Origin of the sequence: Mycobacterium hippophais (assembly GCF_027529605.1) — a bacterium.
Classification (GTDB): domain Bacteria; phylum Actinomycetota; class Actinomycetes; order Mycobacteriales; family Mycobacteriaceae; genus Mycobacterium; species Mycobacterium arseniciresistens.
Genome location: NZ_JAPZPY010000011.1, coordinates 55137 through 110118, shown reverse-complemented (window position 1 = coordinate 110118; position 54982 = coordinate 55137). Strand labels below are relative to the sequence as shown.

Here is a 54982-nt window from a genome sequence, read left to right as displayed (position 1 = left end):
ACCGGATTCCAGCGCAGTGCGCGCGTCGTCACCTGCGCAGCCATCATCATGATTTCGGTGTTCGCGGCGTTCATCCTGTCGCCGGACTCGGTCGCCACGTCGATGGGCTTCGCGCTGGCCGTCGCCGTGGTCTTCGACGCGTTCGTGGTGCGGATGGTCTTCATCCCCGCGGTGATGTCGCTGCTCGGGGAGAGGGCCTGGTACCTGCCGCGCTGGCTGGACCGGCTGCTGCCCGACGTCGACGTCGAGGGCGACAAGTTGCGCAGCGCCGACGACACCGAATCCCGCGAGCAGGTGCCTGCCTAGAGATCGGGCCAGTCGCCGGTGAAGTGTTCGGCGACCAGCCGGCCTGCCAGCGGGTAGTCGCGCAACGCCGACGTCATCAGCGCCCCGAGTTCGGCGATCGCGCTGGGGTCGGCACCCCGGGTGTGCAGCAGGTCGGCGATCCACGCCGAGGTCTCGGCGACCGGGCGCGGATCGCCGGTCAGCAGGGCGGCCGCCACCGCGTGCAGCGCCTGGTGCAGGGCGTCGCCTGCGACCTCGAGCACCCGGCTGTCGGCGCCCACCTCGCGGGTCGGTGACCAGCGGTCGCGCAGCATCGCGATCAGCCGGCGGTGGTCGAGATCCAGTGCCGACTGCTCGGCGACGGCGTCGGCGGGCAACGGGGTCGCCGGCGGCACCACGGCGGGCAGTCCGGCCAGCACCGCCACGGCGCCGTGGGCGTCCGGCGCCCACGCCGTCGCCCCGAGCGCGGTGGCCCGCACGTCGTCGTAGCCGAACGCAGGCCCGCCGACCACGACGGGCACCCCCGCGCCGGTGCCCGCCTCGATGAACCGCCGCGTCGTCGGCAGCGAAGCCAGCACCGAGCAGCTCACCGCGATCGCGTCCGGCCCGAGGTCCTGCAGGTGCTGGCTGAGCCGCAACGGCGTCGTGGCCGCGCCGAGCAGCGTGCTGTCCCAGCCGTTGGCGCGCAACGCACAGGCGATGATCATCGCGGGCAGCGCGTGCCACTCCCGCTCCGCGCACGCCACCAGCACGCGGCCGTGCGTGACCGGCACCTGCCTGACGTGCCCGGCCACCGCCGTCGTCGCCGCGACGGCGATCGCGGTGGCGGCGTGCTCCTCGGCGACCGTCCACTCGCCGCGCTGCCAGCGGGACCCGACGGTGCGCTGCGCGGTGGCGACCACGTCGGTGAGCACCGCCACCGGATCGGCGCCCTCGGCCAGCAGGCGTGTCACCAGCGTCGTCGCGGCCACCGCGTCGTTGGCCGACAGGGCGTCCTCGTAACCGTTCAGTGCGTCCGTCAGGACGGCGGTGTTCACCTCCCGCACGTCACCGCGAGCAGCGCGATGTCGTCGTGCGGGCCGCCGTCGACGAATTCGATGACGTCCTGCTCGATGGCCTCACAGACCACATCGGGCGCGGCGCCGGCGTATGCGGGCAGCAGGGCGGTCAGCCGGTCGACGCCGTAGAAGCCGTCGGCGCCGCGGGCCTCGTCGACCCCGTCCGTGAACATCAGCAGGGTGTCGCCGCGCTCCAGGCGCAGCGTCGCGGTGCGGTACTTCGCCTGCGGCGCCAGCCTGATCGCGGTGCCGAAGATCTCCACCTGCTCGACGACGCCACCGGCGCGCAGCACGATCGGCGCCGGGTGGCCCGCCACCGCGATCTCGAGGTCGGCCCCGCCGTCGGCGGACGTCCTGACGCGTGCGCACGCCACGGTGACGAACTGGTCGGAGCCCGGATCCCACAGCACATGGTTCACGGCGCCGAGCACCACGGCGGGCCGCGGGTCGAAATACGCTGCGGTGCGCAGACTCTGGCGGGTCTGACCGGTCAGCGCGGCGGCCTCGACGCCCTTGCCGCAGACGTCACCGAGCGCGAGCAGCCAGTCGCCGTCGGCCCCGAACACGTCGTAGAAGTCCCCGCCGATCTCGAGATGCTCGGCCGAGGGCCGGTACCGCGCCGCCAGCCGCATGTCACCCACCTCTGGCAGTGCGGGCGGCCGCAGGCTGCGCTGGAGAATCGACGCCACCCGCGCCCGCTCCTCGTAGAGCCGGGCCGAGTCCAGCGCGACCGCCGCGCGGGAGGCGACCCGCTCGGCGAAAGCCACCTCCTCGCCGTCGAATCCGCGGCCCTGGCCGCGGGTCATCATCAGCACGCCGACCGTCGCTCCGCGGGCGGTCAACCCGAGCAACAGCACGTCGGCCGGTCGCAGGGCGTCCACCTGTTCACGCAGCCGGGGATGCCGGATGATGCCGAACATCCCGTGCTCGGCGGAGCCGGTCGCGTCCGCCCCGGTCCCGAAGTGCAGGAGCTCGCGGTGGCCGGTGCGCAGCACCCGGTCCGCGGCAAGGCCGTCGATCACCGACCGGGACACCACCTCGGTGAATGCCACGTCGTCGCCGCCGTGCACCTCGAGTCCGCCGGTGCGGTTGTCGGGCATCACCAGTGCGGCCCAGTCGGCGATCGCAGGGCGGATGAGGCTGAGCACCCGCAGCACCGTCCTGCGGTAGTTGAGCGAACCGGCGAGATCGACCTCGATGGAGTCCATCAGCCCGCGACGCTGCGCCATCCGGTTACTCGCCATCGCCTTTCACCGTAGCCGCACTCGCCCGCCTGATCACTCCACGAGCAGATCGGTCGGATACGCTGTGATCCGTCGTCTGACGGGCCGCGGGTCCGGTGGCGACGATCCCCGGGTTCAGCCTGAAGCCTCCTGTGAAGTTGTGTGCGTCGTCGACGGCGCCGAGACGAGGTGGGCTGTGACGGCTGAAGACCATCGCGAGCAATGGCTCGGCAGCGTCGTCGTCGTGCGCGCGTCGGGCGCGATCGACATGCTGACGGCACCGGCGCTCACGGAGAAGGTGCGGGCGGTCGTAGCGCAGGCGCCCACCGCGGTGATCATCGATCTGACCGACGTCGAGTTCCTCGCCTCCGCCGGGATGCAGGTACTGGTCAACACCCACAACGAGGTCACGCCCGCGATCCGGTTCGCCGTCGTCGCCGACGGTCCGGCGACCAGCAGACCACTCAAGATCACCGGCCTGACCGATCTGATCACGCTGTTCTCGACACTGGACGACGCCATGGATCACGTCGCATCGTGACCTGCCGCGGGGAGTGACTCCGCGGGGAAGCGGGTAGCCAACGAAGATCATGGCTTTCGCAGACTCACTGACCGACACCGCCGACACCGCCTTCGTCCGGACCGCCGCCGCCGACGCCGGTGCGGTGAGCAGCCTGAGGGAGGAATTCTCCCGCTGGCTGCGCAACGGTTTCCGGCTCGACGCGGTCCGCTACAGCGACATCGTGCTCGCGGTGAACGAGGCCATGGCCAACGCCGCGGAGTTCGCCTACCGGGACGGCGGGCGGGACCGGACGTTCTGCCTGCAGGCCCGTCGTGATGGACCGGGCGTCCTGGCCGTCACCGTCGCCGACCGCGGGACGTGGCGGGAGGCCGCACCCGCCTCGAAGGCTTCCGCGCGGGGCCGCGGCATCCCGCTGATGCGGGCACTCGCCGACCGGTTCGCCATCGACCCGTCGCCACAGGGCACCCGCGTGTATCTGGGATTCGACGGGTGCGCCGCCACCTTGCGCCCGGTCGCGTCGGCCTGACGGAAATTTTTTCCACCAGAGGTTTGGTTGCCCATTGCAGTGGGAAAGAGACGCCCACTGCGTCCCCAGCTGATGGAGTCACGCCGTGACGATCGCATACCTGCACGGTCAGGCACCCGTGTGCCGGCCGCCGATCGCATCGCGGGTCACGGCTGTCGGCAGTACCCGCGGGCGCGGAGCGTCGCGGCGCACCACCGTGAGGGTGTGCGGCGAGGTGGACGCCGCCAATGCCAAGGATTTCGCGGTGGCGGTGTACGAGGCGATACCCGCGGCCGCCCGCTCCGTCACGCTGGACCTCACCGGCCTTGACTTCATCGCTGTGGACGGCATCGCCGCCCTGCACGCGGTCAACGCCCACCTGACCCGCAGTGACGCCACGTGGCACGTGCTGCCCAGCCGCGCGGTGAGCCGCGTCCTCGACCTGTGCGACCCGGTGGGCCTGATCCCGCGGTCGATGCCCGAACGGGCCCGCGGCGCGACCGCCTGAACCGTTGACCGCCCTGCCTGCGGGCTGTTAGTCATACACGGGACGCATTGTTGAGCGATCGCTCAGTGCAGGCAGGGAGCCACGATGACCACCGCCGCCGCGGTCTACTACGACCCCTACTCGATCGACATCGTCAACGATCCCTACCCGACCTACGCGCGGCTGCGCGAGGAGGCGCCGCTCTACTACAACGAGCGCTACGACTTCTGGGCGATCTCCCGGCACGCCGACGTCGAGGACGCGCTGTCGAACTGGGAGACGTTCTCGAACTCCCGCAGCGACATCCTCGAACTCGTCCAGTCCGACTTCGACATGCCCGAGGGCGTGATGATGTTCGAGGACCCGCCCGTGCACAGCATGCTGCGCGGCCTGATGTCGCGGGTGTTCACGCCGCGCCGGATGGCCGAGATCGAGGACCAGATCCGCCGGTTCTGCATCGGCTGCCTCGACCCGCACGTCGGCACCGACGGCTTCGACATCATCGCCGAGCTCGCCGCCATGATGCCGATGCGGGTGATCGGCATGCTGCTGGGAATCCCCGAGTCCGAACAGGTCTCGGTGCGCGACGCCAACGACGCCAACCTGCGCACCCAGCGCGGCGCGCCGATGAAGGTGGTCGCCGCCGACAGGATCGCCGACGGCCGGATCTACGCCGACTACGTCGAGTGGCGCTCGCACAACCCCTCCGACGACCTGATGACGGCGCTGCTCAACGTGGAGTTCACCGACGCCGACGGCGTCACCCGCAAGCTCACCCGCAGGGAGGTGCTGCACTACACGCAGGTGGTCGCCGGTGCGGGCAACGAGACCACCGGCAGGCTGATCGGCTGGCTGGCGAAGGTGCTCGCCGAACACCCCGACCAGCGCCGCCGGGTCGCCGAGGACCGCTCGCTGCTCAACCGCGCGATCGACGAGACGCTGCGGTTCGAGCCGACCGGCCCGCACGTCGCGCGCTACCTGGCCCGCGACCACGAGCTGTACGGCACGACGGTGCCCGCGGGCAGCGCCATCCTGCTGCTGTTCGGCGCCGCCAACCGCGACCCGCGTCGCTACCGCGACCCCGACACGTTCGACATCGGCCGCGACAACATCAGCCACCTGACCTTCGGCAAGGGAGTGCACTACTGCCTCGGCGCGAATCTCGCCCGCCTGGAAGGCCGGATCGCGCTCGACGAGCTGCTCAACCGGTGGCCGGAGTGGGGCATCGACTACGACAGCATGGAGCTCGCGCCGACATCCACGGTCCGGGGCTGGGAGCGGTTGCGGATCGTGGTGTCCTAGACCGATGACGACGACTCCCGAGGACTTCCTCGCCCTCACCCACGCCAAGGGCCGCTACTGCTACACCCTGGACACCCGCGACTGGGCCGGGTTCGGCGACCTGATGACCGACGACATGGAACTCGACGTCAGCGACGGCGGCACCGGCGTGCCGGTCATCACCGGACGCGACGCCGCCGTCGACATGATCCGGTCCTCGCTCACCAACGCCCGCTCCGCCCACCAGGTGCACACGCCACTCATCGAGGTCGACGGCGACGAGGCCACCGTCGTATGGGCCATGCAGGACCGGGTGGTGTGGGAGAACGGTCCCGCACTCACCGGTTACGGGCACTACCACGAGCGCTGGGTCCGCCAGGACGGCGCGTGGAGGATCAAGGCGCTGCGACTGACCCGGCTGATCATGGAGTTCACCACCCCCGGGTCCTGACGGCCGCGCGCGCATCGCGTCCGCCGACCGGGACAATGGCGTAGGTGAAGTTCGATCTGCTCACCCCCGGCATCGAAGTCGGCCTGGTGACCACGAATCCCGACCCCATGGTGGCGTTCTACGAAGGCTTCCTCGAACTGGAGTTCCAGGGGGAGCTCGAGTTCCCCGGCGGCAGCCAGCGGCGCTACACGCTGGGCAACGGCGTGCTCAAGCTGGTGACGTACCGCCCGCCGCCGCCGCAACCCGCGGCGCCGGGCGGCGGGCGGGCCCAGGCCGGCGTCCGGTACGTCACGATCGGGGTGCAGAACCTGCGCGCCGTCGCCGAGGAGTTCGCCGCGTCGCCGTACGACATCGTCGAACCGCTGACCGAGTTCGCGCCGGTGCCGGGGATGGGCTGGATGTTCGTCGCCGACCCCGACGGCAACTGGATCGAACTGTTCGGGACGCTGTAACCATGGCCTACCCGTATCCGCAGCAGTCGCCGGCCGAGACGCCGACCTGCTACCGCCATCCCGACCGCCAGACCTACGTGCGGTGCAACCGCTGCGGGCGGTACATCTGCGGTGAGTGCATGCGCTCCGCGGCGGTGGGCCATCAGTGCGTCGAGTGTGTGAACGCGGGCGCCAGGATGGTGCGGCCGGTCCGCACCCCGTTCGGCGGCCGCGCCGGCGCCACCAAGCCGATGGTCCCCTACGTGCTCATCGCGGTCAACGTGCTGGCATTCGTGCTGCAGACCGCCATGCCCGAACTCGAGCGCGAACTCGTGCTGTGGGCCCCCGGCGTCGCGTCCGGCGAATGGTGGCGGCTGGTGACGTCGGCGTTCCTGCACTACGGCATCACGCATCTGCTGTTCAACATGCTGGCGCTCTACTTCGTGGGACCCCAGCTGGAAGCGGCGCTGGGCCGGCTGCGCTTCGGCGCGCTCTACGGGCTGAGCGCACTCGGCGGCTCGGTGCTCGTCTACCTGCTCTCGCCGCTGAACACCGGCACCGCGGGCGCATCCGGCGCGGTGTTCGGCCTGTTCGGCGCGACGTTCGTGGTGGCGAAGCGGCTCAACATGGACATCCGCGGGATCGCGGCGATCATCGTGCTGAACCTCGTGTTCACGTTCGTCTATCCGCTGATCAGTTCGCAGGGCATCAGCTGGCAGGGCCACATCGGCGGGCTGGTCACCGGTGCGGCGGTGGCCGCCGCGTACGCCTACGCCCCCCGCGAGCGGCGCAACCTGATCCAGGCCGGGGTGACGGCAGCGGTGCTGGTGGTGCTGGCGGCGCTCATCTGGTGGCGCACCGGTGAACTGCTCGACCTGTTCGGCGGCCCGGTGCGCTAGGACCGCAGCTGCGGCAGCACGTCGCGCTGCCAGGACTCGAAGAAGCCGTCGACGTCCGGGCCGATCTGCTGGACGAAGACCTCGTCGACCCCGGCGTCGAGGTACTCGCGCACCTGCGCGGCGTGCTTGTCGGGATCCGGACCGCATGTCACCGACTCGGCGACCTTCTCCCGCGGCACCAGAGCGCCGGCGTCGGCGAAGTCGCCGGGGCGCGGGAGTGTCTGGGCGAGCTGGCCGGGCAGGCTCTCGTTCGGCCACAGCCGGTGCGCGGCGTCGAGGCCCTTCTCCGCGTCGCGGTCCCAGCTGACCTTGGTGCCCGCCTGCACCGGCTTGTCGCCGCCACCGGAGTCGCGGAACGTCTTGATCAGCTCGGCGTCCGCCATCGTGGTGGCGAAGCCGTCGCCGATGCGGCCGGCCAGCTCGGCGGCCTGCGGGCCGAAGCCCGAGACGTAGATGGGCACCGGCTGCTCGGGCAGCGTGTAGATGCGGGCCTCCTGCACCTCGTAGTGCAGGCCGTGGTGGCTGATCTCCTTGCCACCGTGCAGCAGCCGGATCACGTCGACGGCCTCCTCGAGCATCTCCAGCCGCACCCCGACCGACGGCCAGTGGTCGCCGAGCACATGCTCGTTGAGCGCCTCGCCGCTGCCGACCCCCAGCACGAACCGGCCGTCCAGCTGGACGGCGGCGGTGGCGGCGGCCTGCGCGATGATCGCGGGATGGATGCGCATGGTCGGGCAGGTGACGCCGGTCGCGACGGGCAGCGACGTCACCTGTGACAGCGCGCCGATCACTCCCCACACGAACGGGCTCTGGCCCTGTTCGTCGTTCCACGGGTGGAAGTGGTCCGAGATCCACAGGGACTCGAAGCCCGCGGCCTCCGCACGCTTGGCCTGGTCCACCAGTTCGGCAGGGGTGTACTGCTCACACGAGAGGAAGTATCCGATCTTCGCCATGGCGCGGGGGGTACCCGCCGCGGCCGCGGCTACCCCTGATCCCGCCCTGTGTGCGCTATCCGTTGTGCTGCGTCGGGCTCTGCGGGGACTCCCACTTGCTCTCCAGCGAGCGGGCGACAACCGTGCCCGCCGGATACTCCTGCTGGAAGGTCTCGCCGTCGGTGTCCTGGAACGTGACGGTGAAGACGGTCCCCTGCGGCGTCTCGTCGGCGCTCTTGAACACCACCTGGTACGGCCGTGAACCGGACCCGCGGTCGACGTCGACGACGTCGCCCTCGGCCACGTCGTCGATCGGATCGTTGGCAACGTTGGACATGGCCCCGACGGTAGCCGACGGCTCGGGGCATGCACGCTCAGGTCATACAGACATTGGAGAACAGCAGCACCGGCCAGGACGCGATCGAGCCCAGGAACGAGATCGCCAGGTCGGCGCCCTCCATGCCGCGCAGGTGCTCGGTGTGGGTGCTCGACCAGATGACGCCGACGATCAGGTACGGCGTGCCGAGCAGCAGTGCGATGCCGATCAACTCGGCGATGCTGAGCTTGTAGGCCAGCAGCTGACGAAGCTTGGTCTCCATCGGTGTCCCCTCCATCCACTCCACCGGAATGTTAACGGGCGTTCGTAACTCTCGGGGCGGATCGCTGCGATGAGAACCGCTGTTGTCAGTCGAATACCGCGCAGGAGCGATGTCGATGTGTACGGCTGTTTTCGTGAGAATGTGTTCCCGTGCGCGCCGCCGGTGTGGCACGCTGGCGGACATGGCAGTGCCGGGGGAGAGCCAGCCGACAGTCGAGGACCGCGTGTTCACCAGCAGCGACACCCGCATCACCATCAGGCGCCGCACCGCGCGCTGGTCCGACGAACCCGTCACCGTGGCCGACGCGATGGATTTCTGGTCGTTCGCCGCGGGCGCGGCCAACGTCATCATGCAACTCTCCTCGCCGGGGGTCGGCTACGGCGTGGTGGAGAGCAAGGTGGACTCCGGCAACCTGCTCAAGCATCCGTGGAAGCGGGCCAGGACGACGTTCCAGTACCTCGCGGTCGCGATCCTCGGCACCGAGGCCGACCGGGCGGCGATGCGGGAGGCCGTCAACGGCGCCCACCGCCACGTCAAGTCCGAGCCGGGCAGTGCGGTGCGCTACAACGCCTTCGACCGCGACCTGCAGATGTGGGTCGCTGCATGTCTTTTCGTCGGGCTCGAGGACACCTACCAGCTGCTGCGCGGTGAGATGACCCCCGAGCAGTCCGAGCAGTTCTACCGCTCGGCGTGGACGCTCGGCACCACCCTTCAGGTCACCGAGGACCAATGGCCGCCCAGCCGAGCCGGTTTCGACGAGTACTGGAACACCGCGTGCGCACGCGTGGCCGTCGACGACACGGTGCGCGCCTACCTCGAGGACCTGATCGACCTGCAGATGATCCGCGCGCCGCTGCGGGTGACGTCACGGCGCCTGCTGAGGTTCCTCACCATCGGCTTCCTGGCCCCCGTGTTCCGCGACGCCATGGGTGTGCGGTGGAGTGACGCCGAGCAGCGATGGTTCGAAAGGCTCTTCCGGACAGTCGCTCTGGTCAACAGGTTCCTTCCGCCGTTCATCCGGCAGGGCGGCAGCCTGGTGCTGCTCGCCGACGTCCGCCGCCGCATCCGCCGCCACCGCCCGCTGATCTGACCGTGGACACGCTGCGCCGCCTGCTCGCCCGCGAGTTGACCGTCGCGGGATGGCTCGAGCTGGGCATGTGGCTCGCGATCCCGTATCTCGCGATCGGCATCGGGTTCACCTTCTTCCAGCCGGAGTTCGCCCGGCTCGCCGAGCTGCGACTGCAGGCCACGCTGCCCGCGGGCGCCAATCTGGTGGCCTTCGGCGAGTCGGTGCTCTACTGGCCGGTGCTGCTGCTCGCGCCCGAGGTGTGCGCGGCGGTCTAGCATTCGCCACGCCCGGCGCGGGATCATGGCCCGATGGCCGACAGTGCGACCGATCAGGCGATCGACGAGCTGTACCGGGCGGCGCCCGAGGAGTTCACCGCGCTGCGGACAGAGCTGGCCAAGAAGGCCAAACAGGGCGGTGACGCCGAAGGGGCCAAGGCGATCTCGGCGTCGCGCAAGCCGACCACCTCGGCGTGGGTGGTCAACCGGCTGATCCACGACGACCCCGAGGTCAGGTCGCGGCTGGCCGATCTGGGGGAGCGGCTGCGCAGCGCGCACTCCACGATGGATGGTGAGCGCATCCGGCAGTTCTCCGGCGAGCAGCGCCGTCTCGTCGTGGAGCTGACCCGCACCGCGTTCCGGGTCGCGGGCATCGCCGACCCGTCGGCGGCGCTGCGCGATGACGTCACCGACACCCTGCAGGCGGCCGTGGCGGACCCCGACGTCACCGCCCGGCTCGGCCGGCTGGCCAAGGCCGAGCAGTGGTCGGGGTTCGGCGAGTTCGGCGAGATCTCGCAGGTCTCCACGACGGCGCGCGGCAGCAGGGCCACGCCGAAGGCCACCCCCGCGCCTGCGCCTGCACCCGACAACAGCGCCGACCGGGACGGCGCCGACCGGGAGAAGGCCGACCGGGACCGCGCCGAGCAGGAGCGGCGGGAGCGGGCGCGGGCCGTGCTCGCGGCCGCCGAGCGGGCCAAGGCCGACGCCGACGAGGTGATCGCCGAGCGGCAGAGCGACCTGGCCACCGCGCGACTCAAGCGCGACGACGCGCGCAACCGGCTGGCCAGGGCGGAGGAGGCGCTCGAAGAGGCCGAGCAGGCCTACGCCGCCGCCAAGCAGGCCGGCCGCGACGCGGGCGCCGTGGTGAAGGAGGCCAAGAAGGGCCTCACCCGCGGCTGACCACCGTCCATGTGTCCCGGGTCATGTCCGCGGGAGCCACGTGGGCTTGGCGACAAACGATAGCCGACTCCCATATCGGGAGCCTACTCTCACTTACATGTCGACACTTCTGCACCGGCTGGGCCGCTACGCCTTCGCCCGGCCCTGGCACGTCATCGGCGTGTGGCTGGCGCTGATCGCCGTCGTGGCAGGCATTCTCGCGGTCAACCCGCCCAAGGTCTCCAACGAGATGCGCATCAACGGCACGCCCGCCCAGCAGGTCATCGACCAGCTGGCCGAGCGGATGCCGGAGGCGTCCGGCGGGCAGGGCCTGATCGCGTTCGCCGCGCCGGCAGGCACCCGCATCGACGACCCGGCGCACCGCGACGCCGTACTGGCCGCCGTCGACGCCATCGCGCACAGCGACCACGTGCTGGACCCGAACGAGATCGCCAGGGCCGAACTGGCCAAGGGCCCGGCCGGCCCGACGCTCGCCGCGTCGGCGGCCATCGCGCAGGCGCAGGTGCACGCGCCGGCGCCGGAGAACGCCCCGAAGCCGATGCTGGTCGACGGCCGACCGGTGCCCGGCGTGGTGGTCTCGGCCGACGGCGCCGCCGCGCTCTACCAGTTCTCGTTCGACAAGCAGACCGCCGAGCTGCCGACCGGCACCATCGAGCACACCGTCGACGCCGCCCGGGACGCGTTGGGACAGAACGGCATCGAGGTGCTGCCATCGGCGAGCATGCTGCAGATGCCCGAGATCATCGGTGTCGGCGAGGTCATCGGCGTGATGGTGGCCGCACTCGTCCTGGTGATCACGCTCGGCTCCCTGGTGGCCGCCGGGCTGCCGCTGGTGACCGCGCTGACCGCCGTCGCGATCGGGGTGGGCGGCACCTTCCTGTTCTCGCACCTGGTGAACATGCAGTCGATGACGGCCGTGCTGGCGTTGATGCTCGGCCTCGCCGTCGGCATCGACTACGCCATGTTCATCGTCAACCGGCAGCGCCGCCTCATCCTCGACCGTGGCCTGTCGGCGGCCGACGCCGCGGCGCGGGCCATCGGCACTGCGGGCAGCGCGGTGGTCTTCGCGGGCACCACGGTCGTCATCGCGCTGGTGGCGCTGACCGTGGTCGGTATCTCGCTGCTGACGCCGATGGCGCTGGCCGCCGCGGCGACGGTGGTGGTCGCCGTCGCCTCCGCGATCACCCTGCTGCCTGCGCTGCTCGGCCTGGTCGGCGAGCGGATCTGCTCGGCGAAGGCCCGCGACGAGGCCGCGGCGTCCGACAGCGACACCGGAAATCACCGGTTCGCCTCGGCGTGGGTGGGAGCGGTGCTGCGGCACCGTGTGCCGGTCGCGATCGCCGGCGTCGTCGTCACCGGCCTGCTCGCGTTGCCCGCACTGAACATGTCACTCGGCCTGCCCGACGGTGGCAGCTACAACGAGGGCACCCCGCAGCGGGCGAGCTACGACCTGGTCGGCGAGCATTACGGCGCGGGCTTCAACGGGCCCCTGGTGGTGATCGCCGAACCGGCCGCGAGCGGGGCGCTCACCACGGCCGACCTCGTCGACACCTACAACGACCTGCGCCGGATGCCCGGCGTGGAGTCGGTCAGCCTGGGCACCGTCAGCGACACCGCCGACACCGCCGTGTTCTCGGTGGTGCCCACCGCGGGCCCAACGGATGACGCGACCGCCCAGCTGGTGCGCGACATCCGGGCGCACGCCGGACCGCTGTCGGAACTGCGCGACGTCGACCTCGGTGTCACCGGTGTGACCGCGATGGGCATCGACACCACCGACCGGCTGGCCGAGGCGATCCCGCTGTACATCGCCGTCGTCGTCGGCCTGTCCCTGCTGGTGCTGCTGGTGGTGTTCCGCTCGATCGCGGTGCCCGTCAAGGCGACGGTGGGCTTCCTGCTCAGCGTGATCGCGACGTTCGGCGCCACCACCGCGCTGTTCCAGTGGGGCTGGTTCCAGCAGTTCATCGGGCTGAGCGCCACCGGGCCGATCCTGAGCCTGCTGCCGATCATCGTCATCGGCGTGTTGTACGGCCTGGCAATGGATTACGAGGTGTTCCTGGTCTCGTCGATGAAGGAGGCCCACGTGCACGGCCACCGCGGCGACGATGCGGTCACCCACGGGTTCGCCCAGGCCAGCCGGGTGGTCGCGGCGGCCGCGGTGATCATGATGGCGGTGTTCGCCGGCTTTGTGTTCAACGCCGACCCGATGATCAAGCAGATGGGCTTCGCGCTGGCGTTCGGCGTGCTGATCGACGCGTTCGTGGTGCGGATGACCGTGGTGCCTGCGGTGATGTCGATGCTGGGCGACCGCGCCTGGTGGCTGCCTCGGCGGCTGGCCGGCTTCCTGCCCGACCTCGACATCGAGGGCGACAAGCTGAACCGCCGCCTGGCCCGCAACGCAGGCGAGGACGCGCCGGTCCGGGTGTAGCCGGGCACCGGCGAGCAGGACTCTGCCACCATCACGGGATGCGCCGGATACTCGCAGCTTTGGCCGCTCTGACGATCACCATCGCCGGCGCCCCGTCGGCGGTTGCGGGCGGCCCGACGGCGGGCACCGCGACGATCACGCTGACGTTCATCCGGCACGCGCAGTCCGAGGGCAACGCCTCCGGCCTGATCGACACCTCGACGCCCGGCCCGGGCCTGACCGGACTCGGCCGCGAGCAGGCGGCGGCCGCGGCGGCGCATCTGAGCGGCAACGGCTACGACGCCGTCTTCGCCTCGACGATGGTCCGCACGCAGCAGACGGCCCAGCCGATGTCGGCGGCGCTCGGCGAAGCCGTCACGGTGCTGCCCGGCCTGCGTGAGGTGGAGGCGGGGAAGTACGAGGGCCTACCCGAGGCCGATGCGGCGGACTATTTCTCGGCGCCGCAGCGCTGGCTGACCGGCGACCGGTCGGCCCGCATCCCCGGATCGATGGACGGCAACGAGTTCGACGCCCGCTTCGACGACGCGGTGCGCCAGATCCAGGACAGCGGCGCCCGGCATCCCGTCGCGTTCTCGCACGGGGCGGCGATCATGTTGTGGGTGATGATGAACGTCGACGACCCGGACCCGTCGCTGTTGCGCAGCGAGCCGCTGCAGAACACCGGCCGGGTGGTGCTCACCGGCAGCCCGCAGCAGGGCTGGACGCTCACGGAATGGCAGGGCGCACCGGCCTGACCGCCGAGTGACCCACGCCACACCCCGCGAGGTTGCTGGTCCGCCCCACGTCATCTTCTCCGTCGGCCACCTGCGCGTTAGGGTTGGCCCAAGCATCCGACGATCGGGAGCACACATGAAGATCCGGCTGTTGCCATACGTCAACCTCGAGGTGGACGACCGCCTGCGCCAGGGGATCCGCCGGCGCGGCGAGCGACTTCGGCTGAACGTGCGGGCCTACCTGCTCAGCGCCGCCGACGACGTCGACACCGCCGGCGACCGGGTCCGCGGCCTCTGCGACAAGGCGGTGACCCGCGTCGACTCGGTGGTGGCCGGCGTCAACGACCGGATCGCGCCGTCGGCGCCCCGGCCGCATCTGCGCCCGGTCGCCGATCGCGAAGCCAGCTAGTACCACGTCAGCGGACCGACTCGATCCGGTCGGCGACCATCGCCGTCCAGTCCGCGACGTACTCCTCGTCCGGGGTGTCGGCCTGCGGCGCGTGGAACACCAGCCGGGTGGCCCGCTTGCCGAGCAGCGCGTTGACGGCGACCACGGCGATCCGCCGGGCGGCGGGCTCGTCGAGGGCCGGCGCGCAGCCCCGGATCCAGCCCGCGAGTTCGCTGTAGAGGCCGTCGATCAGTGCCGCGTACGCCTCGTCGACGCCGGCGGACTGCTCGGCCGGAGTGCGCGCGGCGACCTGCAGGAACTGGCTCTCACGGTCCAGCACGTTCATCAGATACCGGCACAGCAGCGTGAGTTCGGTGCGCAGGTCGCCCTGCCCGGCGAATACCGCGCTGATGTCGGCCATCGCGCGCCGGCGATCGAGTTGCCGGTCGATCCCGGCCCGCAGCAGCGCTTCCTTGGACTTGAAGTGGTTGTAGAGCGCCCCGCACCCGGGCACGAGTCCGGCGGCCTTCTCGATCTGGGTGATGCTCGTCGCCCGGTAGCCCTGCTCGCCGAACAACCGCATGGCCTCGGTGACCAGACGCTCCTTGGTCGACTGCTCCACCATTGACGACTCCATAAGTGACCTATTATGTTCTGTACTAGGTCACTGTATCAGGGCCTGTCAGGGGGATGTCATGGCCGACACCGACCGCCCGGTTCCCCGGGGCCGGATGCGCCGCACGATGCCGGTGGCCGGCTTCACCGCCAGGGCCGCGGGTGGCCGGATGGTGGCCGCGCTGCGGGAGCGGGCCGGTGACGCGACCGCTGTCGAGCGCTTCCATGAACGCACCGCCGAGCGCTACGCCGACCTCCTCGGCCACTCCAAGGGGGTGCTGATGAAGGCGGGCCAGTTGATGTCGATGGTCGACGCGCAGGCCGTCGGCGGCGGGGAACTGTCGCCCTATCAGCGGGCGCTCACCCGCCTGCAGGCCGACGCGCCGCCGATGGACCCCGCGCTGGCCAGGTCGGTGCTCGAGGCCGACCTCGGTCGGTCGAGGAAGTGTTCGCCGAGTTCTCACCCGACCCCATGGCGGCGGCCTCCATCGGGCAGGTGCACCGCGCGGTGCTGCCCGACGGCAGGAAGGTCGCCGTGAAGATCCAGTATCCCGGTGTCGCCCAGGCAATCCGGGACGATTTGTCGAACACCGAGCTGCTCTCCACCGTCTTCCGCTTCGCCGCGGGGGCCGCGGGCGCCATGGGCGCCGCGATGCCCGACATCGAGAGTGCCGCCGACGAGATCGCCGCGCGGATCGGTGAGGAGGTCGACTACCGGCGCGAGGCCGCGAACATCGCCGCGTTCGGCGACCTGTACCGCAGGCATCCGTTCATCAGGATCCCCGAGGTGGTCCCGTCCGCCTCGGGCGACCGGGTGCTGACCATGACGTACATGGACGGAATGGACTGGGCCGCAGCGCAGGAGGCCGACCAGGAGCTGAAGAACTGCTGGGCCGAGGTGATCGCCCGGTTCGCCACCGGCTCCTACCGGCACTCCAACCTCTTCCACGCCGACCCGCATCCCGGTAACTACCGCTTCAACGCCGACGGGACGGTCGGCTTCGTCGACTTCGGCTGCGTCAAGGTGCTCACCGAGCAGCAGCGCCGCCTCATCGTCGGCGTGGTGCGGGCCACCATCGACGGCCGCAGGGACGACCTGCGCGGCCTCATGGTCGAAAGTGGTTTCTTCACCGAGGAATCCACGCTCAGTGCCGACGACGCCTACGGGTGGTTCGCGGAGATCCTCTACGAACTGCTGGCCGACCAACCGGTCATGTACACCGAGCAGGCGTCCGCACGGGCGGTGAACTCGATGATCGACGTGCGCGCGGCGGACCACCCGATGCGCCGGATGTCGGTGCCGCCCGACTTCGTGTTCTTCTCGAGGCTCAACCTGTCGATGAACGCGATCTTCACCGCGCTGCGCGCGTCCTTCCACGCCAGGGCGCAGCTCGACGACCAGGACGGCGTGGCGCCGCCGGTGAGTGAACTCGGCCGCAGGCACGACGCCTGGGTCCGCGACCGCGGCCTGCCCTACGGAACGGACGACCATGACCACCACTGATGCGGGAGGCCTCACCGGCGCCCGGCTGCCCTGGGACGCGGCGGATCCCTACCCGTTCTACGAGGCCCGGCGCGCCGAGGGCGACGTCGTCTGGGACGACACGGCGCAGGCCTGGCTGGTGCTCGGCTTCGAGGTGAGCCGGCAGGTGCTCGGCGGGCCCGGCTGGAGCAGCGACCCGATGGCCGGCCAGGTCGCGCGCGCGTCGATGGACGCCTTCGCCGCGGAGTTCACCAAGAGCTCGATGCTGTTCGCCGACGGGCCCGACCACCAGCGGCTGCGCGATTCGGTGCGCGACGTGTTCACCCGGTCCTACGTCACGGGGCTCACGGCGGGAGTCGAGGGGATCGCGGCCGCGGTGGTCGGCCACCACCCCGCCGGTGCCGAGCTCGACCTGATGTCCGACATCGCGCTGCCGCTCCCGCTCGCCGTGATCGGCGAATGGCTCGACCTGGGCCCGGAGACCCTGCAGCTGGTCCGCGACATGTCGCCGGTGATCATCCGCACGCTGGGCACGCTCGCCGATCCCGCCGAGATCAGCGCGGGCGCAACGGCTTCGGCCACGCTGATGTCGGAGTTCCTGCCCCTGGTCGCCGACCGGCGGACGCATCAGGGCGACGACCTGCTGAGCTTCATCGCCGCGGATCACGCGTTGCTGCTCGAGGAGGTCGCGATGACGGCGATCCTCGTCGCGGTCGCCGGCCACGAGACCACCGCCAACCTGCTGGGCACCGGTCTGGTGCGGTTGCTGACCCCCGGCGCCGACGGCACCCGACCCGCCGACGCGATCGACCCGGCGGACCCGGCGCTGGTGACCGAGCTGTTGCGGCTCGACGGCCCGGTGCAGTCGACCGTGCGGGCGGCCACCACCGACCACCGGCTGGGCGGCGCCCACATCAGGGCCGGCGAAAGCGTGCTGGTGGTGATCGCCGCGGCCAACCGGGATCCCGCCGTGTTCGAGGATCCGGCCGGCTTCCGGCTCGACCGCACCGGCCCGTCGCCGCTGTCGTTCGGATACGGCGCGCACTACTGCCTCGGCGCCGCGCTGGCACAGCTCGAGCTGACGGTCGCGCTGCGCGAGGTGCTCGGACGTGAGCCGGTGCTGACCGGCCCGGTCCGGTGGCGTGACACCGCGGCCATCCGGGGACCCGCCGCGCTGCCCGCCACCTTCCGCGCGGACTGACCCCGCGCCCGCGGAGCCCCCGCGCCGCACTCCGCCTACGGTGGTGGGTGCTGCCCGCCGACGGCGGCAGGACCGGAAGGGGTGCGCGGCTTGGTGGGCCATGGTTTGGCGGTGCTCTTCGCACTGCTCGCAGCGGTGTTCATGGCGGTCGGGATCGTCGTGCGGCAGCGCGCCACGATGGACGTGCCACCGGAGAAGGGCGTCAGCACCCTGATGTTGATGACGCTGGTGCGTCGCCCGCTGTGGTGGGCAGGCACCGGGTCCGCCGTCGCCGGGTTCGTGTTCCAGGCGCTGGCACTCGGCTACGGGTCGCTGATCCTGGTGCAACCGATCCTGGTGTCCGCCCTGCTGTTCGCGCTTCCGCTGAGCGCACGGCTGGCAGGCCGGCGGGTCAGCCGCGCCGAATGGCTGTGGGCGGTGCTGCTGACCGCTGCGCTGACGGTGTTCGTGGCGCTGGCCAAGGCCAAGGCGGGCGACTACGACGTCTCGGTCCCGGTGACCGTGGGGGTGGCGGTGGTGTGCGGCGCGGCGGTGCTGGGCTGCATCGCCATCGCGGTCCGCGCCGTCGACTGGCGGCGCGCGGTGCTGCTGGCCGTCGCGGTCGGCGTGCTCTTCGGTGTGGTGGCGGTGCTCACCAAGATCGTCATGCACAACATCACCGAGGGCAGGGTGGAATCGGTGCTGACCACGCCCGCGCTGTACCTCGTCATCCTGCTCGGTGTGGGCGCGACGCTGTTGCAGCAGTCGGCCTTCCACGCGGGCTCGCTGCAGACCTCGGTGCCGACGATGCTCGTGCTCGAACCGGCGGTCGCCGTCGTACTTGGCTCGGTGCTGCTCGGCGAACACCTGTCGATCACCGGATGGGAGCCCGCCGCCCTGGTCGTCGCGATCGCCGCGATGGTGGCGGCCACCATCGCCCTCGGCCGCGAGGAAGGCGCCTACGAAGCCGAACTCGAGGCCGTGGTGCGCCAGCCGTAGCGGGTCCGCTACGGGTTGATCGTGTTCTCGCCGATCTGGCGTCCCCACACGTACTCGATGGCGATGGGCTGGCCGAGTTCGATGTGGTTGTACGGGGCGAGTGAGGCGCCGGTGTCCATCACCAGGTACGGCGCGGGGAACAGGTCGCGGGTGACCTTCTGCCAGCAGCCGGGACGGCCCTCGGGGCCGCCCTTGGCGTTCACCCGCGGCAGGTTGTCGGGGTACACCCACGGGTTGGCCGCGCCGACGAGCGTGTTGTGCAGGTTCACCGAATAGCCGTTGCCGCCGTTGAACTCGGTGAACTTGGGCTCGTTGTCGTGCCAGTTGCGGATGGTGCAGTACAGCGCGGGGCTGTACTCGTCGAGCGTCGCCGAGGTGCGGATCAGGTCCTCGGACCCGCGAACCAGGTACGGGCCGCCGCGCTCGAGCACGTCGCCGCCGGTGTTGCCGAATCCGACCGCGGCCATCAGCGCCGCATCGAGGTTGCCGCGCTCCTGGTTCAGGGTGCGCGCGGTGGTCACCGCGTTCTCCAGCCCGTCGAATAGGTCGGGCGCCGCGTCGGCGTAGACCTCACCGAGGTCGGCCAACCCTTGGACGTCGCGGCGGAGCTGGGGCATCTGCGGGTTCACGTCGGCCAGGATCTCGTTGCCGTTGACCACCGACTGGCCGAACCGGTCACCGAGGCCGTCGAGCGCCTCGGCCGCCGCGGTCAGCGTCTGGTTCAGCTTGATCGGGTCGACCTGCTGGGCGACCTCGACCACCGTTTCGAACAGCGTGTTGAACTCGGTGGTCACGCCGGTCACGTCGACCACCTCGGCCGGGTTCAGCCGCTGCGGCACCGGGTTCTCCGGCGTCGAGAACGACACGAACTTGTTGCCGAACACCGTGGAGGCCTTGATGTCGACGTCCACATTGGCCGGGATGAGCGACATGTACTCCGGATCGATGTCGAGCAGCAGCCTGGCCCGCGGTTCGTTGCCGACGCTCTCCGGCTCGACCTCGGCCACCCGCCCGATCTGCACGCCGTTGTAGGTGACCTTGGAACCCGGGTCGGTGTTGAGGCCGGCGCGGTCGGCCATCAGGGTGAGCCGCGTCTGCGGGGTGAAGGCCCCCCGGAACTGCAGCCACACCACGGCCAGGACCACCACCATGATCAAGATGGTGATCACGCTCGCCGTCTTCACGGGCGGATCCCACCGCCAATGCCGGAACCGTTCTTGCAGACCGGTACCCACAGGTGCTCCCTCCCCGGATGGTCGTCACCTCGGCCGTCAGCATATATAAGTTAATGACGATTCCAACAGTTAAAGTGGCCTAACTTTTTCAACCCACGTCCGTCCGCCGCAAGTCAGTGCGGCGCACATCACGCGGCGGCGCCACTGCGATGCAGGTCACTCGCCCGCGGCGGCGGCTCAATGCATAGACTGACTAACGAGAGCCACGCCGAGAGGACACCCGATGCTGACGCCACTACCGGCCGACGAGTGGGACGACGACACCGACCGCGCCCTGGAGGGCACCGTGTCGCCGGAGCGGCGCAACCCCACCGACGCCGGGAACGCACTGGCGACGCTCGTGCGCCACCCGGAACTCGCGGGCAAGTTTCTGCCGTTCAACACCTATCTGATGGAGGGTTCGTCGCTGCCGGCGCGCGAGCGGGAACTGGCGATCCTGCGGGTCGCCCACCGCCACGGGTGCCGCTACGAGTGGGTGCACCACGTCGCGATCGGCAAGCAGGCCGGCCTGACCGACGCCGACGTGGAGGCCGCCCGCACCGGAGAGGCGTCCGGCGCGTTCGACCGCGCCGTGCTGGCGGCCGTCGACGAACTCCACGACGGGTCGCGGATCACCCCGGGCACCTGGGAGGCGTTGGGGGAGTGCCTCGACGACCGGCAGCGGATGGACCTGCTGTTCACCGCGGGCGGATACGGGGTGCTGGCGACCGCGCTGAACACCTTCGGCGTCGAACCGGAGGAGTGGGCGGGCAAGCCGGAGCACTACCAGGCCTCCGCTTGAGTCGAGGCCGCCCGATCAGCTCGCCGCGCGCGCCTTGGCGGCCGCCGACTCCGGCATCGGCTCGTACCGCGTGAAACGACGGGTGAACGAACCGGCGCCGTGGGACAGCGACCGCAGGTCGATCGCGTAGCGGGTCAGCTCGATCTGGGGCACGTCGGCCTTCACCAGCGTGCGGTCCCCGCCCACGGTCTCGGTGCCCAGCACCCGGCCGCGACGTGCGGACAGGTCGCTCATCACCGCGCCCACCAGATCGTCGGGGATCAGCACCGACACCTCGTCGACCGGTTCGAGCGCGGCGATGCTCGTCGCCGCTGCCGCGTCGCGCAACGCCAGCGCGCCGGCCGTCTGGAATGCGAAGTCCGACGAGTCGACGCTGTGGGCCTTGCCGTCGACCAGCGTCACCCTGATGTCGACGACCGGGTATCCGGCTGCGCCGTTGCCGGTGAGGCCCTTGGCCATCTGCGCCCGGAGGCCCTTCTCCACGCTGGGGATGAACTGACGCGGCACCGCGCCGCCGACGACCCGGTCGACGAACTCGAAGCCCGAACCGGCGGGCAGCGGCTCGACCTCGATGTCGCACACCGCGTACTGACCGTGGCCGCCGGACTGTTTGACGTGCCTGCCGTGGCCTTTCGCCGCGGCGCCGAACGTCTCGCGCAGCGGCACCCGCAGTTCCACGACGTCGACGGTGACGCCGTAGCGGCGGGCCAGCGCATCGAGCACGACGTGGGAGTGCGCCTCGCCCATGCACCACAGCACCAGCTGGTGCGTCTCCGGGTTCTGCTCGACGCGCAGGGTGGGGTCCTCGGCGGACAACCGGGCCAGGCCGACCGCCAGCTTGTCCTCGTCGGTCCTGGCGCGGGGCGCCACCGCGATCGGCAGCAGCGGCTCGGGCATCGTCCAAGGTTTGAGCACCAGCGGAGTGTCCTTGCCGGACAATGTGTCTCCGGTCTCGGCATGGCTGAGACGGCCGATCGCACAGATGTCGCCCGCGATCACCGACGGGGCGGGGCGCTGTTGGCGGCCGAGCGGAAAGGACAGCGCGCAGACACGATCGTCGTCGTCGTGGTCGGCGGGTCCGGCGCCGAAGAAGGACGAGAAATGGCCCGACACGTGCACCGTCATGTCGGGCCTGATCGTCCCGGAGAACACCCGGGCCAGGCTCACCCTGCCGACATAGGGATCCGACGTGGTCTTCACCACCTCGGCGAGCAGCGGGCCGTCCGGGTCGCAGCACAGCGCGGCGTGGTCGGCGCCCTGCGGCGTGAACACCTCCGGGAGTAGGTGTTCGGGCGGCGACGGGAAGCCGCGCGCGACGACGTCGAGCAGTTCCAGGGTGCCGGTGCCGGTGGTGCTGCACACCGGGATCACGGGGAAGAACGACGCACGGGCGACGGCTTTCTCGAGGTCCTCGATCAACACCGACTCGTCGATGTCCTCGCCGCCGAGGTAGCGCTCCATCAGGGTCTCGTCTTCGGACTCCTCGATGATGCCCTCGATCAGGCCGCCGCGCAGCTCCCCGACCCGGTCGTCGTCGTCGGAAGTGCGGGCGAGCAGCCCGACCAGCCCGTCGCCGGCAGGCAGGTACAGCGGGAGAACCCTGTCGCCGAACGCATCCTGTGCGGCGGCCAGCGCGCCGGAGTAGCTGGCCCTGGCGTGGTCGAGCTTGGTGACCACCACCGCCCTCGGCATGCCCACCGCGCTGCACTCCAGCCACAGCGACCGCGTCGGCTCGTCGACGCCCTCGTTCGCGGCGATCACGAACAGCGCGCAGTCCGCGGCCCGCAAGCCGGCGCGCAGTTCACCGACGAAGTCGGCGTACCCCGGGGTGTCGATCAGGTTGATCTTGACGTCGCGGTGCCGCAGCGACGCCAGCGCCAGGCCGACCGACCGCTGCTGCGCGATCTCCGCCTCGTCGCTGTCGCAGACGGTGGTGCCCTCTGTCACCGAGCCGGCGCGGTTGAGCACACCGCCGGCGACCAGCAGCGCCTCGACGAGCGTCGTCTTGCCCGCACCGGAGGGGCCGACGAGGGCGACGTTGCGGATGGCCGCGGGCCGGTCCGCGGTGATGACGGCGGAGGCGCCGCCGTGGGAGGTTGTCGTCCTGTCGGCCATGACGATCCCTTCGCCCGGGCCGCGTCGCCCGGTGCACCGTCAAGAATTCTCCGATGGCAACGGCAGCACAAGGGTGGCCGGTGCACGGGCTCGAATGTGAGCAGTTCCTGACAGCACCCGCGGTCTCCGGTAAAAGGGCAGCCCAGCGGCCGTGCGGCGACGGCGATGATCGACACCGAACGCGAGTTGTGCTGTGAGGAAACGTGATTGAGGCTTGACGCATGGATCACCGCGACTACGCCCGCTTCCTGCCCGCAGAGTTCCGTCCCGAACCGATGACCGCGCCGACCCCGACGTGGTGGCCGTGGCGGGGCCGCATCGTGCACATCGCGAGGGCCGCCGCCCCCGGCGCCGCGGTCCGGGTGCTGGTGATCCACGGCGGCGGAGGCTGGTCGGGGGCGCTGTGGCCGCTGGCGGCGCTGGCCGCCCGCCACGGCGTCGAGGTGCTCGCCCCGGACCTCCCGCTCTACGGCGACACCGTCGAACCCCGGCCCGGCGACGTGCGCTACCCCGACTGGGTCGACCTGCTGTGTCACCTGGTGCGCGCCGAACGCGCGCGCGACGACCGGCCGCTGGTGGTGTTCGGCGCCAGCATGGGCGGACTGCTGGGCTACGAGGTCGCCGCCCGCACCCGCGACGTCGCCCACGTGGTGGCGACGTGCCTGATCGATCCCACCGACCCGGCGGTGCGCCGGGCGGTCCCGCGGCACGCCTGGACCGGCCCCGCCGCGCCGGCCGTGCTGCGCACCATCGACCCGCTCTGCGGGCGGGTTCGCGTGCCGATCCGATGGCTGGTCGACATGGGGTCGATGAGCCGCGACCCCGCGCTGTCGCGGCTGTGTGCCCGCGACCCCCGCGGCGGCGGGGTGCGGGTACCGCTGGGTTTCCTGTCGAGCTGGCTCGACTTCCGCCACACCGCACCGGAGACGTTCGACGCCGCGCCCGTCACCCTGGTGCACCCGGACGCCGACCGCTGGACTCCGCCGCGGCTCAGCATCGACTTCTTCGACCGGCTGCCCGGCCCCAAATCGCTGACACTGCTGCAGGAGTGCGGCCACTATCCCGTCGAGCAGCCCGGACTGGGCCGGCTGCAGGAGGTGTTGCTCGCCGTCCGCGACCAGCTCACACCGGCGTGAGCCGGTCCACCAGAGTCATCAGCTCGGCGGCGTCCGGTTTCTGCCGGGTCTGCACCCGGTGCAGATGGGCGTCGATCGCGTGCACCAGGGTCTGAGCCGTGACCGCGGTGTCCGCACCGCCGCGCCCGCAGCGGTCGAGGTGGTGGGCGATCTCGGCGGCGAGCCGGTCCTCGAAGGCCTTCATCGCCACGAGGTCGGCCGGCCGGCGCGGCCCGAGCCGGTGCATCAGGCCGTGCAGGGCGGGCCGGTCGCCGTGCAGTGCGACGATCTCGTCGAGCACCGCGCGCATCGTCTCGTCGAACGGCGGCCGCTGCACGCGCAGCCGGTCGAACACCCGGTCCAGCCGCGTGCCTGCCTCCCGGACGTGCCGCTCGGCCAGCGCGTCGAGCAGCGCATGTTTGTTCGGGAAGTACTGATACAGCGAGCCGATCGAGACGCCCGCCCGCTCGGCGATCCGGTTGGTGGTGGTGGCCAGACCCTCGCGGTCGAACATCTGCGCGGCGGCTTCGAGCACCACGTCCACCGTCGCGCGGGACCGCGACTGCCGGGGGCGTCTGCGCGGCCTCTCGCTCATCGGCTCACCATACGACCGTCAGAGCATGCGGGACAGGTGCCGGTTGCGCCGGACGACGGTGTGCTTGAGCACCAGCCCGACGTGCAGGGCGATCGCCAGCAGCAGCGCGACCTGGGCGGCCACGTGCAGCGGCACCCAGTCGTGACCGAGGGCGAGCACCGCGAGGCCGGTTGCGGGCACCACGAACAGCAGTGCCAGCAGCGCCTTCTCCAGTGCGCCCTCGAGGGCGCGCTCACCTGCGGTGAGGTGCTCGGCCCACGGCGGCAGCCCGGCGACGGCGCGCCAGACGATCCGCAGCACGCCCAGTGCGATCAGTGAGAGCCCAAGCGAGACATGCAGTTCCGGTAACGACACCCCGTCGCCGGTGAAGGTGCCCGAGACCACCTCGCCGAATGCGTCGCCCACGTAGTCGTCCTCACGGACGTCGAGTTCGTCCTCGAGGCGGTCGATCTCGTTCTCGAATCGTTCCTCGGCCGCTTCGCCCTGCTGTTCGGCCTGCTCCTCGCCGCGCTCCTCGAGTTCGTCGATACGGTCCATCTCGCGGTCGAGCGCGGCCTCGTCGGGTCCCATCGTCGCGCCCACCGCGAACTGCGCGACGATCACCGCGACGGTCAGCCAGTGCAGCAGCTTCGACACGGCGCCGTATCCGTGCGCGCCGTTGCGCAGCCGGATCAGGCCTGCCACGACGACCACCGCCGCACCGCGACGGTCACCACCGGACCGTCGAGGGCGAGGCGCTGGTATTGAACGTACTTGTGGCGCAACAAGGAATATCCGGCCGCCATCTCGACGCCGCTGTGATGCACCGTCGCCTCGCCGTCGGCGCGCACCCACCACAGCTGCGTCCAGTCGTCGGTGTAGTGGTCCACGAGCAGGGTCACCCGCGGATCGGCCTCGATGTTGGCCAGCCGCCGCAGCCGCTGGGTGGTCTTGCGCTTGGCGTCCACCGCGGTGTAGATCGTGTCGCCCGACACGGCGAACACCACCGGCACCAGATGCGGTGCGCCGTCGGGGCTTATCGTGGCCAGCACCGCCGAAGGCGCGTCCGCGAAGCGGGCCTTGGCGTCGTCATCGGCCATCGGGACTCACACCGCCTTGACCGGTTCGATTCCCAGATCGCGGTAGGTGACCAGCGCGACGAACGGCACATTGCGTTCGGCGAACAGCCCCGCCGCGACGTCGCCGCGGTCGACCATCGGGATGACGCCGGTGGCCACGGCCCCCGCCGCGGTCACCCGGTCCAGCGCGAGAGCCGTCGATCCGCCGGTGCTGATCACGTCGTCGACCAGCAGCACCCGCATGCCGGGCTCGATGCGGGTGCCCTCGATCCACTGCTCGCGGCCGCGCTGCTTCTGCTCCTTGCGCACCGAGAACCACGCGGCCCCGGTCACCATCGCCACGCCGTGGGCGAGCGGGTCCGCGCCCATGGTGAGCCCGCCGACGGCGTCGAACTCGATGCCGTTCATCGCCGCCAGGTCCGCGACCGCACGGCTCACCACCGTCAGCCGCTCACCGTTGTCGACGGCGTACTTACCGTCGATGTAATCGTGACTGAGCTGTCCGCTCGCCAGCCGGAACGGCTCGGCGCGGTGCTCGTAACCGCGGGTGCGGATCAGGTCGAAGGCGGCTTGCCAGGTGTCCGGACGCCCGGTCGCAGCAGACATACCGGCGATCGTATTGCAGGGTCAGCGGGTCCCGCGGGCGCGGCGGGTCAGTTCGACCGCCGCCGAGCGCAGTTCGTCGAACGAATCGATGGGCGCCGCGTAACCGATCCGGGGATACGCCACGCCGCGGGGCGTGGTCACCCGCAGGTCGAGGCCGTAACGGTCGGCGCCCGTGCAGGTGGCGGCCGTCGCGTCGGGGTAGCCGCCGAGGGAGGCGGCCATCGCCAGCAGCGCTTCGGCATGATCGGCGTTGAGATGGGCGACGGCGCCTGCGGCCCGCGGCTGCACCGGATCGGGCTCGGCGGCCGCGTACTCGGCGCCGGAGGTGGACTCCATCCGGCCGTATCCGCCGACCCACCGGACCCGCTGCACCCGCAGCACCCACAGCGTGAAGTCGCTGTAGTCGATGTAGTACTTGGCGGCCGCGACGGCCGCGAGGTGCGCCTCGCGGGCGGCGTCACGCTCCGCACCGGTCGGCCGTTCGGCCACGCCTGCAAGTGTCACCCGGCCGCTGGCCAGCGGGTCGGTGTCGGTGGCCGGCGCCACGATCGCCAGGCTGGCCCGCGGATCGCCGTCGAGGTTGCGGCCGTGTTCGGCCAGGTTGGAGACGCACAGCACGGGCGCGCCGCCGTGCAGTCCGTAGGTGACGAACGACGCCCACGGGTCGCCGTCCCCGGTGAGCGTGGCCAGCGTCGCGGTGTTGGTGGAGGCGGCGATGGTGCGGGCCTCTTCGGCGGCCGACGGGCGAACGGCGCGCGGCACCTCGCCCAGGGGCGGGGGGATGGACGGGGCGTCACCGGGGTCGCCATGGTCGCGGTTGGCCACCTCGGCACCCTACCTGACCTGGGCGTCGCCGCCGGGAGCGGCGCCGAGTGCGGGCATCGATGACCGGCGATGTCCGACAGCTACCGCCTAAGGCCATCAATATGTGAAAATGAGCGCGGTGGGTCTGTGGTATAGCAATCGCTCACCGGGGGAGCGAGGGTCGCATGGCAATGCCGTCGTTGCGCCCGCTGATGTGTGCCGGCGTGGTCGTGGGCGGACTGGTGGTGGCTGGTCCCGCAGCCGGCGTCGCGATTGCCGACCCCGGTCTGTCCGACGACGCGGGCAATCGCGACAGCAGTTTGTCCGGCAAACGCGATGCCGACCGCAAGCCCGGATTGAGGCTCGGGTCCCGCAACGACGACGGCTCCGGCAGTCAGCGCAAGCGGCGGTCATTCGGCATCAGCCTCGACCGCGACGGCGACCGCAAGAACGAGAAACCCGACGGCTACGGCGCTCGCGAGCCCGGCCGCATCGACATCAGGGTGCCCGGCGGCCGGCGCAACCTGCCGATTCCACAACTGCGCGTCTCGGTGGGCGCCGACAGCGAACGCAAGCCCGACACGTGTTCCGGGTCGAACTGCGTGGGACTGCGGGTCGCGGGCGTCTCCGCAGAGGTGTCGCTGTTCTCCGCCCAGCCCGAACCCGAACCGGAGCCACCCGGCCCGACCTTCCGGGGTGGGCCCGCCGACGTGGACCCGGTGGCCGATGCCGGAAGTGGCGCCGGTGAACCCGGGCGGTTCAGCGCGGGGGCACCCGGCGTGCTCGAGGTGCCGATGATCGTCCCGCCGCCGCCGCCGCCGGTCCCGGCGTCCGTGGTGGGGATGGCACCACTGCCCGCCGTGGTGCCGGGGGCGCCCGCGGGCACCGCGCCATCGCCGGGGTTGTTCGGGATCCAGGCCGCGCTGCCCTCGTCCGCGTCGGGCGGCCCGATGATCGTCCCGCCGGGCTTCAACGCGCCCGCACTGCCGGGATCGAATCTCGCCAGCGGTGCCGCGATGCGGTCGGGTCTGCCGTCGGCGACGCGTCCCGCCGGCCCGGGCGCCCGGTGGCTCGGCGCGATGCCGGGATTGTTCGGCCTGTTCCTGGTGACGCTCTGCGGCGGCTTCATCGGCTACCGGCAGGCCAACGCAGTCCGGTATGTGCGCGCCGGGGGCGCCGACCGGTTCCTCGGTTGAGGCTCAGCCGCCGAGCGCGGCGATGAGGTCCTTGATCCTGGCGCTTTCCGACTCGCTCGCCTGCTCCTCGGACTCGACGGCCTCGATCAGGTCGCGGCGCAGTCCGACGCCGTTGGCGGCTTCCTTGGTGCTCAGCTTCGCGCGGTTGCGGGCGACGTAGAGGCGCTGGCCCAGCGTGGCGCCGGGCCCGCCGGCCGCGTCCTCCATCAGCGCGTCGTAGCGGTTGCGCACGCCACTGAGCGCGACGATCACCGACGGGTTGATCCGGCTGTGGCTCGCCGCCTCCGACATCGCACCGAGCAGCTTGCGCATACCCGTCAGCACCACGGCCGCCCGCTCCGGGAATTCGGGATCGCCCGCGTCGGGCAGGGCGTCGATGGCGGCCGAATACATGTGCATCGCCGCATCGGAAAGACTGACGATTACCGGAGCTTCACCATCGTTTGGCGTCGACTCAGCCACAGGCCCACCCGAATTCCTACTCAAAGTTTTGCTGATCGCCCGGGCGGTCACCCCGACGGGCCGATCACAGACGCCGAAACCGTAACGCGTTACCACCGGGGTTTCAACCGTTACCTCGAGTCGCCGCCGGCGACCCGGAAACCGGCCCGGCGGGCCACGATTCGGTTCGGGCCGTCATGGGTAGGTTTCAGGGGGCGACGGAACAGTGACCTCGTCCGACGATCTGGAGCCCAGCGATGAACCTGCCGTTCGACACCTGGTTACCGCAGCAGCGGTGGTACGCCGGGCGCACCCGACGCCTCGCCGAGGCCCGCCCGGGCCGGGTGATCTCCCTGCGGCCCGACCTCGACATGGTTCTGCTCGACGTCTCCTACGCCGACGGCGCCGCCGAGCGCTACCAGTTGCTGGTCGGTCACGCCGACACCACTCCCGCCGACGTCCCCGCCGGTGCGGTGATCGGCGCCGACGACGGCCGCGCCGCCTACGACGCGCTGTTCGACCCGGCCGCCACGCAGCACCTGCTGTCGCTGATCGACGACGATGCCGACATCGACGGCGTCCGCTTCGTCAAGGAACCCGGCGCCGTGCTGCCGACGGACGCGGCGGCCCGGGTGTCGGGCGCCGAGCAGAGCAACACCAGCGTCATCTTCGGCCGCGAAGCCATCTTCAAGGCCTTCCGCCGCATCACCCCCGGCGTCAACCCCGACATCGAGCTCAACCGGGTTCTCGCGCGGGCGGGCAACCCGCACGTCGCGCGTCTGCTGGGGTCGATCGAGACGACGATGGACAGGCAGCCCTACGCGATGGGCATGGTCACCGAGTTCGCCGGCGGCTCCACCGAGGGCTGGGACATGGCGCTGGCCAGTACCCGGAATCTGTTCGGCGACGGTCAGAACAGCGTCGCCGCAGACGAATTCGTCGCCGAGTCGCGCCTGCTCGGCGAGGCCGTCGCGTCGGTGCACGCCACGCTCGCCGACGAACTGGGCACCTCGGACGTGCCGTTCCCCACCGACACGGTGCTCGAGCGGCTCCGCTCGGTGGCGGGCGCGGTGCCCGAGATCGGCCGCTACGTCCCGCTGATCGAGGAGCGCTACCGCAAGTTGGCCGAGCAGTCGATCACCGTGCAGCGGGTGCACGGCGACCTGCACCTGGGGCAGGTGCTGCGCACCGGGGCCGCCTGGCTGCTCATCGACTTCGAGGGTGAGCCCGGCCAGCCGCTCGACGAGCGCAGGCGTCCGGACTCGGCGCTTCGGGACGTCGCCGGTGTGCTGCGGTCCTACGAGTACGCCGCCCACCAGCAGCTGATCGAGGGTGCGACGGAGACCGATCCGCAGCAGGCCGGCCGTGCCCGGGAATGGGCGCAGCGCAACGTGAGTGCGTTCTGCGACGGATACGCCGCCGCGTGTGGTGCCGACCCCCGCGACTCGGCCGAGCTGCTGGCGGCCTACGAACTCGACAAGGCCGTGTACGAGGCGGGCTACGAGAGCCGTCACCGGCCGGGGTGGCTGCCCATCCCGCTGGACTCGATCGCCCGCCTCGTCGGGTAGCAGCCCCTACAGCGTGGCGACCTCGTAGTCGGTGAGCCGGCCGGTCAGCACGTTCAGCTGGTCACCCGCCGAGCCGAGCGTGTGCTCGATGGCCGTCAGGCGCGCCGCGTAATGCCCGACCGGGTATTCGGCGGTGACGCCGATGCCGCCGTGCAGCTGGATCGCCTCCTGGCTGATGTGGCGCCCGGAGCGGCAGATCTGCAGCTTCGCCCGGGCCGAGACCGCCGGGTCGAAGTTGCCGTCCGCGATCGACATGGCGGCGTACATGCTCATGGAACGCGCCAGTTCGAGCGAGACGTACATGTCGGCGGCGCGCTGGGTGAGCGTCTGGAACTTGTTCAGCGTGACACCGAACTGCTTACGGCTGGTGAGGTATTCGGTGGTCAGCCGCAGCGCCTCCTCCATCGCCCCGAGTGCCTCGGCGCACAGTGCGGACTGCAGGCGGACGACGGTGCGGGAGATCGCCTCGGAAGCATCGGACGCCGATCCCAGCGGTTGCGCCGGTGCGTCGGCCAGATCGATCTGCGCGCCGTGCTGGCCGTCGAAGGTTCGGTAGCCCGTGCGGGTGACCGCGTCGGCCTCCACCAGGAACAGTCCGGTGCCGCCGTCGGGCAGTGCCGCGCTGACCACCAGCGTGTCCGCGGAGTCACCTGCGAGCACCGGGTTCTTCCGTCCGCTGAGCGACCACGAATCCCCTTGCCGCACAGCTTTGGTCGCGATCGTGCCGGAGGCACCGCGCATGCCCGGCTCGACGTGGGCGAAGGCCAGCAGTCGCCGGCCCGCGGCCACCTCGTCGAGCAGACCGCGCTGCTCGTCGGTGCCCGCCTCGGCGATCAGCGCGCCGGGACCCAGGGCGGCGTGCAGCACCGGCTCGGGCGCCAGCCTGCGGCCGATCTCCGTGGCCACCGCCATGATCTCCAGCGCCCCGCCGGCGTCCTCCTCGAAACCCAGTCCGAGGATCCCGATTTCGGCGAGCTGGTTCCACACGTCGCGGCTCCACCCCAGCTCGGTGTCGATCACCTTGAGGCGGCTCTCCGGGTCGTAACTGCGGGCCAGCACGTCACGGGTGGTGTCGCGCAGCAGCACCTGCTCTTCGCTGAGCTGAAAGTCCATGAGTTGCTTCCTATCTCACAGTCCGAGGATGGTGGAGGCGATGATGGTGCGCTGCACCTCGTTGCTGCCGCCGTAGATCGAGGTCTTGCGGTAGTTCAGGTAGGTGGGCGCCGCGTGCTGGGCCCAGTACGGCGAAGCGATGTCGTCGCCGGCGTCGAACGGCAGCGCGTCGGCGCCCGCCACCTCGACCAGCAGTTCGGTCGCGATCTGCTGCAGCTGGCTGCCGCGCAGCTTGAGCACCGACGACGCCGGGTTGGGCTTGCCGTCGACCGATCCGGACGCCACCCGCATCTGCGTGAGCTCCAGTGCCAGCGCGTCGTTCTCGGCCTCGGCCAGACGGGCGGCGAACAGCGGGTCGTCGAGCAGGCCGGATTCCTTGGCGCGGGCCTTGACGTCGGAGAGCTTCAGCTTGGTGCGGGCGACCTGGGTGATGCCGGTGCGCTCGTTGCCGAGCAGGAACTTGGCGTAGCTCCAGCCCTGGTTCTCCTCACCGACGAGCTGGTCGGCGGGCACCCGGACGTCCTCGAAGAACACCTCGTTGACCTCGTAGCTGCCGTCGACGAGCTTGATCGGCCGCAGCGTGATGCCCGGGGTGTTCATGTCGATGAGCAGCAGCGAGATACCGGCCTGGCGCTTGGGCGCCTGCGGGTCGGTGCGCACCAGGTTGAAGATCCAGTCGGCGTGCTGGCCGAGCGTGGTCCAGGTCTTCTGGCCGTTGACCACGTAGGAGTCGCCGTCGCGGGTGGCGGTGGTGCGCAGCGAGGCGAGGTCCGAGCCGGCCTCGGGCTCGGAGAAGCCCTGGCACCACCAGATGTCCAGCGACGCGGTCGGCGGCAGGAACCGTTCCTTCATCTCCTGCGAGCCGAACTCCGCGATCACCGGGCCGATCATCTTCGCGTTGAAGGTCAGCGGCTCGGGGACGCTGGCCAGCTGCATCTCGTCGAGCCAGATCTGGTGCTGGGTGGGCGTCCAGTCCTTACCGCCCCACTCGACGGGCCAGTTCGGCACCGCCAGTCCGTGCTCGTGCAGGATCTTGTGGCTGGTGATGATGTCCTCTTTGGACACCTCGCCGCCGCGGCGTGAGCGCTCACGGACGTCGGCGGGGATCTTGGTGGTGTAGAAGGTGCGTAGCTCGTCCCGGAAGGCGGCTTCCTCCGGTGTCAGCGCCAGTTGCATGGCTGCCTCCCTACTCGTCGGTAATCAGGCTTGTATGTACCGTAAACCACCCGGTTGGTCGGGTCGCTGGCGCACTCCCGAGCGCCGCGGGGGCGGACAATGTGGGCCATGGCCAAGTACCTGCTCAACGACGCCGCGGTGGAGAAGGCCCGAGGTCTCATCGAGGCGCGCCAGTATGTGCTCGACAGCGATTGGGGTGAGGTCCAGCCCCGCGCCGACGCGCAGAACGCCTACCTCGACAAACACTCCTGGGACGACTACGCCGCCTGGCATCTCGCGCTCACCGACGGCGCGACCGACGGCACCAAGGCGCGCTACGCCTTCGGCTACGGCGATTTCCGGCGGCTGCACCGCACGGGCCTGATCGCCTGCGTGTACCGGGCCGCCGAGTGGCGGCACAAGCAGGTCGAACTGGCCGCCCACGACCTGCTGCAACGCCTCGACCGGGCCTGCGGCATCACCTAGTCGCGCAGCAGGAACTCCAGCAGCCGTTCGCGTACCTCCGGCGACGCGTCGACGGCGGGGTCCGATCCGTGCAGCAGGCCGAGGCCGGCGCCGAACAGCAGGCCCGAGCGCAGCGCCGCGTCGCCGGGTTCGAAGCCGTAGTCGGTGAACGCCTGCAGGACCGCGGCGAACACCCGCTGGTCGCCCCGGCGGACACTCTCGCCGACCCGGTCGTCGGTCAGCGCCCAGGCCCGCATCACCCGCTCCACCGACCAGTGGTCCGGGCGCGCCAGCATGCCCATCATCCGGGCCAGCCGTTCCCGCGGGTCCACGTCACCCATCGATATCAGCCGGCGGCGGTCCGCGGCGCGCAGCTCGGTCCACGAATCGACCAGCGCGGCACGGTAGGCCTGGATGTCGGCGAAGTGCCAGTAGAAGCTGCCCTTCGTCACGCTGAGCCGCTCGCAGAGCCGGCCGATGCGCAACGCGTCGAAGCCGCCCTCGGCAAGCAGGGCGAACCCGGCTTCCACCCAGTCGTCGAACGACAGGGGTTGGTCGCGCTGCGACGCCATGACGCGCAGCATACGGTCACCGCCCCCGGCCGCCATTGACACTGGCGAAAATTTGCCCCCGCGGGCAGCCGCGTTTAGCGCCGCGGCCGGAGGGGCAACCGGGCAGGCGACAGCAGGCCGCACCGGACCGATCCAGGAGGTCTCCCATGAGCACCGAGAACAACGCCGCCGATTCCGCCAACGACGTCGGCGGAGAGGGTGAATCGCTGCGCCCGTCAGAGGCGCTGGACTCCGACGAGGTGCGCAACAACGACGGCGACGACGTCGTCGACCCGCCGGAGCGGTGGATCGAGCCCAAGGAGGACGAGACCCTCGACGAGCGGCTTTCCGACGAGGTGCCCGACGTCGCCGCGGACGGCGAAGCGGTCGCGGGCGACATCACGGACGGCGGTGACGTCGTCTCGGTGAGCGACGACGAACTCGACCACCTCGACACGCAGCGGCACGGCACCGACGAGGGTCAGGTCAGCGGGACACCGGAGGACGGCGAGTCATTCTTCGACGTCGTTGAATGACCCCCGTCGAGTGACGCGGGGCGGGCGGCCCCGCCGGCTCAGTCGCCCGCCTGCAGCACCATCACCGCGCGCGAGTCGACGCTGAACGTCGTCCCGGCCGGCACCGGCTCGCTGTGCCCGGCGCCGTTGCCCCCGGTGTAGATGACCGGCTTCCACAACGCCCCGAACTCCTCGCCGGGCATGGTGAAGTCGATCGGCTCGTGGTGGGCGTTGAAGCACAGGAAGAACGAGTCGTCGACCACGCGCTGGCCCCGGTCGTCGAGGTCCGGGATGCCGTCACCGTTGAGGTACACCGCCACCGACTTGGCGAATCCGCTCTCCCAGTCCTCGTCGGTCATCTCCGAGCCGTCGGGGGAGAACCACGCGATGTCGGGCAGGCCGGGTCCGCCCTTCTGCCGGACCGGCCTGCCGCTGAAGAACCGGCGGCGGCGGAACACCGGGTGCGCGGCCCGCAGCGCGGACACCGCCTGGGTGAACTCCATCAGATCGGTGTCCGCGGTGGACCAGTCGATCCAGGACAGTTCGTTGTCCTGGCAGTAGACGTTGTTGTTCCCGTGCTGGGTGCGGCCCAGCTCGTCGCCGTGCGCGATCATCGGGACGCCCTGCGACAGCAGCAGGGTGGTCAGGAAGTTGCGCTGCTGCTTGGACCGCAGCGCGTTGATCTCGGGATCGTCGGTCGGGCCCTCGACACCGCAGTTCCAGGACCGGTTGTGGCTCTCGCCGTCGTTGTTGTCCTCGCCGTTGGCGTCGTTGTGTTTCTCGTTGTAGGACACCAGGTCCCGCAGCGTGAAGCCGTCGTGGGCGATGACGAAGTTGATCGAGGCGACCGGTCGGCGAGCGGTGTGCTCGTAGAGGTCCGACGAACCGGTCAGCCGGGAGGCGAACTCGTCGAGCGTGGCCGACTCACCGCGCCAGTAGTCGCGGACCGTGTCGCGGTACTTGCCGTTCCACTCGGTCCACTGCGGCGGGAAGTTGCCGACCTGGTAGCCGCCGGGCCCGACGTCCCACGGTTCGGCGATCAGCTTCACCTGGCTGACCGTCGGATCCTGTTGCACGAGTTCGAAGAACGTCGACAGCCGGTCGACATCGTAGAACTCGCGGGCCAACGTGGAGGCCAGATCGAACCGGAATCCGTCGATGTGCATCTCGGTGACCCAGTACCGCAGCGAGTCCATGATCAGCTGCAGCGCGTGCGGGCTGCCGGCGTTGAGGCTGTTGCCGGTGCCGGTGTAGTCCATGTAGTAACGCTTGTCGTCGTCCACCAGGCGGTAGTACGCCGCATTGTCGATGCCGCGGAACGAGACCGTCGGACCCATGTGGTTGCCCTCGGCGGTGTGGTTGTAGACCACGTCGAGGATCACCTCGATGCCGGCCTCGTGCAGCGTGCGCACCATCGCCTTGAACTCCTGCACCTGCCCGCCGGGGGTGTTGCTCGAGCTGTACTTGGGATCGGGCGCCAGGAAGCCGATCGTGTTGTAGCCCCAGTAGTTCGACAGGCCCTTGTCGATCAGGGTGGAGTCGTTGGCGAAGTGGTGCACCGGCATCAGCTCGATGGCGTTGACGCCGAGCGCCTTGAGGTGGTCGATGATCACCGGATGGGCCACCGCGGAATAGGTGCCGCGGATCTGCTCGGGGATGTCGGGATGGGTCTGGGTGAGTCCCTTGACGTGGGCCTCGTAGATCACCGTGTCGGCGTACTCGTGTTTCGGCGGGCGGTCCACGCCCCAGTCGAAGAACGGGTTGATCACCACCGACTTCGGCATGAAGTCGGCCGAGTCGTCGTCGTTGCGGCTGTCCGGCTCGCCGAAGTTGTAGCCGAACAGCGGCTGACCCCAGTCGAACGTGCCGTCGATCGCCTTGGAGTACGGGTCGAGCAGCAGCTTGTTCGGGTTGCAGCGCAGCCCGTTGGCGGGATCGTGCGGGCCGTGCACGCGGTAGCCGTATCGCTGGCCGGGTTCGATGTTGGGGATGAACCCGTGCCACACGAAGCCGTCGACCTCGGGCAGCGTGACGCAGCCGGTCTGCTGACCGTCGGCGTCGAACAGGCACAGCTCTACCCGTTCGGCGACCTCACTGAACACCGCGAAGTTGGTGCCGAAGCCGTCGTACGTCGCGCCGAGCGGATAGGCCTTGCCCGGCCAGATGTCGGCGAGCGCGGCGGGCGCGTCGGCCGGTGGGGCGGGCTTGCTCGAGCTGGCTCGAACCAAAGTGCACTCTCCTACTTCCCTGGAATGACCAAGGCGACGATACGGGTCCCCGCGATGCGGGAGCATCACGAGCGTTCTTCCAGCCGTCCCGCTCCGGAGAGGAGTCCATGGTGTCGAGCCGCCCCGACCAGCCCCGTTACCGCACGTTGCTGGTCGACGTCCACGCCGGTGTGGCCACCATCACCCTGAACCGGCCGGACCGGCGCAACGCCGTCGGTGACGGGATGCGGGACGAACTGGTGCAGGCCTATACCCGGTGCGACGGGGACGAAAACGTGCGCGTCAGGCCACCTCGACGCCCGCCGCCCGCAGCGCGTCGACGGCCTCGGCGGTGGTCGTCGGCGACACCCCCGCGGTGAGGTCGAGCAGCACCCGGGTGGTGAATCCGGCGGCGGCCGCGTCGGCGGCGGTGGCCTTCACGCAGTAGTCGGTGGCGATGCCGACGACGTCCACGGTGTCGACGTCGCGAGCGCGCAGCCAGTCGGCCAGGGTGGTGGCCTGCGCCGGGTCCTCGTCGCCGTGCACGCCCTCGAAGCCGCTGTAGGCGGCGGAGTAGTGGCCCTTGTGGAACACCGCTTCCACGGCAACGTGCTCGAACGCGGGATGGAAGTCGACGCCGGGTGTGCCGACGACGCAATGCGGTGGCCAGGAGTCTCGGAAGTCCGGGTCGTCGGAGAAGTGCGACCCCGGATCGATGTGGTAGTCCTTCGTCGCGACGATGTGGTCGTATCCGTGGGAGCCGAGCAGTTCGGTGATGCCCCGCGCGACACCGGTGCCGCCCTCGACGGCCAGCGACCCGCCCTCGCAGAAATCGTTCTGGACGTCGACGATGATCAATGCCCGCATGTCACAACGGTATCCCCGGACCGCGGAGCGGCGCTCAGAAGCGCGGCGGTTCGTCGCCCTCGCAGGCGGTGAGGGCGGGGCAGACGATGTAGTGCGCCTGGTTTCCACCGTCGCGCCGGGCCTCGCCGACGGCCGAGCGGGCGATGCCGATCAGCTCGGTGAGCACCTCGTAGGGCGGATGCTGGGCGAGGCCGCGCATCGGGGTGCTGACCACGCCGATGCTCGCGCTGGTGCGCGGCGGGGTCACCTTGATCGCACTGCGGACGCGCTCCACCAGCGGCGAGCTGTCGGTTGTGGGGAAGCTGTCGACGATCAGGAACTCCGACTGCGGCACGTGGGCGATGACGGCGTTCTGCCGGGTGGTCTCCCGAAGGGTCTGACCCACGGCGACGCGGGCCCGCTCCCCGGACACCCGGCCCTCCGTCTGCGTCAGCAGCGCATAGCTGTCCAGGTCGACGACCACGATCACGAGGTAGCGGTCGTCGTCGCGGTTGCGGGCGGCGATGAACGCCGACGCGGTGCGGTAGAACGCCTCCTCGTTGAGCAGGCCGGTGAGCGGGTCGATCTCGGCGTTGTGGATGTTGATCCCGAGCAGGTGCACCAGCGACTGGCAGGCGAACGGCACGCCGAAGTTGACCAGCACCAGGAACAGCAGTGTGGAGGTGGCGAGCGCCGTGTCGCCGGCCTCGCCGAGGCGGACCGCCAGCGCCGCCCCGGTTGCGGTGGAGATGACGAAGTTCAGTGCCATGTAGCGCGGTGTGTGGAAGAAGGCGATGTAGCCGGCGAGGACGGCGAACGCGGTCGCGCCGAACATCCCGTTGAAGGGGTCGGCCTGGACCAGGCACACCGCGGAGATGCAGGTGGCCACGACGACCACGAAGAACGACGACTGCGCACGACTCAGCCAGCCGTGCAGCAGGAAGGTGGCGGCCAGCGCGAGTAGACAGGTGGCGACGACCAGCGCGACGGTGGCGCCGAGACGGCCGTGCGGGCCGGCTGGGCTGGCCAGCGACACCAAGACGACGCCGGCGAAACCGGCGAGCGCACTGGCGAACAGCCGGCACGTGCTGGCCTGCACGCCGCGGGCGGCCAGCATCGCGGTGAGCCAGTAGTAGTGGTCGGGTTGCCGCCACCAGTCGCGTATCGCGCTCGTCATACGGCCTCCCAGTCGGCGCCCACATCCCGCAACAACTCCGAGATCGTGGTGTGCTCGGGCGGCCCCGGCCATGACGTTATCAAGAAATCCGTACCTGTGGTACGGCGGATTACCCGCCGAACAGCAGGTACAGGCCCATGAACGTGTAGCCGACCATCACCAGCATCATCGCCAGCTGGCCGGTCAGCTGGTGGGCGCGGGGCAGCAGCCGCAGCGCGCGGTCGTGCGCGGCGATGACGCCCGCGATGTGACCGGCAACCACGAAGCCCACCTTCAGCGTCGCCAGCACGGCCGGATGCATCGACAGCACGTAGCTGACCTCGGCATCCGCGAGCCCGAACAGGTTCCAGCCCCGGTCCAGCGGGTCGGCCAGCCGGATCACGGTCTGCTGCCCGCGCTCGATCAGGTAGGTCAGGTAGTGGGCGAAGATGTACCCGATGACGATCGGGATGAGCGAGTGCGCCATCAGGCCGGGCAGCTTCCGGCGCAGCGCGGTGTCGACCCCGCCGGTCGCGCGGGCCGCGAACCAGAACGTGCCGGCCACCACCCCGATGAACACCAGCAGGCCGGCGGTCCGGACCAGCGTCGCCGCCGCCGCCGAGGACGTGTGTTCGTCGACGAAGGTGCGGAACGCCGGCGTCGCCGAGAAGCTGTCGAAGGCCGTCGAGCCCAGCAGCACCGCGAGCACCGCGAGGGTGCCGCCGCGCACCGGCAGCGTCAGCAGGTGGTCGAACGGGTTGCCGATCGCGATGCGCCCGGACTCCCGGTCGCGGCGCAGCGGCGAGAGCCGCGACGCCACCACGCTGTAGACCTCGAACGGATCGGCGCGGGCCGGCCAGCGCAGCCCCCACCACAGCGTCCCTGCGGCGATGACGGCGAGGTAGATCAGCAGCCAGGTGCGGATCGCCTGCAGCGAACCGGGATCAGCGCTGGCCAGCTCCAGCCAGACGAAGGCGAACAGTCCCGCCGCCGCAGGCCAGTACCCGAGCCGCTCGGGATACGGCCTGCCGTCGCGGGCGCGCCCCAGGGTCGCGACTCGGTAGGCGCAGCGCACCGGCGACACCGCCCGCCACACCGGGCCGACGAACAGCGACAGCGCGGGCACGCCCACCCAGATCAGCACGTAGAACACGCCGGCCAGCGGGTTGTCGGCGCCGTCGGCTCCGAAGAACGCGGCCATCGCCACCCAGCCGGTGAAGACCAGCGCGATCGCCGCGACGACCCACCTCGTGGCGGGGGCGTCCACCGCGGTGGTCACCCACTGCGGCAGCGCCCGGCCCGGCTTGTCCGGGTCGAACCGCGGCGTGCGCCACGCCAGCGCGACGACGGCGAAGGTGAACGTCAGCGCCCACGCCGCGCCGATCAACGCATAGGTGAACGGGATCGGCAGGTCGGTCGAGCCGCCGAGGCCGTGCGCGAGGATCGCGGTGGAGGCGCCCGCCGTCACTGCTGGACTTGGATGGTCGCGACGACCTTGCCCGCGTCGTGCAGTTCGATGTCGACGTTGCCGGGCACGTCGACGGTGAACTGGAACTGCTGACCGGGCTTGGCCTCGACGGGGAAGCTGTGCTCGGGCACCGAGTGCACGTGCAGTTCGTCGGCGGCGTCACTGTCCACCCGGATCACGATCGGCTGACCCACCTTGGCCTGCAGCGCGGCGTTGGTCGGAGTCACCTCGCCACCCTGGATCTTCACCTCGACCGTCAACCGGTCGGGCGCCTTCTGCTGGTCGGTCATGTCCGACGGTGCGACGGTGGTGACCGACGGGGTGCTCGACGCGGCGGTGCTGCCGCCGCCGTCCGCTCCGTCGCCACCGCCGCCGCAACCGGCGAGAAGGGTTGTCGTGGCTGCTAGTACGAGGAATCTGCTAAGCGCTGTCACGATCACCCATCTTGGTCTGTCGCGCCTATCCCTTCACTGTGAGGCCCGTCTCCTCTGCGACGGTTCTTCACCGCGATGTAGACCACGACGCCGGCGACGACGAACGCCGGGGCGAACGCCGGGACCGCAAGCCAGATCGGGTGATCGGCGAGCAGCTGGACGTCGGGCCGACCCGTCATGCCTGCGCTGAGGGCTGCAGTTCCGCGTCGCTCTCGGACGGTTCGCTGTTGTTGATCCGGCCGCCACCCCAGGTGATGCCGGAGATCATCGCCAGCGTGCAGAGCAGCACGACCAGGCAGCCGATCAGCCACAGCGACTGCGGGATGTCCGGGCTGCGCTCACGCTGCAGGATGGTGATCTCCGAGACGAACGGCCGGGTGAACTGTGCGTCCGCCGGCACCTCCTGCGCGCCGATCCCGGCATCGCCGGCGAGGTAGATCGGCACAGCGGCCAGCGTCCGGCCGTCGTGCACCCGCAGCAGCGTCTTCCAGGTGCCCGACACCGGCATCGGTTCGGTGGACACGAAGTGTCCGGGACCGACCTTCTCGAGGGGGTCGACGAACTGACCCGTCTCATTGGGCAGCCCGCCCTGCCAGCCCAGCACCGCGACCCAGTTCGGATCGTCGCTGATGACGTCCGGCGGGTTGAAGCGCACGTCGGCGGTGACGTAACGGCCCTCGCCCGGGCCCTGCGCTTCGGTCAACGTGAACGCGGCGGTCGCATTCTGGGGCACGTCGTAACGCAGGCCGTTGGCGGTGGCCACCCCGATCACGAGCACGGTCAACGCGACCAGGCCGGCGCCGATCGCCCGGCGCGGCAGCTTCTGGCCGGTCAGCACCATGCCGATCATCCCGCCGCAGCCTCCGACGAGGATCGCGACCGGAACCGCCATGGCCAGGCCCTCCGGCCAGATGCTGGCGGGCCACGGCAGGGGGTAGACGGCGTTCACCCACAGCGATTCCAGCCAGATGCCCAGGGTGCCGATGCCGAGTCCGGCGACCAGTCCGAATACGACGGGCCGCTTGTACAGCGGCGTCAGGGCCAGGATCTCGACGACCAACGCCGCGCCGAGGTAGAGCGCGAACCAGTTGACCGGTGCGTCGAGCACCGGGGCCACGATGAAGGCGACGATGCCGCGCAGGCCGATGGCGATGATGGCAGCGATCAGGGCCGCGCCACGACCCAGGAAGATCCGGGCCATCACCAGCGCCAGCGCCGCCGCGGCAGCGATCAGCATCGGCTGGAACACCTGCCGGAACTGCGGCACGCCGAAGTCGAATTCGATCTGGTAGACCGACGCGCCGATCAGGACACCCGCGAAGGCCAGGTACATCATGAACTTCAGCCCGAGGCCGTCTTTCGGCGCGTCAGGACCCTTCGCACGCTTGCCTTCGTACTCGAGGTACGCAGCGGCGAGGGTGGAGAAGCCGGCGCCGCCGATCATCATCAGGTGGGTGGGTCCCCACAACGTGACGTCCTGGCCGAAGATGCGGTGCCAGATGTCGTCGAGCGGGAAGCCCATCAGCGCGTAGAGGCCACAGCCGGCCATCACGATGCCGCCGACCGGTGCGTACCAGTCATCGGTGATGCGGACCGCGGCCGGGCCGGGCCGCTCCCCGTCCAGGGGCAGCACCATCGCCGTGCAGCCGGCGACGAAAATGCCGAACAGGCCGATCAGGATGAAGTAGTGGGCCGGGTTTGCCAGCGCGCCGTCGTCGCGGCCGTTGCCGATGTGCAGGCTGACGTCCCAGATGAAGCCGAACAGCGCGCAGATGATGGAGGTCGTGAACATCGCGATGGGCAGCGCCACCCACGACGGGCGTTTGAAGCGGTGCCCGCCCCAGTCGGCCAGCTTCCTGAGCCAGGTGATCTTGCGTTGTCGGTGCATCCAGCCGATCCAGAGCAGCACCGCAGTCACGACGCCGCCCGCGGCGGTCAGGCCGATGATCTCGTTGATGGCGGCGCCGCCGCCCTCTGAGCCCTCGGCGGCCAGCACCGAGACGCTGGAAACCTGGTCGAACAACCCCACTGTCATCTCCCCAAGTCGCGCGGACCAAACCTACCGCTGGGTAATATTGCCAGAGACGGCCGACCCGAAACCAGGGGTACCGGGTAATTCATCCAGCGGTCACGGTTGTAGGACGACCTTCACCATCCCGTCTTCCTTCTTCTGGAACGTCTCGTAGGCGCCCGGCGCGGCGTCGAGCGGCAGCCGGTGCGTCGCGAACGACTCCACGCCGAGCGGATCCTCGGCGGTCAGCAGCGGCAGGATCTCCGGCACCCACCGCTTGACGTTGGCCTGACCCATCCGCAGCTGGATCTGCTTGTCGAACAGCGTCTTCATGTCGATCGGGTCGGCGACGCCGCCGTACACCCCGCTGAGCGATATGGTGCCGCCGCGGCGGACCAGCGAGATGGCGGAGTTCAGCGCGGCCAGCCGATCCACCCCGGCGTTCTTCATCACCAGCCGGCCCACCGGCGCGGGCAGGAAGCCGCTCGCGGTCTGCGCCGCCTCGGCGATCGGCGATCCGTGCGCCTCCATCCCCACCGCGTCGATCACCGCGTCGGCGCCACGGCCCTCGGTGAGGTCGGCGACGACGGCGTCCACGTCCTCGGTGCGCATGTCGACCACCTCGGCGCAGAACGGCCGCGCGCGGTCCAGCCGTTCGGTGACCCGGTCGACGCCGATCACCCGGCAGTCCTTGCGGTGGGCGGCGATGCGGCACGACATCGCGCCGATCGGCCCGAGTCCCAGCACGACGAGCGTGCCGCCGGCGGGCACCTCGGCGTACTCCACGGCCTGCCACGCCGTGGGCAGCACGTCGGACAGGTAGACGTAGCGGTCGTCGGGCCCGTCGTCGGGCACCTTGATGTGGGTGTACTGCGCCTGCGGAACACGCAGGTATTCGGCCTGTCCGCCGGCGACCTCGCCGTACAGCTTGGAGTAGCCGAACAGCGCGGCGCCGGTGCCCTGGTCGCGGTTCTGCGTCGTCTCGCACTGACTCTGCAGGCCGTGGTCGCACATGAAGCAGGACCCGCAGGAGATGTTGAACGGGATCACCACCCGGTCGCCGACCTTCAGGGCCGATCCCGCCTCGGCGCCGACCTCTTCGACCACTCCCATCGCCTCGTGGCCGAGGATGTCGCCGGGGCTCATGAACGCACCGAGCACCTCGTAGAGATGCAGGTCCGAGCCGCAGATGTTGGTGCTGGTGACCTTGATGATCGCGTCGGTCGGTTCCTTGATGGCCGGGTCGGGCACCGTGTCGACGGACACCTTCCGACGGCCCTGCCAGGTGACGGCACGCATACGTCCTCCTCCGCGATTTCGTGCTGATCGGGTTTCAAGGGGGCATGCCCGCAATGTGGTGCCCCAAACGGGCGCCGGGTCAGCTCCAGGGGGTGGTCGGCCGGTCTCGGCGGTGACCGTCGACGACGACGTCGACCTTCTCGTCGAAGAAGCACACCCGGTCGCGCACCGGTTCGGCGTCGTGCAGCGGGTCCGGGTAGGTCCAGGCGAGGTCGCGCGGTCCACCGGGAAGGGAGAAGTAGTGGGCGCGGCCCTTGTAGGCGCAGTAGCTCGCGGTGTCGCTGGGTTCGAGGTCGGCGGTGACGTCCTCGCGCGGCAGGTAGAAGCGCACCGGCAGTTGGGTCTCGAACAGCAGCATCGGCCGGGTCGACTCCGCGAGCCGGGTGCCATCCAGCTCGACGACGACGTGGCGGTCGCTGCGCAGCACGTCGATGCGGCTGAACGGATCGTGCGGGTGCCCGACGATCCGCTCGTCCTCCTCGCGCCAGTCGAATGGGTCGAACTGGAGGATCGCGTAGCCGTCGAGGTCGGAGTCCTCGGGTGCGAAGGCCGCGGCCGCGCCGGTCTGGTCCCCGGCGATCACGTCGTACGGCGTGCCGGCACAGCTGTGTGAGGCGAACGGCACGGACGGATCGAGGACGGGACGGCCGGTGTCGTCGTCGTCGATTCCCGATTCGGCGCCCGCGGGAACCAGCTGGGCGGTGAGGTCGTCGATGGGCACGGCGTAGGCCGGCACGATGCGGCGCGGTTCCCACACCAGCCGGGCCCGGCAGGTGTCGGCGACGGGCTCACCGCCGAGGGACACCCGCACCCGCTTCTCGGTCGGCTCGAAGCGCAGCGCCCCGACGTTCCCGCCGAGCGCGTCCAGCATGCGTATCGCCATGAGCCCCTCAGCTTTCCCGGGTCGCTTCGCTCCTGCCCGCCGCCTACTTCCTCGGCGGCTGGAGCACCTTCATCGCCAGCCGCATCACCGGGTCGGGGACGCGGTCCTTCGCGCCGAGGGCCGCGTCGGCGGCGCGGCCGCGCAACGGGGTGCCGCGGCCGAACCAGCGGTTCAGCGGCCCGCCGCTCGGTTCGAGGTCGACGTGCAGGGGCGGCGCACCGTCGGCGGCGCCGAGCGCGCGCCCGATCACCATCCGCTGGATCTCGCTGGTGCCCTCGAAGATGGTGTACAGCTTGGCGTCGCGGTACCACTTCTCCACCGGGTGGTCGGTGATGTAGCCCCAGCCGCCCATGGTCTGGATGGCGCGTTCGGTGGCCTTGACCGCCACCTCGCTCGCGGCGAGCTTGGACATCGACCCCTCGCCCCGGTCGAACGGCACACCGGTGGCGGCCATCCACGACGCCCGCCAGGTGAGCAGCCGCGCCGCGTCGATCTGCGTCGCGATGTCGGCGATGGGGAAGGAGATGCCCTGGTTGTCGATGATGGGTGCGCCGAACGCCTCCCGCCGGTTGGCGTACTCGGTCATGTATTCCAGTGCGGCACGGGCGATTCCGAGGGCCTGCGCGGCGACCATCGGCCGGGTCTGCTCGAAGGTGCCCAGCGACGCCGAACCGGAACGGCGCGCGCCCTCGACGGCCTCGCGAGCCTTCTCCAATTTGTGCTCGAGCTTCTCGTTCCCGCCGAGGAGGTTCTCGCCGGGTACCCGCACGCCGTCGAACTTCAGCTCGGCGGTGTGCGACGCCCGGCAGCCCAGCTTGTCGAGCTTGCGCACCAGCTGCAGGCCGGGTGTGCCGCCCGGGACGATGAACATCGCCTGCCCGCGGTGGCCGAGTTCCTGGTCGACCACGGCGTTGACCACGTGCACGTTGGCGATGCCACCGTTGCCGATCCACATCTTGTGGCCGTCGATGATCCAGTCGCCACCGTCGCGACGCGCCGTGGTGCGTAGGTTGCGGACGTCGCTGCCGCCCTCGGGTTCCGAGATGGCCAGCGCGGCGAGCTTGAGATCGCCTGGAGTGCCGAAACATTCGGGTGCCCACTGCAGCATCTGCTCCGGCGACGCGGCCTGCCCGATCGCCGAGAGCGCCAGCGCGGGCATCACGACGGCCAGCCCGATGCCTGCGCAACCCCAGAACAGCTCCTCCATGAACATCGGCAGGGACAGGCCGGTGGGGTCGCCGATCAGGTCGCGATAGAACAACGGGCTGTAGAAGCCCCGCTGCGCCGCCTCCTCCAGCACCGGCCACGGGAATTCCTGGCGCTTGTCGTACTCCTGCGCCACGGGACGGATGCACTGCTCGGCGAACTCGTGGGCGCGCCGCGCGAGGTCGTGCTGCGCGATGGTGGGCGTCAGGTCGAAGGTCATCGATCGACGGATTAGCCGCGAGACGTCGCCGCGAAACCTCGACTCACCTGAGCTGCCCACGACGACGGCCCCCGGATTTCTCCGGGGGCCGTCGTCGGTGGTGCGTGGTGTTACTTGACGTCGATGGTGACCGTCGGGCTGAAATTGTTGTTGGTCTTGTCGTTGGAGCGGATCGCGTTGGGGCGGATGCTGGCGTTGGGGCTGACCGAGACGACGCGGGCTTCGTCGAGCGGGACGTCGTTGAGGCGGTTGACCTGAACGCGGTAGCCCTGCGAGCGCAGTTCTTCGATGGCTTGTTCGGCGTTGCCGGGGCCGGTGGGTGCGGCGGCGGCGGGGCCGGCGAGGCCGATGAAGGCGGCGGCGAAGGCGCTGGCGGCGATGGTGGCGAATCCGAACTTGTTCATGGCCTTGCTTCTTTCTTGGTGTTTCTCGTTGTGGTCTGACTGTTCAAACCACCAGGTCAGGGGATTGATTTCCGTTGGCAGTGATTGGCCGACCGCTGGCAGGAAGTGATCGGTCGACGCTGGATCTGCCGTCATTTGCGGTCGTGAACCGCCCCTACGATCGATGCGTGAGCAAGGATTCCGCGACGCGCGGTCGACGGCGCCGCTTCGGGCTCGGCGTGGCTGTCGGCCTTGCGGTCTCGGCGGCGGTGCCTGCGGTCGTCGCGCCGGTGGTCATGTGGATCATCCGGTCATCGGGCGACGTGACGTCGCGTTCGCTCACCGCCATGGGCGTCATCGCCGCGGTCGCCGGGGTATGGGTGTTCGCCGCCGCAGTGCCACGGCTGATCGGCAGGGACTCCCGCGCGACCCGTCTGATGAAGGTCGCAGGCTTCGTCGCCGCGGGACTCTGCGCCTGGGCGCTCTGGATGGCGTTCGGGGTCTTCCGGGCCTGGGACGGGCTGCCCTTCGCGGACAGCACCGGCGCGAGCATCCTCGCGGTCATCGCAGTGCTGTGTGCCGTCGTGGCGACGGTCTCCGCGCTCGCCACGGCTGCCGTCGCCGGCCCGGTCAGTGGCAGGACGGCGTGCTGTGTCGCCCTCGTCGTGCTGGTCGTCGTTCCCATCGTGGGCTACCGCACCGTTGCGGACCACCGCAGCGGCGTCTGGGCTCCCGATCTCATCGCGAAGGCCGCTCCGCCCGCCGCGACGCCCGATGCGGTGGGCCCCGTCCGCTACGAGATTCCGCTCGAGGACGGCGAGAACCTGCCCGAGGCCTACGGCGCCGGCAACGGCTTCGTCGTCGACACCCGTAGGGAGATCACCGCCTACGACGGTTGGACCGGCGAGAAACGTTGGCACGCCACCGACTACGGAACCAGTGGACGACTCCTGGTGGTGCGCCGCGACCGGGATGACAGGTCGGGGATCGTCGTGGTCTTCCTCTATCACGGGATCATCGCGTTCGACGGCGGCACCGGCGAGGTGCTGTGGCGTCGCGGGTACAGCAGCGGCGGCAAGGTGACCGCGGCAACCGGATCGGTCGACGCACTCGGCATGGCGGTCTTCACCGCCGACGCGGCCGTGAGCGGGTCCGACAGCCGCACCCGCTTCCACTCCCTCGATCCCACCACCGGACGTGAGCGCTGGAGCCAGCCCATCTCGTGCAGCAATCCGACTCTTCACCCCGGCACCCCCGGCCAATTCGCCTACGACTGTTCGAAGCCGTCGCTCATCGACGCGCACACCGGCGTATTCACCGATGTGCCCGGTGAATACGCGCCGACGGCAGGCACCGACGTCTATGTGGCGTCGTTCACCGAGTGGGACGACCGCGGATCGGCGACGGACAAGACCCTCGTGATCGACCCGGGCGGGCGGGTCGTCGACGAGATGTCGGGCGCAACAGCCGTTTCCACCGCCCACAACGGCTTCCTGCTCGTCCACAGTGGCGGTACCTGGATGATGCGCGATCACCGCAGTCACCGGTCGACGCCGGTGCCGCTGGGCTCCGTTCCCGTTCCGACGAACTACGAGCGGCCGAACACGGCGTGGCTCGACGACAGACTCCTGGTCGCGGCGGAGAAGCGTGATGCGCCGCTGTTTCTCGTCGACCCGGCCCGTCCGACGCAGGAGCCACTAAGCAGCCCGCCGCCGTGCCCGCGCGGCGAGACCGTCCGTGACCTCCAGGTCGTCGCCGGCGCCGTCATCGCGCAGTGCGATACCGATCGCGTCGTCGGCCTCGTGCCCTAGCACCGAAAGCTCATACGACGACGGCCCCCGGTTTTTCCGGGGGCCGTCGTCGGTGGTGGGTGGTGTTACTTGACGGTGATGGTGACCGTCGGGCTGAAGGTGTTGTTGTTCTTGTCGTTGGAGCGGATGGCGTCGGGGCGGATGCTGGCGTTGGGGCTGACCGAGACGACGCGGGCTTCGTCGAGCGGGACGTCGTTGAGGCGGTTGACCTGAACGCGGTAGCCCTGCGAGCGCAGTTCTTCGATGGCTTGTTCGGCGTTGCCGGGGCCGGTGGGTGCGGCGGCGGCGGGGCCGGCGAGGCCGATGAAGGCGGCGGCGAAGGCGCTGGCGGCGATGGTGGCGAATCCGAACTTGTTCATGGCCTTGCTTCTTTCTTGGTGTTTCTCGTTGTCTTCTGACTGCTTAAACCCGCAGGTCAGGGGTTTAATTCCGCTGGCAGTAATTGGTTGACCGGTGGCAGGAAGTGATCGCTGGACGCTCGCCGACACGACGACGGCCCCCGGTTTTTCCGGGGGCCGTCGTCGGATGGGTGGTGTTACTTGACGCTGACGGTGACCGTCGGGCTGAAGGTGGAGGTGTTCTTGTCGTTGGAGCGCACGGCGTTGGGCCGGGTGCTGGCGTTGGGGCTGACCGAGACGACGCGGGCTTCGTCGAGCGGGACGTCGTTGAGGCGGTTGACCTGAACGCGGTAGCCCTGCGAGCGCAGTTCTTCGATGGCTTGTTCGGCGTTGCCGGGGCCGGTGGGTGCGGCGGCGGCGGGGCCGGCGAGGCCGATGAAGGCGGCGGCGAAGGCGCTGGCGGCGATGGTGGCGAATCCGAACTTGTTCATGGCCTTGCTTCTTTCTTGTGTTTCTCGTTGTCTTCTGACTCCTTGAACTCGCAGGTCAGGGGTTTAATTCCGCTGGCAGAAATTGATCGACCGGTGGCAGGAAGTGCGCGCTTCGTGGCGCGCACACCGGCGACGCCGCACACTTAAGCGCGATGGAATTGTCGGCACTGCGTCTTCGGCAGCGTGACGGCCTGACATGCGGTCCGGCCGTCGCCGTCGTCGCGGGCGCGCTGATGGATCCGGGCCACCGCGCCGCCCTGCTGAACCCGTCGGGGTACGCCGTCACCGCGTCCGGCCGCGACTGGTTCGCCGGCGAGCAGGGTCGCATCCACGCCGAGGTGAATCGCATCTGGCCGCGTCGGCTCGGGACGACGCCGGCGGGGATGGCCCGCGCGCTCACCGCGCAGGCCGCCGCCCACGGCGTTCGGTATCGCTGGCGACTGTGCCGCGGCCGGCGCGACGGCCTGGCCGACGTCCTGGCCGCCCTCGACCGGAAGCTCCCGGTGGCGATGTTGATCGGCAATTGGCTGCCCCGGCACTGGGTGCTGCTCACCGATCGCCACCGCGACGACGACAGCTGGCTCGGCAGTCAGCTGCAGTGCTACGAGCCGTCGTCGGGCACCGTGGTGCGGGTGCCTATCGCGGCGATCCGCGGTGCGTGCCTGACCGGCCTCGGCTTCCCGCGGCCGTACGCCGTGGTGGTCCCAACCCGTCGGTGACTTCGACGGTCATTCGAACGTATGATCGAACGGTGGGCGAGCTGAAGTCGATCGGCTACAACGGGCAGCCGACCCAGCACGCCTTCCGGGCGGTGGAACCGCCGGTCACGGTCCTGATCGACCTGGCGGCGGTGTTCCCGCGAGAGCCGCACCGCGTGGGCGGCTACCAACCCGCCGGCCTGCAGATGCACTCGGTCGTCGAAGGCCGGCTGACCTGCTGGGGGATGTGCGAGCAGGGTTACTGGTGGGGTCTTGTCACCTACGACGTCGCCTACGGTCCGCGACGCAGGCCCGTCACCCACTGGATTCCGGCCTGGACGCTGAAGCGCAAGCCTGACGCCCGGTGACTCACGCGGCGTGCGCCGCCCTGGCGACGCGGCGCTGCGCCTCGGCGGGCGAGATGCGCAGATGTCGTGACAGCACCTCCGCCCAGGTGGCGCCGCCCATCCGGATCGGGTTGCCGATGGTGATCAACCGGCCGAGCAGCCGTTGCTGTAATTCGTCGGCAAGCGCGATCGACCGGTCGAGCCGGCGTAACACCTCCTCCAATTCTCGTGGGGTCATGTCGGACAGGGGTAGCGCCGCCAGCGACCGGTCGGCGGCATCGAGCCTGTCCAACAACGTGTTCAATGCATCATTCGAACTCATGTTCGACACGCTAGCCGCCGCCACCGACAAGCCGTCGCTACTGTCGGTCGCATGGCTCCGAAGATCGCCACCGCAGACCCCGTCGACCTGCCCGGCCTGCTCGAATTCGTCCGGCCGCGGCACCGCATGGTGCTCACGACGTTCCGCGCCGACGGCGGACTGCAGAGCTCGCCGGTCACCGGCGGCGTCGACGACGACGGCCGCCTGGTGATCGCCAGCTACCCGCAGCGGGCGAAGTCGCGCAACATCGGGCGCACTCCGCGCGCCAGCGTCACCGTGTTGTCCGACGACTTCAACGGCCCCTACGTCCAGGTCGACGGCGACGCCGAGGTGATCCTGCTGCCCGACGCGGTCGAACCACTGGTGGAGTACTTCCGGGCGGTGGCGGGCGAGCATTCCGACTGGACGGAGTATCGCCAGGCGATGGTCGCGCAGGGCAAGTGCCTGATCAGAGTCACGCCGGTGCGGTGGGGACCCATTGCCACAGGCGGTTTCCCGCCGGCGTAGACCCTCGCGGGGCCGTCGGCGTGTGTGTGCCGCATCACGATCGAACCTGTCGAATCGCCGCCCCCGGATATTGACGAGGGCTATATTCGGCCTGTGATCAGCGGGAATTCGCTGATGGGGCGGGAGAATGAGCTGGCGCTCATTCGCCGTGCCCTGGGCGGGGGAGGCGGCTACGCCGGCGTGGTCATCGTCGGTGCCGCGGGCGTGGGAAAGACCAGGCTGGCGCGGGAAGTGTTGGCGCGCAGCGCAACTGCGAACGATCGGGTGGCCTGGGTGGTCGGCACCGAGTCGGCGCGGCCGCTGCCGCTCGGCGCGTTCAGTGCGACGATCAGCCCGGCCATGTCGGAGGCTCTGACCAGTGTGCGCCGCCTCATCAATTCATTTGTGCCACAACATCGCCACGGCCGGGTACTGGTCGGCGTCGACGACGCCCACCTGCTCGACGGCCTGTCCGCGCACGTCGTGCACCAGCTCGCGCAGTCGGCCGGTGTGCGGTTGGTGGTGACGGTGCGCGCCGGTGCGGAGGAGCCGGACGCGGTGACCGCGCTGTGGAAGGACGGGCTGCTGGCGCGGCTCGACCTCGAGCCGCTGTCGGCCGAGGCCACCAGCACCCTGATCGAGAAGACCCTGGAAGGGCCGGTGGACAGCCGCACGGCGCGGCGGTTCTGGAAGCTCACCGGCGGGAACGCGCTGTATCTGCTGCAGCTGCTCAAGGATCAGGTGGCGGCGGGCCGCATCCGCCAGGTGGCCGGGGTGTGGATGTGGGATGGCGACGTGGCCGTCTCCCAGGGCATCACCGACATGGTCGGCCGCCAGCTCGGCAGCCTCACGCCCGGACCGGCCCTCGTGGTCGACCTGCTCTCGCAGTGCGAGCCGCTGAACGTCGACGTGCTGTGCGATCTGGCACAGCGCAGCGACCTCGAGACGGCCGAGCAGATGCGGCTGGTCAACGTCGAGCGGACGCCTGCGGGGCTGACCGCCCGGCTGGCCCACCCGCTCTACGGCGAACTGCGTCGGGCGGCCGCCGGCGAGATGTACCTGTCCAGCCTTCGCGGGAAGCTGGCCCGCAGGCTCGGCGAACAGTCCGACGGCGACATGCAGGCGACGGTCCGGCGCGCACTGCTCACCCTGGAGTCCGATCTGCCGCCCGACCCGCAGCTCTATCTCGAGGCGGCGCGCCACGAGCTGGCACTCCTCGATCCCGACGCGGCCGACCGGTTCGCCACTGCCGCAGCCGAAGCCGGTGCGCCCGAGGCCGCTCCGCTGCGAGCGATGACGATGATCCTGCTCGGCTGCGGCGACCGGGCGGAGGAGGTGCTCTCGGAGATCGGCACCGGCGACCGCGCCGACAGCCACCACTGGGCGACGCTGCGGGCCGCGAACCTGACGTGGCTGCTCGGCCGCCCCCGCGATGCGGTGACGATCCTGGAGGCCCTGGCGGCGGGGCCGGAGACCGATGCCGAACTGGCGGCGCGGCTGGCCATCGAGGCCGGGGTCGACGCGGTGCTGGGCCGGTGCGTCGCGGCGGAGCAGAAGGCGCACGCGGCGCTGGACACCGGCTCGCTGACCGATCTGCACGCGATGCTGGCGTCCATCGCGCTGATGATGGCGCTCGGCGCACTGGGCCGGGGCGAGGAGATCGACGAACTCGCCACCCGCGCCATCGAGCGGGCGGTCACCTCGTTCGAGTCGTCGCAGATGCGGTTCTGGTTCGGCGGGGTGCACGGCCGGGCCTGCCGTCTCAACGGCCGTATCGACGAATGTGTGCGCTGGGCCGACGAACTCGCCGAGTCCGCACGCGACGTACCGGGACTGGCCCATGCCAACCTGGCCTCGCTGCGGGCGCACGCGATGCTGTCGCGGGGGGCGATGCGCGACGCGGCGAAGCTGCTGCACGAGGCGCTGGCGGGGGCCGAGCAGCACGGCGTCACCAGTGGTCTGCGGGCCGCCAGCTGCTTCGGGCTCGCCGAGGCGCACGCGAAGCTCGGCGAAGCCGACGCCGCGCGGCATGCACTCGAGGAGGCACGCCGGTGCGTGCCGGACGACTACGTCTACATGCAGACCAACCTGTCGCTGGCCACCGGCTGGACGCTGGCGGCGGGCGGCGAGCTCGCCGAGGCCGTCAAGGTGGCCCACGCCGCCGCCGGGGACGCCCGTGACCGCGGCCAGCCCACCCACGAGCTGGCGTGCGTGCAGGCGATCGTGCTGTGGGGCGACACGTCGATGACGAAGCGCGCCCGCGAGCTCGCCGACTCGCTGCGGTTGCCGCTGGCCGACGTGGTGGCCCGGCACGCGGAGGCGCTCGAGGCCGACGACGGAGCCGGCCTGCTCGACGCGTCGATGGACTACCAGGCCGGCGGCGACCGGGCTGCCGCCGCCGACTGCGCCGCCCAGGCGGCGGTCGCGTACACCCGCAGCGGGCAGAGCAGGCGCGGCAAGTACGCCGCGACGCTCGCGGCGCAGATCGCCGACGACTGCGGCGGCCTGTGCACACCGGCGCTGCGGAACCCGGCGGGCCAGCCGCTGACCCCGCGCCAGCGCGAGATCGTCGAGCTGGTGTGCGCGGACCTGTCCAACCGGGAGATCGCCGACCGGCTGGTGATGTCGGTGCGCAGTGTCGAGGGCCACATCTACCGGGCCTGCCAGCGGGTGGGCGCCAGCTCACGCGAGGAGCTGGCCCGCATCGTCCGCCGGGGCCCGCTCAGCGGCTGGTAGACGGGCTGGGCGGGACACCGGCCACCGGGCTGTGATAGTCAGACTCTGTGCGGCCGCGTTGCGTCCACTAGCACGTCAAACTATAGTCTGGACACATGTCCAGAGGGTGCGGAGTCTGCGCGTGACACGATTCGACGAGCTCAGCGCGGCGTCGCCCGTCGTCTTCGGAATCATCTGAGTATGCGGATCGCGTTGCTGTCCTACCGCAGCAAGACCCACTGCGGCGGGCAGGGAGTCTATGTCCGCCACCTCAGCCGTGGCCTGGTCGAACTCGGTCACGACGTGGAGGTGTTCTCCGGTCAGCCGTACCCCGAGGGGCTCGATCCGCGGGTGCGCCTGACGAAGGTGCCCAGCCTCGACCTGTATCGCGAACCCGACCCGTTCCGGGTGCCGAGGCCCAGCGAGATCCGTGATCGCATCGACCTGCTCGAGTTGCTGGCGACGTGGACCGCGGCCTTCCCCGAGCCGCGCACGTTCACCATGCGGGTGGCCCGGTTGCTGGCCGCACGGCGCGACGAGTTCGACGTCGTGCACGACAACCAGAGCCTGGGCACCGGCCTGCTCGACATCGCCGCGTCGGGGCTGCCGGTGGTCGCCACCGTGCACCACCCGATCACCCGCGACAAGGTGGTCGACGTCGCGGCTGCCCGCTGGTGGCGCAAGCCGCTCGTGCGTAGGTGGTACGGCTTCGCCGAGATGCAGAAGCAGGTCGCCCGCGAGATCCCCGAACTTCTCACCGTGTCCTCGTCGTCGGCCACCGACATCGCCGACGACTTCGGCGTCGCTCCCGGCCAGCTGCACGTGGTGCCGCTGGGGGTGGACACCGAACTCTTCACCCCCGCCCCGGACCGGGTCAGCGGCCGGATCATCGCGATCGCGAGTGCCGACGTACCGCTCAAGGGCATCAGCCACCTGCTGCACGCGGTGGCGCGGCTGCGGGTCGAGCGCAACCTCGACGTGCAGCTGGTCAGCAAGCTCGAGCCCAACGGGCCCACCGAGAAGCTGATCGCCGAGCTCGGCATCTCCGACATCGTCACCACCTCGAGCGGGCTGTCCGACTCCGAGCTGGCCGAACTGCTGGCGTCGGCGGAGGTGGCCTGCATCCCGTCGCTGTACGAGGGCTTCTCGCTGCCCGCCGTCGAGGCGATGGCCAGCGGGACACCGATCGTGGCCAGCCGGGCCGGTGCGCTGCCCGAGGTGGTCGGACCCGACGGTGAGTGTGCCCGGCTCGTGAAGCCCGCCGACGTCGACGAGCTGACCGCGGTGCTGGGTCACCTGCTCGACTCGCCGCTGGAGCGGCACCGCCTCGGTGCGGCAGGCCGGCGTCGCGCACTCGAAGTGTTCAGCTGGGAATCCGTTGCCGCGCAGACCGTTTCGGTGTACAAGCGGGCGATATGCTGACCGTCGACTTCGGCCGGCTCGGTGTCGGGCCCGGCACGTCGGTGATCGACGTGGGCTGCGGAGCGGGCAGGCATTCCTTCGAGGCCTACCGGCGCGGTGCCGACGTCGTCGCCTTCGACCAGAACACCGAAGACCTCAACGCCGTCGACGAGATCCTCCAGGCGATGAAGGAGCAGGGTGAGGCGCCCGAGGGTGCCCGCGC

The 54982-nt window shown here is 70.3% G+C and carries 60 protein-coding genes and 1 pseudogene (2 of these 61 only partly in view); 31 read left to right on the top strand and 30 right to left on the bottom strand.

What is annotated here, in order from left to right:
* Window positions 1–306, top strand: the end of a protein-coding gene (locus O6P37_RS21450; RefSeq protein ID WP_269895982.1) for an MMPL family transporter. Its footprint begins 1896 nt before the window's first position; the window shows 306 of its 2202 coding nt (coding positions 1897–2202); its start codon lies off the left edge, out of view; the stop codon is at window positions 304–306.
* On the opposite strand, the gene O6P37_RS21445 is transcribed toward O6P37_RS21450, so the two are convergent.
* Window positions 303–1322, bottom strand: coding sequence for a cobalamin B12-binding domain-containing protein (locus O6P37_RS21445; protein ID WP_269895981.1), 1020 nt, complete (start codon window positions 1320–1322; stop codon window positions 303–305). The two genes, O6P37_RS21450 and O6P37_RS21445, sit on opposite strands and share 4 nt — an antisense overlap.
* Entirely contained in the window at window positions 1319–2587 is a 1269-nt protein-coding gene (locus tag O6P37_RS21440) for a PP2C family protein-serine/threonine phosphatase (RefSeq protein WP_269895980.1), read from the bottom strand. Before O6P37_RS21440 ends, O6P37_RS21445 begins: the two co-directional genes overlap by 4 nt.
* A 175-nt stretch (window positions 2588–2762) precedes the next feature.
* Here O6P37_RS21440 and O6P37_RS21435 point away from each other — a divergent pair, with 175 nt between their 5' ends.
* The 7 genes from O6P37_RS21435 to O6P37_RS21405 all read left to right on the top strand — a co-directional run bounded on the left by O6P37_RS21435 (window position 2763) and on the right by O6P37_RS21405 (window position 7143).
* Window positions 2763–3107, top strand: coding sequence for an STAS domain-containing protein (locus O6P37_RS21435; RefSeq protein WP_269895979.1), 345 nt, complete (start codon window positions 2763–2765; stop codon window positions 3105–3107).
* A 49-nt stretch (window positions 3108–3156) separates the two neighbouring features.
* A complete protein-coding gene (locus O6P37_RS21430) occupies window positions 3157–3615 on the top strand; it encodes an ATP-binding protein (protein WP_269895978.1) in 459 nt (152 codons plus the stop codon).
* 85 nt (window positions 3616–3700) lie between these two features.
* Entirely contained in the window at window positions 3701–4102 is a 402-nt protein-coding gene (locus O6P37_RS21425; RefSeq protein ID WP_269895977.1) for an STAS domain-containing protein, read from the top strand.
* An 84-nt stretch (window positions 4103–4186) separates the two neighbouring features.
* Window positions 4187–5383 (top strand): cytochrome P450, encoded by a 1197-nt coding sequence (locus O6P37_RS21420; protein ID WP_269895976.1) that lies wholly within the window; start codon window positions 4187–4189, stop codon window positions 5381–5383.
* A 4-nt stretch (window positions 5384–5387) separates the two neighbouring features.
* The gene (locus tag O6P37_RS21415; protein WP_269895975.1) at window positions 5388–5813 is read left to right on the top strand and encodes a nuclear transport factor 2 family protein; all 426 of its coding nucleotides are present in this window, start codon (window positions 5388–5390) and stop codon (window positions 5811–5813) included.
* A 44-nt stretch (window positions 5814–5857) separates the two neighbouring features.
* Window positions 5858–6265 carry a VOC family protein gene (locus tag O6P37_RS21410; protein ID WP_269895974.1) on the top strand — a complete coding sequence of 136 codons (408 nt, stop codon included), beginning with the start codon at window positions 5858–5860 and terminating at the stop codon, window positions 6263–6265.
* A gap of 2 nt (window positions 6266–6267) precedes the next feature.
* Window positions 6268–7143: a rhomboid family intramembrane serine protease gene (locus O6P37_RS21405; protein WP_269895973.1), complete on the top strand. Its 876-nt coding sequence runs from the start codon at window positions 6268–6270 to the stop codon at window positions 7141–7143.
* On the opposite strand, the gene O6P37_RS21400 is transcribed toward O6P37_RS21405, so the two are convergent.
* Genes O6P37_RS21400 through O6P37_RS21390 form a run of 3 tightly spaced genes read right to left on the bottom strand, consistent with a single transcriptional unit; the run spans window position 7140 to window position 8674 of the window.
* Entirely contained in the window at window positions 7140–8096 is a 957-nt protein-coding gene (locus O6P37_RS21400) for a TIGR03557 family F420-dependent LLM class oxidoreductase (protein WP_269895972.1), read from the bottom strand. The two genes, O6P37_RS21405 and O6P37_RS21400, sit on opposite strands and share 4 nt — an antisense overlap.
* Before the next feature lie 55 nt (window positions 8097–8151).
* The gene (locus O6P37_RS21395; protein ID WP_264011629.1) at window positions 8152–8412 is read right to left on the bottom strand and encodes a hypothetical protein; all 261 of its coding nucleotides are present in this window, start codon (window positions 8410–8412) and stop codon (window positions 8152–8154) included.
* A gap of 37 nt (window positions 8413–8449) precedes the next feature.
* The gene (locus tag O6P37_RS21390) at window positions 8450–8674 is read right to left on the bottom strand and encodes a hypothetical protein (protein ID WP_264011630.1); all 225 of its coding nucleotides are present in this window, start codon (window positions 8672–8674) and stop codon (window positions 8450–8452) included.
* 181 nt (window positions 8675–8855) lie between these two features.
* Between O6P37_RS21390 and O6P37_RS21385 the strand changes: the two genes are divergently transcribed.
* The 6 genes from O6P37_RS21385 to O6P37_RS21360 all read left to right on the top strand — a co-directional run bounded on the left by O6P37_RS21385 (window position 8856) and on the right by O6P37_RS21360 (window position 14468).
* Window positions 8856–9764, top strand: a complete 909-nt coding sequence (locus tag O6P37_RS21385) for an oxygenase MpaB family protein (protein WP_269895971.1) — start codon at window positions 8856–8858, stop codon at window positions 9762–9764.
* Between the two features lie 2 nt (window positions 9765–9766).
* Complete coding sequence (locus O6P37_RS21380; protein ID WP_264011632.1) at window positions 9767–10018, top strand: hypothetical protein; 252 nt, start codon at window positions 9767–9769, stop codon at window positions 10016–10018.
* 33 nt (window positions 10019–10051) lie between these two features.
* On the top strand, window positions 10052–10918 hold the full coding sequence (locus tag O6P37_RS21375) for a hypothetical protein (RefSeq protein WP_269895970.1): 867 nt from the start codon (window positions 10052–10054) through the stop codon (window positions 10916–10918).
* A gap of 97 nt (window positions 10919–11015) precedes the next feature.
* A complete protein-coding gene (locus O6P37_RS21370; RefSeq protein ID WP_269895969.1) occupies window positions 11016–13346 on the top strand; it encodes an MMPL family transporter in 2331 nt (776 codons plus the stop codon).
* Window positions 13347–13384: 38 nt separating this feature from the next.
* Entirely contained in the window at window positions 13385–14080 is a 696-nt protein-coding gene (locus O6P37_RS21365; protein WP_269895968.1) for a histidine phosphatase family protein, read from the top strand.
* A gap of 115 nt (window positions 14081–14195) precedes the next feature.
* Window positions 14196–14468, top strand: a complete 273-nt coding sequence (locus O6P37_RS21360; RefSeq protein ID WP_264013791.1) for a hypothetical protein — start codon at window positions 14196–14198, stop codon at window positions 14466–14468.
* 7 nt (window positions 14469–14475) lie between these two features.
* On the opposite strand, the gene O6P37_RS21355 is transcribed toward O6P37_RS21360, so the two are convergent.
* The gene (locus O6P37_RS21355) at window positions 14476–15072 is read right to left on the bottom strand and encodes a TetR/AcrR family transcriptional regulator (RefSeq protein WP_264013790.1); all 597 of its coding nucleotides are present in this window, start codon (window positions 15070–15072) and stop codon (window positions 14476–14478) included.
* Window positions 15073–15142: 70 nt separating this feature from the next.
* Between O6P37_RS21355 and O6P37_RS21350 the strand changes: the two are divergent.
* The 3 genes and pseudogenes from O6P37_RS21350 to O6P37_RS21340 all read left to right on the top strand — a co-directional run bounded on the left by O6P37_RS21350 (window position 15143) and on the right by O6P37_RS21340 (window position 18724).
* Window positions 15143–16566, top strand: a pseudogene (locus tag O6P37_RS21350) (ABC1 kinase family protein).
* Window positions 16553–17746, top strand: a complete 1194-nt coding sequence (locus O6P37_RS21345) for a cytochrome P450 (RefSeq protein WP_269895967.1) — start codon at window positions 16553–16555, stop codon at window positions 17744–17746. The pseudogene O6P37_RS21350 and the gene O6P37_RS21345 overlap by 14 nt, the downstream one beginning before the upstream one ends.
* A 90-nt stretch (window positions 17747–17836) precedes the next feature.
* Window positions 17837–18724 carry a DMT family transporter gene (locus O6P37_RS21340; protein WP_269895966.1) on the top strand — a complete coding sequence of 296 codons (888 nt, stop codon included), beginning with the start codon at window positions 17837–17839 and terminating at the stop codon, window positions 18722–18724.
* An 8-nt stretch (window positions 18725–18732) separates the two neighbouring features.
* On the opposite strand, the gene O6P37_RS21335 is transcribed toward O6P37_RS21340, so the two are convergent.
* Window positions 18733–19947 (bottom strand): MCE family protein, encoded by a 1215-nt coding sequence (locus O6P37_RS21335; protein WP_408633225.1) that lies wholly within the window; start codon window positions 19945–19947, stop codon window positions 18733–18735.
* A gap of 235 nt (window positions 19948–20182) precedes the next feature.
* Here O6P37_RS21335 and O6P37_RS21330 point away from each other — a divergent pair, with 235 nt between their 5' ends.
* Window positions 20183–20740, top strand: coding sequence for a carboxymuconolactone decarboxylase family protein (locus tag O6P37_RS21330; protein WP_269895964.1), 558 nt, complete (start codon window positions 20183–20185; stop codon window positions 20738–20740).
* Window positions 20741–20755: 15 nt separating this feature from the next.
* On the opposite strand, the gene O6P37_RS21325 is transcribed toward O6P37_RS21330, so the two are convergent.
* Window positions 20756–22855, bottom strand: a complete 2100-nt coding sequence (locus O6P37_RS21325) for an elongation factor G-like protein EF-G2 (RefSeq protein ID WP_269895963.1) — start codon at window positions 22853–22855, stop codon at window positions 20756–20758.
* Window positions 22856–23076: 221 nt separating this feature from the next.
* Between O6P37_RS21325 and O6P37_RS21320 the strand changes: the two genes are divergently transcribed.
* Complete coding sequence (locus O6P37_RS21320; protein WP_269895962.1) at window positions 23077–23991, top strand: alpha/beta fold hydrolase; 915 nt, start codon at window positions 23077–23079, stop codon at window positions 23989–23991.
* On the opposite strand, the gene O6P37_RS21315 is transcribed toward O6P37_RS21320, so the two are convergent.
* Genes O6P37_RS21315 through O6P37_RS21295 form a run of 5 tightly spaced genes read right to left on the bottom strand, consistent with a single transcriptional unit; the run spans window position 23978 to window position 27054 of the window.
* On the bottom strand, window positions 23978–24565 hold the full coding sequence (locus tag O6P37_RS21315; protein ID WP_269895961.1) for a TetR/AcrR family transcriptional regulator: 588 nt from the start codon (window positions 24563–24565) through the stop codon (window positions 23978–23980). The genes O6P37_RS21320 and O6P37_RS21315 overlap by 14 nt on opposite strands.
* An 18-nt stretch (window positions 24566–24583) precedes the next feature.
* Entirely contained in the window at window positions 24584–25249 is a 666-nt protein-coding gene (locus O6P37_RS21310) for a cytochrome b (RefSeq protein WP_269895960.1), read from the bottom strand.
* The gene (locus tag O6P37_RS21305; RefSeq protein WP_269895959.1) at window positions 25237–25644 is read right to left on the bottom strand and encodes a TIGR03668 family PPOX class F420-dependent oxidoreductase; all 408 of its coding nucleotides are present in this window, start codon (window positions 25642–25644) and stop codon (window positions 25237–25239) included. The genes O6P37_RS21310 and O6P37_RS21305 overlap by 13 nt, the downstream gene beginning before the upstream one ends.
* A 6-nt stretch (window positions 25645–25650) precedes the next feature.
* Entirely contained in the window at window positions 25651–26229 is a 579-nt protein-coding gene (locus tag O6P37_RS21300) for an orotate phosphoribosyltransferase (RefSeq protein WP_269895958.1), read from the bottom strand.
* A 21-nt stretch (window positions 26230–26250) separates the two neighbouring features.
* Entirely contained in the window at window positions 26251–27054 is an 804-nt protein-coding gene (locus O6P37_RS21295) for a HugZ family pyridoxamine 5'-phosphate oxidase (RefSeq protein ID WP_269895957.1), read from the bottom strand.
* A gap of 164 nt (window positions 27055–27218) precedes the next feature.
* On the opposite strand from O6P37_RS21295, the gene O6P37_RS21290 reads away from it, so the two are divergent.
* On the top strand, window positions 27219–28229 hold the full coding sequence (locus O6P37_RS21290) for a hypothetical protein (protein ID WP_269895956.1): 1011 nt from the start codon (window positions 27219–27221) through the stop codon (window positions 28227–28229).
* Window positions 28230–28232: 3 nt separating this feature from the next.
* Here the strand turns inward: O6P37_RS21290 and O6P37_RS21285 are convergent, their stop codons facing one another.
* On the bottom strand, window positions 28233–28622 hold the full coding sequence (locus tag O6P37_RS21285) for a hypothetical protein (protein ID WP_269896080.1): 390 nt from the start codon (window positions 28620–28622) through the stop codon (window positions 28233–28235).
* Window positions 28623–28927: 305 nt separating this feature from the next.
* Here O6P37_RS21285 and O6P37_RS21280 point away from each other — a divergent pair, with 305 nt between their 5' ends.
* Window positions 28928–30238, top strand: a complete 1311-nt coding sequence (locus O6P37_RS21280) for a maltokinase N-terminal cap-like domain-containing protein (RefSeq protein ID WP_269895955.1) — start codon at window positions 28928–28930, stop codon at window positions 30236–30238.
* A 6-nt stretch (window positions 30239–30244) separates the two neighbouring features.
* Here O6P37_RS21280 and O6P37_RS21275 read toward each other — a convergent pair whose 3' ends face one another.
* Window positions 30245–31351 carry an acyl-CoA dehydrogenase family protein gene (locus O6P37_RS21275; RefSeq protein ID WP_269895954.1) on the bottom strand — a complete coding sequence of 369 codons (1107 nt, stop codon included), beginning with the start codon at window positions 31349–31351 and terminating at the stop codon, window positions 30245–30247.
* Between the two features lie 15 nt (window positions 31352–31366).
* A complete protein-coding gene (locus tag O6P37_RS21270; RefSeq protein ID WP_264013775.1) occupies window positions 31367–32527 on the bottom strand; it encodes an acyl-CoA dehydrogenase family protein in 1161 nt (386 codons plus the stop codon).
* A 108-nt stretch (window positions 32528–32635) separates the two neighbouring features.
* Here O6P37_RS21270 and O6P37_RS21265 point away from each other — a divergent pair, with 108 nt between their 5' ends.
* Window positions 32636–32992 carry a hypothetical protein gene (locus O6P37_RS21265; RefSeq protein WP_269895953.1) on the top strand — a complete coding sequence of 119 codons (357 nt, stop codon included), beginning with the start codon at window positions 32636–32638 and terminating at the stop codon, window positions 32990–32992.
* On the opposite strand, the gene O6P37_RS21260 is transcribed toward O6P37_RS21265, so the two are convergent.
* On the bottom strand, window positions 32989–33543 hold the full coding sequence (locus O6P37_RS21260; RefSeq protein WP_269895952.1) for a TetR/AcrR family transcriptional regulator: 555 nt from the start codon (window positions 33541–33543) through the stop codon (window positions 32989–32991). The genes O6P37_RS21265 and O6P37_RS21260 overlap by 4 nt on opposite strands.
* Window positions 33544–33689: 146 nt before the next feature.
* On the opposite strand from O6P37_RS21260, the gene O6P37_RS21255 reads away from it, so the two are divergent.
* Entirely contained in the window at window positions 33690–34058 is a 369-nt protein-coding gene (locus O6P37_RS21255) for a hypothetical protein (protein WP_269895951.1), read from the top strand.
* A gap of 38 nt (window positions 34059–34096) precedes the next feature.
* Here the strand turns inward: O6P37_RS21255 and glgX are convergent, their stop codons facing one another.
* On the bottom strand, window positions 34097–36202 hold the full coding sequence (gene glgX / locus O6P37_RS21250) for a glycogen debranching protein GlgX (RefSeq protein ID WP_408633224.1): 2106 nt from the start codon (window positions 36200–36202) through the stop codon (window positions 34097–34099).
* Between the two features lie 170 nt (window positions 36203–36372).
* On the opposite strand from glgX, the gene O6P37_RS21245 reads away from it, so the two are divergent.
* Window positions 36373–36624 (top strand): enoyl-CoA hydratase/isomerase family protein, encoded by a 252-nt coding sequence (locus O6P37_RS21245; protein WP_269895949.1) that lies wholly within the window; start codon window positions 36373–36375, stop codon window positions 36622–36624.
* Here the strand turns inward: O6P37_RS21245 and O6P37_RS21240 are convergent.
* The 9 genes from O6P37_RS21240 to O6P37_RS21200 form a co-directional block, all read right to left on the bottom strand.
* The gene (locus O6P37_RS21240) at window positions 36548–37111 is read right to left on the bottom strand and encodes an isochorismatase family protein (protein WP_269895948.1); all 564 of its coding nucleotides are present in this window, start codon (window positions 37109–37111) and stop codon (window positions 36548–36550) included. The two genes, O6P37_RS21245 and O6P37_RS21240, sit on opposite strands and share 77 nt — an antisense overlap.
* Window positions 37112–37145: 34 nt before the next feature.
* Window positions 37146–38267 carry a sensor domain-containing diguanylate cyclase gene (locus O6P37_RS21235; RefSeq protein WP_269895947.1) on the bottom strand — a complete coding sequence of 374 codons (1122 nt, stop codon included), beginning with the start codon at window positions 38265–38267 and terminating at the stop codon, window positions 37146–37148.
* Window positions 38268–38376: 109 nt separating this feature from the next.
* Window positions 38377–39714 carry a hypothetical protein gene (locus O6P37_RS21230; RefSeq protein WP_269895946.1) on the bottom strand — a complete coding sequence of 446 codons (1338 nt, stop codon included), beginning with the start codon at window positions 39712–39714 and terminating at the stop codon, window positions 38377–38379.
* Window positions 39711–40148: a hypothetical protein gene (locus O6P37_RS21225; RefSeq protein WP_269895945.1), complete on the bottom strand. Its 438-nt coding sequence runs from the start codon at window positions 40146–40148 to the stop codon at window positions 39711–39713. The genes O6P37_RS21230 and O6P37_RS21225 overlap by 4 nt, the downstream gene beginning before the upstream one ends.
* Before the next feature lie 175 nt (window positions 40149–40323).
* A complete protein-coding gene (locus tag O6P37_RS21220; protein WP_269895944.1) occupies window positions 40324–42183 on the bottom strand; it encodes a hypothetical protein in 1860 nt (619 codons plus the stop codon).
* 93 nt (window positions 42184–42276) lie between these two features.
* The gene (locus tag O6P37_RS21215; protein ID WP_269895943.1) at window positions 42277–43458 is read right to left on the bottom strand and encodes an alcohol dehydrogenase catalytic domain-containing protein; all 1182 of its coding nucleotides are present in this window, start codon (window positions 43456–43458) and stop codon (window positions 42277–42279) included.
* A gap of 79 nt (window positions 43459–43537) precedes the next feature.
* Entirely contained in the window at window positions 43538–44341 is an 804-nt protein-coding gene (locus tag O6P37_RS21210; protein ID WP_269895942.1) for a DUF427 domain-containing protein, read from the bottom strand.
* Window positions 44342–44384: 43 nt separating this feature from the next.
* Entirely contained in the window at window positions 44385–45767 is a 1383-nt protein-coding gene (locus O6P37_RS21205) for an acyl-CoA dehydrogenase family protein (protein ID WP_264013762.1), read from the bottom strand.
* A 110-nt stretch (window positions 45768–45877) separates the two neighbouring features.
* Entirely contained in the window at window positions 45878–46306 is a 429-nt protein-coding gene (locus O6P37_RS21200; protein ID WP_269895941.1) for a hypothetical protein, read from the bottom strand.
* Window positions 46307–46338: 32 nt separating this feature from the next.
* On the opposite strand from O6P37_RS21200, the gene O6P37_RS21195 reads away from it, so the two are divergent.
* Window positions 46339–47961: an outer membrane protein assembly factor BamB family protein gene (locus O6P37_RS21195; RefSeq protein ID WP_269895940.1), complete on the top strand. Its 1623-nt coding sequence runs from the start codon at window positions 46339–46341 to the stop codon at window positions 47959–47961.
* Window positions 47962–48026: 65 nt separating this feature from the next.
* On the opposite strand, the gene O6P37_RS21190 is transcribed toward O6P37_RS21195, so the two are convergent.
* Together O6P37_RS21190 and O6P37_RS21185 are read right to left on the bottom strand one after the other, a co-directional pair.
* Complete coding sequence (locus O6P37_RS21190; RefSeq protein ID WP_269895939.1) at window positions 48027–48320, bottom strand: hypothetical protein; 294 nt, start codon at window positions 48318–48320, stop codon at window positions 48027–48029.
* Window positions 48321–48496: 176 nt separating this feature from the next.
* A complete protein-coding gene (locus tag O6P37_RS21185; RefSeq protein ID WP_269895938.1) occupies window positions 48497–48790 on the bottom strand; it encodes a hypothetical protein in 294 nt (97 codons plus the stop codon).
* A gap of 152 nt (window positions 48791–48942) precedes the next feature.
* Between O6P37_RS21185 and O6P37_RS21180 the strand changes: the two genes are divergently transcribed.
* A complete protein-coding gene (locus tag O6P37_RS21180) occupies window positions 48943–49509 on the top strand; it encodes a hypothetical protein (protein ID WP_269895937.1) in 567 nt (188 codons plus the stop codon).
* Window positions 49510–49541: 32 nt separating this feature from the next.
* Window positions 49542–49856, top strand: coding sequence for a hypothetical protein (locus tag O6P37_RS21175; RefSeq protein WP_269895936.1), 315 nt, complete (start codon window positions 49542–49544; stop codon window positions 49854–49856).
* Window position 49857: 1 nt separating this feature from the next.
* On the opposite strand, the gene O6P37_RS21170 is transcribed toward O6P37_RS21175, so the two are convergent.
* On the bottom strand, window positions 49858–50157 hold the full coding sequence (locus O6P37_RS21170; RefSeq protein ID WP_269895935.1) for a hypothetical protein: 300 nt from the start codon (window positions 50155–50157) through the stop codon (window positions 49858–49860).
* Between the two features lie 51 nt (window positions 50158–50208).
* Between O6P37_RS21170 and O6P37_RS21165 the strand changes: the two genes are divergently transcribed.
* The 4 genes from O6P37_RS21165 to O6P37_RS21150 all read left to right on the top strand — a co-directional run.
* Entirely contained in the window at window positions 50209–50664 is a 456-nt protein-coding gene (locus O6P37_RS21165; RefSeq protein WP_269895934.1) for a PPOX class F420-dependent oxidoreductase, read from the top strand.
* A gap of 93 nt (window positions 50665–50757) precedes the next feature.
* On the top strand, window positions 50758–53379 hold the full coding sequence (locus tag O6P37_RS21160) for a helix-turn-helix transcriptional regulator (protein WP_269895933.1): 2622 nt from the start codon (window positions 50758–50760) through the stop codon (window positions 53377–53379).
* A 180-nt stretch (window positions 53380–53559) separates the two neighbouring features.
* Window positions 53560–54780 (top strand): glycosyltransferase family 4 protein, encoded by a 1221-nt coding sequence (locus O6P37_RS21155; RefSeq protein WP_269895932.1) that lies wholly within the window; start codon window positions 53560–53562, stop codon window positions 54778–54780.
* Window positions 54774–54982, top strand: partial view of a methyltransferase domain-containing protein gene (locus O6P37_RS21150; RefSeq protein ID WP_269895931.1) — the start only. The gene runs 577 nt beyond the window's last position; 209 of the gene's 786 nt are visible here — the first part of the coding sequence; it begins with the start codon at window positions 54774–54776; the stop codon falls past the right edge of the window. Before O6P37_RS21155 ends, O6P37_RS21150 begins: the two co-directional genes overlap by 7 nt.

Bases quoted from the DNA above. Each gene is read 5' to 3' on its own strand.
- O6P37_RS21215 (WP_269895943.1), bottom strand. From the start codon at position 43,458: ATGCGTGCCGTCACCTGGCAGGGCCGTCGGAAGGTGTCCGTCGACACG.
- O6P37_RS21260 (WP_269895952.1), bottom strand. From the start codon at position 33,543: ATGGCGTCGCAGCGCGACCAACCCCTGTCGTTCGACGACTGGGTGGAA.
- O6P37_RS21365 (WP_269895968.1), top strand. From the start codon at position 13,385: ATGCGCCGGATACTCGCAGCTTTGGCCGCTCTGACGATCACCATCGCC.
- O6P37_RS21235 (WP_269895947.1), bottom strand. From the start codon at position 38,267: ATGACGAGCGCGATACGCGACTGGTGGCGGCAACCCGACCACTACTAC.
- O6P37_RS21370 (WP_269895969.1), top strand. From the start codon at position 11,016: ATGTCGACACTTCTGCACCGGCTGGGCCGCTACGCCTTCGCCCGGCCC.
- O6P37_RS21430 (WP_269895978.1), top strand. From the start codon at position 3,157: ATGGCTTTCGCAGACTCACTGACCGACACCGCCGACACCGCCTTCGTC.
- O6P37_RS21180 (WP_269895937.1), top strand. From the start codon at position 48,943: ATGGAATTGTCGGCACTGCGTCTTCGGCAGCGTGACGGCCTGACATGC.
- O6P37_RS21300 (WP_269895958.1), bottom strand. From the start codon at position 26,229: ATGTCTGCTGCGACCGGGCGTCCGGACACCTGGCAAGCCGCCTTCGAC.
- O6P37_RS21255 (WP_269895951.1), top strand. From the start codon at position 33,690: ATGAGCACCGAGAACAACGCCGCCGATTCCGCCAACGACGTCGGCGGA.
- O6P37_RS21165 (WP_269895934.1), top strand. From the start codon at position 50,209: ATGGCTCCGAAGATCGCCACCGCAGACCCCGTCGACCTGCCCGGCCTG.
- O6P37_RS21330 (WP_269895964.1), top strand. From the start codon at position 20,183: ATGCTGACGCCACTACCGGCCGACGAGTGGGACGACGACACCGACCGC.
- O6P37_RS21355 (WP_264013790.1), bottom strand. From the start codon at position 15,072: ATGGTGGAGCAGTCGACCAAGGAGCGTCTGGTCACCGAGGCCATGCGG.
- O6P37_RS21395 (WP_264011629.1), bottom strand. From the start codon at position 8,412: ATGTCCAACGTTGCCAACGATCCGATCGACGACGTGGCCGAGGGCGAC.
- O6P37_RS21290 (WP_269895956.1), top strand. From the start codon at position 27,219: ATGGCAATGCCGTCGTTGCGCCCGCTGATGTGTGCCGGCGTGGTCGTG.
- O6P37_RS21415 (WP_269895975.1), top strand. From the start codon at position 5,388: ATGACGACGACTCCCGAGGACTTCCTCGCCCTCACCCACGCCAAGGGC.
- O6P37_RS21345 (WP_269895967.1), top strand. From the start codon at position 16,553: ATGACCACCACTGATGCGGGAGGCCTCACCGGCGCCCGGCTGCCCTGG.
- O6P37_RS21440 (WP_269895980.1), bottom strand. From the start codon at position 2,587: ATGGCGAGTAACCGGATGGCGCAGCGTCGCGGGCTGATGGACTCCATC.
- O6P37_RS21385 (WP_269895971.1), top strand. From the start codon at position 8,856: ATGGCAGTGCCGGGGGAGAGCCAGCCGACAGTCGAGGACCGCGTGTTC.
- O6P37_RS21405 (WP_269895973.1), top strand. From the start codon at position 6,268: ATGGCCTACCCGTATCCGCAGCAGTCGCCGGCCGAGACGCCGACCTGC.
- O6P37_RS21280 (WP_269895955.1), top strand. From the start codon at position 28,928: ATGAACCTGCCGTTCGACACCTGGTTACCGCAGCAGCGGTGGTACGCC.
- O6P37_RS21315 (WP_269895961.1), bottom strand. From the start codon at position 24,565: ATGAGCGAGAGGCCGCGCAGACGCCCCCGGCAGTCGCGGTCCCGCGCG.
- O6P37_RS21190 (WP_269895939.1), bottom strand. From the start codon at position 48,320: ATGAACAAGTTCGGATTCGCCACCATCGCCGCCAGCGCCTTCGCCGCC.
- O6P37_RS21185 (WP_269895938.1), bottom strand. From the start codon at position 48,790: ATGAACAAGTTCGGATTCGCCACCATCGCCGCCAGCGCCTTCGCCGCC.
- O6P37_RS21240 (WP_269895948.1), bottom strand. From the start codon at position 37,111: ATGCGGGCATTGATCATCGTCGACGTCCAGAACGATTTCTGCGAGGGC.
- O6P37_RS21210 (WP_269895942.1), bottom strand. From the start codon at position 44,341: ATGGCGATACGCATGCTGGACGCGCTCGGCGGGAACGTCGGGGCGCTG.
- O6P37_RS21200 (WP_269895941.1), bottom strand. From the start codon at position 46,306: ATGACGGCAGATCCAGCGTCGACCGATCACTTCCTGCCAGCGGTCGGC.
- O6P37_RS21305 (WP_269895959.1), bottom strand. From the start codon at position 25,644: ATGGCCGATGACGACGCCAAGGCCCGCTTCGCGGACGCGCCTTCGGCG.
- O6P37_RS21270 (WP_264013775.1), bottom strand. From the start codon at position 32,527: ATGCAACTGGCGCTGACACCGGAGGAAGCCGCCTTCCGGGACGAGCTA.
- O6P37_RS21325 (WP_269895963.1), bottom strand. From the start codon at position 22,855: ATGGCCGACAGGACGACAACCTCCCACGGCGGCGCCTCCGCCGTCATC.
- O6P37_RS21420 (WP_269895976.1), top strand. From the start codon at position 4,187: ATGACCACCGCCGCCGCGGTCTACTACGACCCCTACTCGATCGACATC.
- O6P37_RS21265 (WP_269895953.1), top strand. From the start codon at position 32,636: ATGGCCAAGTACCTGCTCAACGACGCCGCGGTGGAGAAGGCCCGAGGT.
- O6P37_RS21360 (WP_264013791.1), top strand. From the start codon at position 14,196: ATGAAGATCCGGCTGTTGCCATACGTCAACCTCGAGGTGGACGACCGC.
- O6P37_RS21275 (WP_269895954.1), bottom strand. From the start codon at position 31,351: ATGGACTTTCAGCTCAGCGAAGAGCAGGTGCTGCTGCGCGACACCACC.
- O6P37_RS21390 (WP_264011630.1), bottom strand. From the start codon at position 8,674: ATGGAGACCAAGCTTCGTCAGCTGCTGGCCTACAAGCTCAGCATCGCC.
- O6P37_RS21205 (WP_264013762.1), bottom strand. From the start codon at position 45,767: ATGACCTTCGACCTGACGCCCACCATCGCGCAGCACGACCTCGCGCGG.
- O6P37_RS21375 (WP_269895970.1), top strand. From the start codon at position 10,052: ATGGCCGACAGTGCGACCGATCAGGCGATCGACGAGCTGTACCGGGCG.
- O6P37_RS21400 (WP_269895972.1), bottom strand. From the start codon at position 8,096: ATGGCGAAGATCGGATACTTCCTCTCGTGTGAGCAGTACACCCCTGCC.
- O6P37_RS21245 (WP_269895949.1), top strand. From the start codon at position 36,373: ATGGTGTCGAGCCGCCCCGACCAGCCCCGTTACCGCACGTTGCTGGTC.
- O6P37_RS21170 (WP_269895935.1), bottom strand. From the start codon at position 50,157: ATGAGTTCGAATGATGCATTGAACACGTTGTTGGACAGGCTCGATGCC.
- O6P37_RS21320 (WP_269895962.1), top strand. From the start codon at position 23,077: ATGGATCACCGCGACTACGCCCGCTTCCTGCCCGCAGAGTTCCGTCCC.
- O6P37_RS21285 (WP_269896080.1), bottom strand. From the start codon at position 28,622: ATGTATTCGGCCGCCATCGACGCCCTGCCCGACGCGGGCGATCCCGAA.
- O6P37_RS21220 (WP_269895944.1), bottom strand. From the start codon at position 42,183: ATGACAGTGGGGTTGTTCGACCAGGTTTCCAGCGTCTCGGTGCTGGCC.
- O6P37_RS21155 (WP_269895932.1), top strand. From the start codon at position 53,560: ATGCGGATCGCGTTGCTGTCCTACCGCAGCAAGACCCACTGCGGCGGG.